The sequence below is a fragment of the Actinomadura sp. NPDC023710 genome (assembly GCF_040639875.1).
GTDB lineage: Bacteria > Actinomycetota > Actinomycetes > Streptosporangiales > Streptosporangiaceae > Spirillospora > Spirillospora citrea.
Genome location: NZ_JBFAGB010000016.1, coordinates 57,672 through 112,761 on the forward strand (window position 1 = coordinate 57,672; position 55,090 = coordinate 112,761).

A 55,090-nucleotide genomic window follows, 5' to 3' on the forward strand; every position below is an offset into this window, starting at 1 on the left:
CAGGCTGGCGCCTCGAACGGTCGAGTGAACAGCAACGAACCAGGAGGAAGAAATGTCACCCAGCACGATCCTGCGGCACGCCGCCGCCGACGCCGACGTCCGCACGGAGCTGCTCGCCGGAGCGGGACGGTTCGGTGTGCCCGCCGCCGCCGTCCCCGCCGCCGTCGCGCAGCCCGACACCGCCTCGCTGGGCTACTGGACCGAGGGCGTCGCCGCCGTGGACGCCTACGCCTGCGCGTCCACGTGCAGCTCGGGGCCGTTCACCTTCGCGTGCGACGGCAGCACCAAGTAGCGCCTCCGCGTTAGCGCCCGGCCTCGCGCCGGGCGCGCGGAAACACCGATGGGCCGAAGCCATCGGCCCATCACCTCCGACCTTCCCCGACAGGCGAGACTGTCCCACAGGCGAGGAGCCCGCCCGCGTGAAGCCGACCTTTCCCGTGGACCTCGCGGCCCGGGCCGCGAACCTGTCCGAGCGGATCCAGATCGTGTCCGCCCTCGGCCCGCCGTCCGGCGCGGAGCCGCTGGAGGCCTTCGACGCCTGGAGGATCGACCGGCTGGCCGCCAAGCTGGCCGCCAAGTTCGGCGCGGAGACCAGCCCCCGGTCGGAGCGGCACACGGAAGAGTCGCTGCGCGAGACCCTGCGGGCCTATCGCGCGCACGAGCTCGGCCTCACCGACCCCGAAGGCCGTCTGGGCCGGATGCTGGCGGACCTCCACCGAGGCTGGCTGCCGGTCTACCGGGAGACGCTGGACGGGTTCGACCCCGGCGACGAGGCGTTCGCGGCGGCGGACTGGCGTTCGGACGAGGTCTACCACGGCCGGCTCGCCACCGCCTGCGAGCCCTTCCTGGTGGAGCTCGGCCGCCGGCTGACCACCGCGATCGACGGCGGCGGGCCCGCGGTCCGCGTCGACTCCCGGCTGGTGGCCGACTTCCAGGCCTACCTGCTCGACCGGTTCGAGCTGGCGCTGGCCTGGGCGGTGGAGACCGACGCGAAGGTGCACTGCCGGCTGCACGGGATCGACCCGGCGAGCGCGACCCACGACGACTACCTCGCCTACCTCGACAAGACGTTCGCCGACACCGACGCCTATCACCGCTTCTACCTGGAGTTCCCCCTGCTCGGCCGCTGGCTCGCCCAGACGACCGGGCAGCTGGCCGAGCACGGCGCCCAGATGGTCGGCAGGCTCCGCGACGACGCCGCCGAGCTGTCCGCGTCGTTCTTCGGGCGGCCCGTCGCGGCGGTGCGCACCGCGCGGCTCGGCCGTTCCGACCACCACGCCGGGGGCCGCAGCGTCGCGATCGTCGAGGTCGAGCTCGCGGACGGCGCACAGGAGTCCGTGGTCTACAAGCCCCGCGGCCTGGAGGGCGAGGCCGGGTTCCAGGGGCTGCTGGCGCGGCTGCGCGACGACGGCGTCCTCGACTATGCCGAGCGGGCCGTGCTCCGGAGGGACGGCTACGGCTTCGAGGCGCTGATCCCGCCGGGACGCAACCGGGTCGCCACCCGGGAGGAGGCCGAGCGCGTCTACGCCGAACTCGGCGGCTACCTGGCGATCTTCTATGTGCTGGGCGGCGGCGACCTGCACTTCGAGAACGTCCTCATCGCGGACGGCCACGCCTTCATCTGCGACTGCGAGACGGTGCTCGGAGCCCTGCCCAAGGGGTGGCCGCGCCCGTCGGGGACGCTGATGGACTCGGTCTTCAGGACCGGACTGATCGAGTGGCCGAGGAGCGGCGCGGCGCCCGAGGGCGAGATGCGGATCAGCGGGTACACCGGCGGCGGCGGTTACGAGATGCCGATGCCGGTGCCGCAGGTCGACCGCCTGCAGTCCTTCGCGTCGTCCGTCAGCTACCGCGAAGGAGTGCGGGTCGACCCGGGGGCCGCCAACCGGATCTTCGTCGGCGAGGAGCTGACGCACGCCGAGGAGTTCGTCGACGCCATCGGGACCGGTTTCGACCGGGTCTACGAGTGGTTCCGGCGGCGGCCCGACGAGGCGATCGCCTGCGTCCGCGAGCTGTTCTCCGGCTCGGGCGTCCGCTTCGTCAACTGGAGCACCCAGGTCTACTCGCAGCTGCTCGCGGCGGCCCTGCACCCGCGGTGCCTGCTGGAGCCGCTGGAGGCCGACCTGCTGATCGAGACCGTCCGCACCTTCCCGCGCAAGTGGGACCAGGACGCGGCCCTTCCCGACTGGGAGGTCGCGTCGATGTGGCGCCGGGACGTCCCGCTGTTCAGCGTCGAGGCGGGCGACACCGCGCTCGTCCACGACCACGTGTCCCGGGTCGGGGCGGATCTGGAGACGAGCCCGCTCGACCACGCCGCGTCCCGGATCAGGGGCCTCTCCACGCGGAACCGCGCGCAGCAGCGCCAGTACATCGCCGCCGGGCTGTCCGGCGGCGACGTCACGAGCGCCGACTTCGCCGAGACGTGCGTCGAGCGCGCGGCCGCGCTCGGGGAGCAGCTCTGCGCGATGCTCCGCGCACCGGACGCGCCCGCCCCCTGGACGTCCTTCGTGATCACCCCCGACGGGCGGAACGAGGTCGACATCGAAGGCGACCTCTACAACGGCTCGGGCGGCATCGCCCTGTTCCTGGCCTACCTCGACGCCCTCGACCCGCGTCCCGAGTTCCGTGCGGCGGCTCGGCGGGCGCTGGACCACGCCGTCGCCACCTGGGAACGGCAGCGCATCGGGGCCTTCACGGGGCTCGGCGGCATGATCTACGTCCTCACGCACCTGTACCGCCTCTGGGGCGAGCGCGCCCTGCTCGACCGCGCCCTCGAACTGGGCGACGAGCTGGCCGGACGCATCGACGGCGACCGCCACCTGGACGTCTTCCACGGCGCCGCCGGGCTCATCCCGGTGATGATCGGCCTGGCCGGCGTCGCGGACGGACGGGGCCTGGAGCAGGCGCACCACTGCGCCGCGCATCTGCTGTGCCGCGCGGAGGCCGAGGGCGACGCCCTGTCCTGGCCCGGCTCCGACCTCGGTGCCTCCGGAGCCAACCTGACCGGGCTGTCCCACGGCGCCGGCGGCGTCGGCTGGGCACTGATCACGCTGGGCCGGCTCACCGACCGCGCCGAGTACGTCTCGGCCGGACGGCGGGCCTTCGCCTACGAGGCCCTCCACTTCGACCAGAGCGCGCAGGACTGGTACGACCTGCGCGAGTTCCCCGGCGGGATGCTCTGGGAGGGACGCCACTACGCCAATGCCTGGTGCAACGGCGCGGCGGGCATCGGGCTGAGCCGCATCCAGAGCTGGGCGGCGCTCGGCAAGGACGACGACGCGGTCCTGACCGAGGCCAGGAGCGCGCTGACGGCGACGATGCGCAACTTCCCGCGCCTGATGAACGACTCGCTGTGCCATGGCCGGTCCGGCAACGCCGAACTGTTCCTGCGGTTCGCGCTGCTGGCGGACGAGCCCGCGTTCCGCCTGGAGGCCAACGTCCAGGTGCAGGCGCAGTGGCGCAACCTGGAGGACGCTCCGCCCGCGTCCGCCACCGGGTTCTTCCCCGGGCTGATGCTCGGCATGTCCGGCTTCGGAATGCACTTCCTGCGGCTGGCCCATCCGGAGCGGGTCCCCTCGGCGCTCCTCCTGGACCCTCCGCCCGCGTCGATCTGAGGAGTGATCTCCCCCATGTCCGTCGAATCCTGCGCGGCGTTCCTGCGGTACGCCCTCCGCGACACCGGGATCAGGCAGCAGATGAAGGCCATGACCGCGGTCGCGGAGATGATCCGCCTCGGCCGGGCGCACGGCTACCTGTTCGACGCCCGGGACCTCGCGGCTGCGTCGTCCTCGCCGGACTTCTCCGAGGCCGCGCCCGGAGCGGCGTCCGAGAAGGCGGCGTCCGGCCCGAAGGCGCCCGCGCCCGCCGTGGCCGAACCGACCGCGTTCTACCACTACGAGTACGACATGGCGGACCTTCCCGGATTCGACGCCGTCCTCGACGAACTGCCGGCGCTGAAGATCAAGCCGTCCACGGTCGACCTCGCCGAGTTCGACGCCGAGTTCCGCGCGGACGACCTGCGCTCCACGTCGCTGGCCCCGAACGGCGCGGAGTACCACCGGTGGCGCGCGGCGCCGGCCACCCGGCGCAGGCGCGACTTCCACCTCGTCAACCTGGACTCCCACACCGACCACGCGGACTACCCGGCCTACTACGCGGCCAAGATCCGGCTGGTCGACGCGCTGGAGAAGGTCTTCGGCGGCGAGGTCCGGCTGTCCGGCAACCTGTGGTACCCGCCGTCCAGCTACCGGCTGTGGCACACCAACGAGGACCAGCCGGGCTGGCGCATGTACCTGATCGACTTCGACGAGGGGTTCCCCGACGCCGAGCACACCTCGTTCTTCCGGTACCAGCACCCGGAGACCGACGAGCTGGTCACCCTGCGGGAACGCCCGAAACTGGCGCGCTTCTTCAAGGTGGAGCAGGACCCGGACCGGCTGTTCTGGCACTGCATCGTCAACCCCACCCCCCGGCACCGGTGGAGCTTCGGCTGCCACGTCCCCGACACCTGGCTCAGCGCCATCGCGGGCCGGTCGTGACGGCGCGTCCCGCCACCGCCGCGCCCGCCGGGCCCGGCGCGGTCGCACCCGCCGGGGCGACGCCCGCGATCAGGGCGGTCGGGCTGCGCAAGCGGTACCCCGGCGTCGAGGCGGTGGCCGGGCTCGACCTGACGATCCCGCCCGGCGAGAGCTTCGGATTCCTCGGGCCCAACGGGGCGGGCAAGACCACCACGATCGCGATGCTGTGCACGCTGGCGGTCCCGACGTCCGGCCGGATCGAGATCGCCGGCCACGACACGCGGACCGACGCCGCCGCGGCACGCCGCCGCATCGGGCTGATCTTCCAGGAGTCCACCCTGGACGTCCAGCTGACCGCGGCCGAGAACCTGAGGTTCCACGCCGACCTGTACAACGTCCCGTCCGGCCAGGTGGTGGCGCGCATCGAGGAGACGCTCGCCCTGGTCGGGCTGACCGGCTGCCGCGACCGCGTCGTGCACACCTTCTCCGGCGGAATGCGCCGCCGCCTGGAGATCGCCCGCGCGCTGCTGCACCGCCCGCAGATCCTCTTCCTGGACGAGCCGACGATCGGGCTCGACCCGAACGCCCGCGCCCAGGTCTGGCGCCACCTGCGGCACGTGTGCGAGACCGAGTCCGTCACCCTCTTCCTGACCACCCACCACCTCGAAGAGGCCGAGCAGTGCGACCGCATCGCGATCATCGACGCGGGCCGGATCGTCGCGCAGGGCAGCCCCGCCGAGCTGAAGTCGGTCCTCGGCGCCGACCGGGTGGAGCTGCGCACCGGCGACGACGCGACCGCGGCGCAGCTGATCGCCGAGCGCCTCGGCCTGGAGGTGACCCGCGACCGCCACGGGCTTCGTTTCCAGGTCCCCGAGGGGGCACGGGTGCTGCCCCGGCTGCTCACCGAGCTCGACGTCCCCGTGTACGAGGCGCGGGTCACCCCACCCAGCCTGGACGACGTCTTCCTGCACCACACCGGGCACCGGATCCGCGACGAGTCCCCACCCGAGCCGTCCGCCTGCCCGATGCGGGTCCCGTCGGCGTCCGAGCCGGGCAAGGGTGGGCTCCGGGCCGAACTGCGCGCCATGGGGATGGTGTGGCGGCGCGAGATGCTGCACTTCCGGCGGGACCGCGTCGGAGCCGCCATCTCCCTCGTGCAGCCGCTGATCTTCCTGTTCATCCTCGGCACCGGCCTGTCGAACCTGATGCCCGGGCCCAACGGTGACGCCTACCAGCTCTTCCTCTTCTCGGGCGCGCTGGTGACGGCCGCGCAGGGACCCGCGCTCGCCACCGGCACCTCGATCATGTGGGACCGGCAGGGCGGCTTCCTGCGCGAGATGCTCGCGGGCCCCGTCAGCCGCGCGTCCCTGCTGATCGGCAAATGCCTCGGCGGCACCACGGTGGCCACCTGCCAGGCCGCCATCCTCCTCGCCACCGCCGCCCCGGTCGGCGTTCCCCTCGACGGCGTCCTGATCGCCCTGCTGCTGGGCGAACTGGTCCTGGTCTCACTGGCCATGACCGTCCTGAGCGTCCTGCTGTCGACCATCCTGCGCCGCCCGCAGACCTTCGGCACCGTCCTGACCGTGATCATGGCCCCGATGGTGTTCCTGTCCGGCGCGTTCTTCCCGCTGAGCGCGATGCCCGTCTGGATGAAGGCCCTGGCACTGGCGAACCCGCTGACCTACGCCGTCGACGTGATGCGCCGCACCATCACGGCCTACCTACCGGACGCCCCGCACCACCTGTTCCAACCGCTGGCCCTGGGCTCCTGGCACCCGCCGCTCCTCCTCGAATGCGCCCTGATGGCCGCCCTGACGACAGCCGCCCTGTCTTATGCCGCCCACCGCTTCACCCGCCTCCCCTGACACCCGCACAAGAAGGGCCGGATCTCGGCGGGCGCCTTCACTGACCAGGCGGACGGGACGTCCCGCCTTCCGAACGGTCCTGCCGCAGTCGGGTGTTGATGCGTTGGGCCTCGGCGAGTTGGTCCTCGAGGATGATGATGCGGCAGGCCGCCTCCAGGGCGGTGCCCTGGTCGACCAGATCGCGGGCGCGCTGCGCCAGGCGCAGCTGGTAGCGGGAGTAGCGCCGATGCCCGCCGGACGAGCGCTGCGGAACGATCAGCCGGGAGGTGTCCAGGCTGCGCAGGAACGCCGGGGTCACGCCCAGCATCTCGGCGGCGCGGCCCATGCTGTAGGCCGGATAGTCCTCGTCGTCGAACTTGCCTTCGAGCGCGGCGGAGTCGTCTTGCGCGGCCGCCTGCGGTCGCTGCTGGTCGGGCTGGTCGGGCTGGTCGCTGGTCTGGGCCATGTGGGGTGCTTTCACAAAACCTTCCGTACTGCCGTGGCATCGGCAGGCGGCGACGGCAGGGGGCCCCGGCGCCATACTGCGGCGCCGGGGCCCAGAGGTACAACACCACCTACCGGCTCTGATGAGCCGGTCTTCCGCGTAGGCCGCCCGACTGCGGGCGGCGACGCGGGGATCGCGTATGCGTGACCGTAGACCACCGTCCAATCCGGGGAACTGCGGTACCCGCGCGGCGTGACTGGAGCCTGCTGCGGGCGATCCCGATGGCGCCGATCTCTCCTTTCCTCGACATCACTACCTGTACTACGTGTTCCAGTACTGCGTACTTCTTGTTCTCCACTACTGACGGTGACTTTCCCGCCACCGGTCCGACCGGCTGCCGAGGCCCCTTGCACTGCGCTGGCCCCGGCACGCCCGGCCGGCGTCATCCATACCTCCGGCAGTTCGTCCTCTGCCGCTTCTCATGGATTCGTCTCTCTTCGATGGAAGGAACACTACCCGGTGCCGATCCGAAAATCTACTCCGATCACTACAGAGTTTCGTAGATCACAGGTCTTGGTTCTCCTCGCCGGCCGAGAGTGCCCCGGCCACCGCCGACAGGCAGAGGGCAGGCCGGGGCCGCCGGCCCTGAGAGTCCGCCGCTGTGACCCCGCACCCTGCGGAAAGGCTCCGCCCCTACTACCCGCGCGCAGGGGCGGGAGACCTAGAGGCTCTCGCTCGTCCAGCGCCACGCGCCGTTCTCATGCCGAGCGCGGACCAGTTGCGTACCGCTGGAGTCCGCCAGCTCGGCGACCAGCCGGATCAACTGGCGGTGGAAGTCGGCGGGCGGGCGGGTTCCGCCCGGCGTGCCTTCCAGGAGCGTCACGCTGACCTTCGCCTCGTCCCGGAGCTGCACGGTCAACCGGCCCGTCCTGTCCATGCGGAGGATCACGATCGCGTCGGCACGGATCAGGTCGTCACCCTCGGCGGCGGAGATCCACACTTCGCTCATGAGCGTCCCCTGCCCGGATCGAGGGCCCCGTACGCCCGGCATCCCCCTCCCGTACGCTCCACGCCCTCATCGAGGCTCGCGGACGCGGCCCCACCGGCGTCGCAGCTGATCAGCGAGGTGCCGCCCGGCCCCGCCGCCCCGGTCGCCGGCCGGCGAGAGGAGCGGTCGCCGGACTCCGGCGGGGTCGGGCCGGAGGGCGTAGACTCTGGGTGAACTAGGGGTTCTCGATGCGGGCGGCCAAGCCGGCGTCCCCCTGGTTTCCGATGATCGGTCTCCCTGAGGCCAGACAGGCCGGCGCGCATGACGCCGCTCCACCGTCCCTCTCGAACGCGGACGCCCGTTCTCGGCGCCGGCCCTGCCGCCCGCCAGGGCCGCGGTGCGGCGTCCACGGGTCTTTGAGCGGTCCCGGCCACACGCACACTCCTGATCGGAGCCCCAGATGCATACCGCAGGCACCGCCTCCCCCGAGGCCGGGCTGCGCCGCGAAGCGCTCACGGAACACACCGTCATCACCATCACCGGCGATCTCGACATCGCCTCCGCGCCGTCCCTGCGCGGGCCCCTGGAGACCGCACTGCGGGACGCGGGTCCCCTCGTGGTCATCGACCTGTCCGAGGTGACGTTCTGTGACGCGGCCGGGCTTGCCCTGCTCACCGGCGCCCGCCGCGTCGCGGAACCGGAGGGCGTCACGCTCGTCCTCGCCGCTCCCCGCCCGCACATGGTCAGGCTCCTGCGGGTCAGCGGCCTGGCCCGGATCTTCGCCGTCCGCCCCACCGTCGATGCCGCGCACATCCGATCGGCCGCGGCCTGAGCACGCGGCCCGGCCCGGACGGAGCGGGAGGACGGGATGACGACATGACGGGCGACCCGGGATCGATCGGGTGGGGCGCCGCCGGAGCCGCACCGAGCGATGCGGACCGTCGGCGCCTCGCGGCCACGTTCGAGCTGATGAGCGCGGTGGTCCTGGAGGGGACCGACGTGCCGGGCATGCTGGCCCTCGTGGCGGCGCACGCCCGGGAACTGGCGCACGTCCCGCTGGCGTTCGTCGCCCTGCCCGGCGAGGACGGCAACACGCTGCGGGTCGAGGTCGCGGACGGCCCCGGCGGCGACCGGATACGCGGGCTGACGGTGCGGCGGGGCCGGTCCATGCTCGGCCGGGCGTTCACATCGCGCCGGGCCGTGTCCGCGCGGATCGCCGCCGACCAGACGCTCACCGGCCTTCCGGCCGGTCCCATCCTGATCCTGCCGCTGGAGACGGGGGAGGCCACCCGGGGAGTGCTCGCCGTCCTCGGACGGGTCGGAGCGGAGCCCTTCGGCCCGGCGACCGCGCGCCAGATGCTCCTGTTCTCCGACATGGCCGCCCGGCTGATCGAGGTGGCCGGGGCCCGCCATCCGGGCACCTCGCCGGGAGTCGCCGAATCGACCCTGCGACCGCAGTCGTCGGGCTGACTCCGACGCGGCCGCGGCGCCTTCGCCGCTAGGGGATCGGCCTCCGGGGGCCTGTCCGGGCCCGGCCGGCGGCGCTCGCCCGCCCCGTGGATTCGGGCTGTGCCGCGCCGGGTCCCCGGCGGTCTTTCAGAGCCTGAAAAGCTTCGTGAACGGTGAGAGGATCTTTACTTTCCGTGTCCCGAAGTCGACCAGGACTGCGTTGCCCGGCTCGACCTCCAGGACGCGCCCGAGCCCGTACTTGTCGTGCGTGACCTGGTCGTCGAGGGTGAACTCCTTGGCCGGCGGAGCGGCGGGCGGGGGTTTGAAGGGGCTGGTGGGCAGGTGTCGCCGTCGGGCGGGGCCGGTGGGTTTCATTACCTCATTATGCGCGTACCGGGCGGTTCCCTGAAGCCTTCTCGCGGACCGGCTGGTAAATTCTCGCGACAGGCGCCCCCCTGATCCGCCCGGCGAATCCTGTGGTACCGTAGTTCCCAGTTGCGGTTCCCATAGACATGTGCGTGCGCCTGTTGGATCTGACCTCAGGCGCACTTTTGTTTTTTCTGGATCTTCCGGATGGGCCATCGCGGCGTCTTCGTCCGCACACGGTGTGCGGACGGGGCACACCCTGAAGGAGACGATCATGGCCACCGGTACCGTCAAGTGGTTCAACGCGGAAAAGGGCTTCGGCTTCATCGAGCAGGACGGCGGCGGCGCCGACGTCTTCGCCCACTACTCCAACATCGCGGCCCAGGGCTTCCGTGAGCTCCAGGAAGGCCAGAAGGTGACGTTCGACATCACCCAGGGCCAGAAGGGCCTGCAGGCGGAGAACATCGTTCCCGCCTGATCTCGGCGTAGGCGGTGCGCGGTCCCGAGGGCCGCGCACCGCAATGCTGTTCGGGCACCTGATCCGCGCCCCTCGTCTCTCCCGGTCCACGGCGGAAACCCCCGCTGGACCGCTCCCGGTTCGTTCTTGAGAATCCTCCACCCGGACTCCTGCCGAGTCCGCGTTGCCGCATGACGGAGCACTTCCCTGACACGCACCGCTCTCAAGGAAGGCTTCACCATGCCCCGCGCCCCCCGATCGAGCGGCCGAGGTTCCCGGCCTCGTCCCGCCCGCCGTCCGGCGGACGGGCGAAGGCCCGACGCCAAGGCCACGCCTCCGGCCGCGGTCCAGGCCACGCCGGCGGCGCCCGCCGTCGCGTCGTTCGCCGAACTGCCGTTGCCGGCCCCGCTCCTGGAGACGCTGGGCCGCCAGGGCGTGACCGCGCCGTTCCCCATCCAGGCCGCCGCCCTCCCGAACGCCCTCGCAGGACGGGACGTCCTCGGCCGGGGACGCACCGGGTCGGGCAAGACGCTCACGTTCGGCCTCGCGCTCCTCGCCCGCACCGCCGGGCACCGCGCCCAGCCCCGCCGTCCCCTCGCCCTGGTCCTGGTCCCCACCCGGGAGCTCGCCCAGCAGGTCACCGGCGCGCTCGAACCGTACGCGGACGCCGTGGACCTGCGGATGACCACCGTGGTCGGCGGCCTGCCGATCGCGCGCCAGGCGAACGCGCTCGCACGGGGCGTCGACGTCCTCATCGCCACGCCCGGGCGGCTCGCCGACCTGATCGAGCGCGGTGACTGCCGGCTCGGCGACGTGCGGATCACGGTGCTGGACGAGGCCGACCAGATGACCGACCTCGGCTTCCTGCCGCAGGTCACCCGGCTCCTGGAGCAGACGCCGCCCGACGGGCAGCGGATGCTGTTCTCGGCCACGCTCGACGGCGGCGTCGACCGGCTCGTCCGCCGGTTCCTCAGCGACCCGGTCACCCACTCGGTCGACCCGCCGGCCGGCGCGGTCACCGCCATGGAGCACCACCTGCTGCACGTCACCGACACCGACAAGCACGAGACGACCGTGCACATCGCGGCCCGCGAGAGCCGCGTCATCATGTTCGTCGGCAAGAAGCACGCCGCGGACCGCCTCGTCCGCAAGCTGACCGCCCGCGGGATCAGCGCCGCCGCGATGCACGGCGGCAAGACGCAGTCGCAGCGCAACCGCGCGCTGGACGGCTTCCACCGCAAGGACGTCACCGTGCTGGTCGCCACCAACGTCGCCGCCCGCGGCATCCACATCGACGAGCTCGATCTGGTCGTCAACGTCGATCCGCCCGCCGACCACAAGGACTACCTCCACCGCGGCGGCCGCACCGCCCGCGCCGGGAACGCCGGAACCGTGGTCACCCTCGTCCTGCCGGAGCAGCGCCGCGAGATGGACGACATGATGGCCAAGGCGGGCATCACCCCCCGTTCCGCCCGCGTGCGCCCCGGCGATGCCGACCTCGCCCGCATCACCGGCGCCCGCCCGCCGGCCCGCGCCGCCGCCGCCCCGAACACCGCCCCGGCCCGCAAGCCGCGTCCCGCCGCCTCCGGCTCCCAGCGCGGGAACTCCCACGCCGCCGCCCCCTCGCGCAGGCCGCGGCGGCGAGCGTCCTCCCTCAACAGCTGACCCGAGCTTCGTCAGCCGTCGCCGCCTAAGCCGAGACCTCCGCCGGAGCGTCTTCAACACCCAGGTACCCGCCCGTGTAGTCGATGATCTCCCTGACATGAGCGGCGATGCGCCGGGGACATCCTTCGCGGTCGTCCACCGGCGCGGAGTCCGGCGCCAGCGCCCGAGCGAGGCGAGGCAGGTCGCGGAGCTTGATCCTGGGATGCGCCTCCGGGTGCGGGCACGGCCGGTCGAGCGCCGAGAGATCGAACGTCTGCAGGCCCTCGCGGTAGAGGGCGACCACGCCGGGGGCGGCGGCTCCCCCGGCGCAGCGCTGCGCCAGGTAACTCACGGCCAGTGCCAGCGACGCCCGTTCCCCGGGACGCGCGTCGCCGAGCAGCCGGCGCGCCGCCCACAGCGCCGCCGACTCGGCCGTGGGATCGATGCTGCTGTACTTCTGCAGCTCGATGTCGGTCATCACCGCGTCGAGGTCGGCGCGGCCCTCCCCGGTCAGGAAGCGCTCGTCCAGGTGCGCGGTGTCCCGGGCCTCGAAGCGCTCCGCCCGCGCGTCCCTGAGGGCCTCTTCGGCCTCGGCGGCCAGCTCCGCGAGGAAGCGGGGGCAGGCGTAGGCCTCGACGTCCTCGTCGTCCGGGTCGCGGTCCGGGTCGGCGGCGAACCACTCCTCCGGATTCCCGATGCGCGCCACGACGTCGCCCATCGCCTCGGGGTCGTCGTCGACCTGCGGGTGCTCGTGCTCCCCGGGCGCCGTACAGCCCGCGGCCTCCAGCACCGTCCCGGCACGTCCGGCGGCCTCGATCAGGTCGTCGACCAGGGCGGGATCGGTGACCTGCCACTTGACGTACCAGCGGCTCGCCCAGAGCGCGGCGGTCATCGCCCGTCCGGCCCGGGTGCCCGGGTCGGACCTCACCTCGGCGGCGATCCAGCCGAGCAGCTCGTAGGGGTCGCCGTTGGGATAGCCATGGAGCATGCTCGCGAGCTCGCGGGCCACGTCCGCGTAGTCGATCGCATCGTCGTCAGAGACCATTGATCAAGCTAACCAGTCCCGGTCGGCGCGCGGGCGGCGGGGCGTCAGGAATGCCGCCAGACCGTGCCGACCTGGGTACCGGCCCAGACGGTGGTGGTGTGCGGGACGCGGGTCATCGAGTACGCGGTCACCCCGACGGGCGGCGTGACACGGGTCCAGGACGCGCCGTCGAAGTGCAGCAGGTGCGCGGGGTCGAACGGGCTGGACACCCAGACGCCGCCCCGCCCGTCGGCGGCGATCGAGCCGAGGAAGCCGACCGTGGACATCGGGTGCACCTCGCCGGCCGAGGCGGACGGGCTCGGGAGCTTGTGCACGGTGAACCCGGAGCCGTTCCAGTGGTGCAGCGTCGGCGGCGGGAACAACGGATGCTGTTCGAGGGCGTAGAACCAGACGTCGTTTGGGGCGACGTACTCGATCTGCAGGATCCAGTGGGCCCATTCCGAGCCCCATGGGGTACGCGTCCAGTCCGTGCCGTCGAAGTGCCACAGCGGCGTGGGACCGGTCTGCGACTCGCCATATCCCCCGACCCAGACGTCCGAGGCGCTCCCGGCGGCGATGGCGTTGAGCCCGGAGGGCTGCGGAAGGGTGAGCGCGTTCGTCCACTGACCATGCCGCCGCACCGACACCGTCGTGGCGTCCCCACCGATCCCGGTCGCCCACAGCCCGCCGGTCCGGTCGACGTCGATGGCCTGGAGCAGTTCGCCGGCGGGGCCTGCCACCGTCGTCCAGCGGCGTCCGTTCCAGTGCAGCAGGTCGGTGCGCTCCTGGGCGTTCTGGCCCGCGGCGAGGGCCCACACGTCTGCGGCGTGCCAGGCGCGGACGTCGTTGACGACGACCAGCCCCTCAGGCATCGCGACGCGCGCCCAACCACGCGGCGACCGATGCAGCATGACGGCACGCGATTCCGGCTCGAACGCGTTCTCCGTACCGCCTGCGAAGACATGCCACGGATCCGGCGCAGCGAGACCGAGCAGATGGCTCCGCCCCGCCAACGGCGGAACGGGCACATCGACCCACTCCCCCGACGGCGGACCGGCGGCGTGCGCCACCCCGCCCAGCGCCCCACCGACAGCGGCCCCCACCATCGCGGCCCCACCCAGCCCGAAGACGCGACGCGACAGCAGAGGATTCAGCGGGCTTCGATCCACAGTGCCTCCTCGAACGAACGAATATCAACGCCAGTATTTGCTGGCAAGATCAGAACATCCACCCCCTGACCTCATACGGCCACCACCCCCCACCCACGCCCACCGCCCCACCGCCCCGCGACAGGGACCGATGAGGTTTCGAATCGGGGGCGGTCAGTACGGTTATGACTGAGCAGATGCTCCAGACTCCCGAGGTCAGCCTCGTCTACGACGTTCATGGTCCGCTGCCGACCGCCGACGGACGCCCGCCGTTGTTCATGATCGGCCAACCCATGGGGGCGAGCGGGTTCGATACGTTGGCGTCGCTCTTTTCCGAGCGCACCGTGATCACCTACGATCCGCGCGGCATCGGCCGCAGCACGCGTAGGGACGGACGGGTCGACCACGCGCCCCAGATCCAGGCCACCGACGTGCACGGGGTCATCGAGGCGCTCGGCGCAGGCCCGGTCGAGATGTTCGCCAGCAGCGGCGGTGCGGTGACCGCGCTCGCCCTCGTGACGGCACACCCCGACGACCTGACGACGCTGGTGGCGCACGAGCCGCCGCTCATGCGAGTGCTCCCCGACGCCAAACCCGCCGAGCGCGCATGGGCCGGCGTTCGGGACGCCTATGAGACCAAGGGGTCCGGCGCCGGCATGGCGGCGTTCATCGCCATGACGTCGTGGCAGGGCGACTTCACCGACGACTACTTCGCCCAGCCCGCTCCGGACCCCGCCGCGTTCGGGATGCCGAGCGAGGATGACGGATCCCGTGATGATCCGCTGCTGTCCGACCGGTCGTCGGCGGTGACCGCCTACCAGCCCGATCTGGACGCGCTGACCGAGGCACCGACGCGGATCGTGATCGCAGTGGGTGAGGAGTCTCTGGAGACCTTCACCGGACGCACCGCCGTGGCGATGGCCGAGCTGCTCGGTCAGCGGGCGACGGTGTTCCCGAGCCATCACGGAGGCTTCGCCGGCGGCGAGTTCGGCTACGCCGGGCAGCCTGAGGCCTTCGCGCGCAAGCTGCGCGAGGTGCTGGACGAAGTCGGCTGATCAGGCGGGCGCCCCCGCACTCAACCAGTGAGCCCTGCGCCTCGCGCGTGCAGAAGGTTCCGGCGAGCTTGGTCACCGGGACCCCACTGGAGGTTGTTAGAGGTCGAGGGTGCCGACCTTCGCGTGAGTGAGGAGGCGGGTGAACGTGGGGAGGTCGAGGGCGAGGTGACCGCCCTCGGGGTTCTTGCTGTCCCGGATGCCGATGGCGGGCGGCGACTGGGCGACCTCCACGCACTCCTGCTCAGAGTTGCTGCGACTGCTCTTACGCCACATAGCTCCTGCGAAGCGGCCAGGCCCATCAGGGCGACCTTCAGTTCCTCGGGTGCGCCGTACACGCGGCACATGGTCTCCACGTCGTGAGAACGCAGGGACGTTTGGCCGGTCTCGATCCTCCACATCTTTGCTTCGGACCATTCGAGCGCTTTCGCCGCGACATGTACGGTTAAGCGCGCATTAGTCCGGAGTTCGCGGAGGTACCGGCCAAGTTGCCGCCGGGGGACGGTCGAACCCGTGGTTGCTTCCGACACTCACATCACCTCCATCTCGCATCTCGGGGCCGCCTTTCACCCGGAATGAAAGCATCCCCTCACTCGGCTCGCAACAGGTCTCTGACCTGCGAAAATTCCCGACAGAGAATCGATCCGACTGCTTGCGGACCACGCTTTCATGGTGCTCTACTCAGAGTCAGCACGGGAGTGGAACACGATAATCCGTGATCACGGCGAGCCGGACAGGGCACCCGTTCCGCGTATCGCCGTAGCAAAAGGATCAACCAGCCCCCGCACCCAGAAGAGGCCGATCATGAAAAACAACCGACGACCCCCGGGCGGCTCCCGCCGGGCGCCCGGAGCGTGACCCCCGTGGGAGCGCACGAGCGGACTTCCCAAGGACACCGCTTTCCGCCGCCACTCCCCGAACTGAGCCGAACACGCGGACCCGCCATGGCGATACCGCAACGCGAGCGGATCACTTTTCTCGTCCTTCTCGCGGACGTTCTGGCCCCATGGACCGACGCGGTGACCGCGTTCGCCGTGATCGAGGGTTTCGCCGTCCTCAACGTGATCCCCGTGGAGCCGGCACGCGGCGCCCTGACGATCGGGTGCCGCTACAGCAGGCATGGGGCCTGGTGGCTCTACCACGTCCACAGCGGCGAACTCATCGGACCGGCGAACGACCTGGCCGGAGCGGCACGCCTGATCAGGAACCAGATGAAGGTGGCGGCAGCGGCATGACTGCGTCGATTCCAGGCGGCTCCAGCGAGGACTCGAAGGGTGCGGAGTTCACGACCACGCTGGCGAACCTGCTGCGAGGTCAGAAGCTCGCGGTCGAGAGCGTCTCCGCTCTGCGGTTGCGTGTGGCGAAGGAACCGGAGGCCTGCGGCGTGGAGGTCGAGTGCTGTCGCCGTGCGAACGACGGCGATCGCTGGTGGTTCGTCCAGGGCGGTATCTGGATGTGCGAGGCCGACAGTCCTGTCAACGCCGTCGTGCTGGTGAAGGCGGCGCTTGGCGCGGAGGCGGACCGGTGAGATCAGCCGTGAGTTCGAGTTGCATCACGCCGGCTATGTCATCGAGGGCAGGCTGGGCATGCGCATGCGGGATGGTGATGAGCAGGAAGCCGGACCCGGGGATGTGTTCGTGCTTCCGCCCGGGCATGACACGTGGGTCATCGGGGCCCAGGCATGCGCGCTGTTCGACTTCGGCGAGGTTCATCTTGGACGGTAGGGGGCCGGAGCGATGAGTTCTGCCGGGCCCGCTGGTCTCCATAGGTGAATCGACCACCGGGGAGAGTACAGATGACTGAGCGCGACATGGCCCGCATCACCGGTATCGAAACGGTTGCCGTTCCCGTCAGCGACCAGGACAAGGCCGTCGATTTCTATGTCGGCGTCCTGGGGCTGGAGAAGCGGATGGACGTTCCGCTGGAGCAGATCGGCGGACGCTGGATCACCGTCGCCCCGGACGGAGCCGTGACCAGCATCGCGCTGGTCCCCGGCGAGTCCATCGGCGTCAACACCGGGATCAGGCTCAACGCCGGCGACGTCCCGGCCGTCCACGCACATCTCAAGGAGCAGGGGGTCGACGTGGACGACCTGCTTCAGTGGCCTGGAGTGCCGCCCATGTTCACCCTTCGAGACCCTGACGCCAACATCCTGGTGATCGTCGGATAGGAGCACACCATGACCGCACTGGACAAAGAGTTCACAGCGACGCTGCAGAAGAGCCCGAACAAGGGCGGCTGGACCTATGTCGTGATGGCCGGATCGGCCGAGTACTTCGGCACCCACGGACTCGTCAAAGTCCGAGGGACGATCGACGGCCACCCGTTCCGGAGCTCCTTCATGGCGCTGGGCGACGGCACACACAAGCTGCCGGTCAAGGCCGAAGTGCGCGAGTTGCTCGCGAAAGGGCCCGGCGACGAAGTCACCATCCATCTCGAGGAACGCATCAACTGACACCGAAGACCTTCTGCCGCATCGATCTGTTGCCGCAGCCCGCCCGCTGAGACTTTTGCCAACAGCCGCCCGACCGCTTGAGGGCGCAGGTGCTGTCCCCCTATGACTGGGGCTCGTCCGAGGGGAAGTCGGTCGAGCCGGTCACGGCGGCCCACTGTTCGGCCTCGGCGGCGCGGGCCTCGGCGGACTTGCGGGCCAGGGCCAGTGCGTCGCTGCCGAGGATGAGGCGGCGCGGCGGGTCGTCGGCGGCGACGACGTCCATGATGGCCTTGGCGGCGCGGGCCGGGTCGCCCTGCTGGGTGCCGTCGTTGGCCTGCCGGTAGGCGTTGACGGCGCCGACCGTCTCCTCATAGTCGGGGCCGACGGGATGGAGCTCCATGGACGAGCCCTGCCAGTCGGTGCGGAATGCGCCCGGCTCGACGATGACGACCTTCACGCGGAACGGCGCCACCTCGGCGGCGAGCACCTCGGAGAAGCCTTCGACGGCGAACTTCGCGGTCTGGTAGGCGCCCATTCCGGGGGTGCCGCCCACGCGTCCGCCGATGGAGGAGACCTGCACGAAGACCCCCGAGCGCTGCGCGCGCAGGACGGGCAGCGCCGCCCGCGTCACGTTGACGACGCCGAAGAGGTTCGTCTCGATCTGGGCGCGGAAGTCGTCCTCGGCCATCTCCTCGATCGGCGCGCTGTTGGCGTAGCCGGCGTTGTTGACCACGACGTCGAGGCGGCCGAAGGCGCCGGTGGCCTCCTCCACCGCGCGGGCGGCCGCGGTGGGGTCGGTGACGTCGAGCGCGACCGCCCGCATGCGCTCGCCGTGCCGGGCCGCCAGGTCGTCCAGTCGTCCCGGACGCCGGGCGGTGGCGACGACGTGGTCACCCGCGTCGAGGACGGCCTCGGTGAGGTGGCGTCCGAGTCCTCGCGACGCCCCGGTGATCAGCCATGTCCTGGCCATGGGTCGTTCCTCCTTTCGCGGCTCGTGAGGTGATACCCAGTTTCGGGAAGGCCCCGCTGACCAGCGGCGACGCGGTTTCCGTACCGGTATCCTGTGGCGGTGGCAGACCTCCCGTGGCGGCGCCCGGCGATCACGCCGGAATCCCATCGGGCGACCTCCTTCGAGATCTTCTTCGACCTCGTCTTCGTGTTCGCGATCACCCGGGTCGTCTCGTTCATGGCGCATTCCCCGTCCGCTCTGTCCCTGGCGCGGGGGCTGATCCTGTTCCTGCTGCTCTGGTGGTCCTGGGCGGCGTACGCCTGGCTCGGCAACCGGGTGCGCGCCGACCGCGGGGTGGTCCGGACCGGGATGCTGGTGGTCATGGCGGCCCTGTTCGTCGCCGCGCTGGTCATGCCGGACGCCTTCGGCCGCCACGCCGGGACGGTCGACGCGCCGCTCGTCCTGGCGGTGGCCTTCTGCGTCGTCCGGGCGGTCTACTTCGGCCTGTACCTGTCCTCGGTGGCGGGCGACCGCAGGCTGCGCGACCAGCTCCTCCTTGACGCGATCCCACAGACGATCTCCCTGATCGCGCTCCTCGCGGGGGCGGTGCTCGGGGGGGCCTGGCAGACCGTGCTGTGGGCCGCCGCGTTCGCCGTCGACTTCGGCGGGGGCCGGATCGCCTCCGGCCTGGGCGGCTGGTCGGTCCGCAGCGCCGGCCACTTCGCCGAACGGCACCGCATGGTGCTGATCATCGCGCTGGGCGAGTCCCTGATCTCCGCCGGCGCCGGGGCGGGCGACTCGGTGGCCGATGCGATGGTGCTCCTAGCCGCGCTGGTCGGGTTCGTCGCCGTCGTCTGCCTGTGGCTGCTGTACTTCCGGGGCCTGGCGGACGCCGCCGAGGACGCCCTCGAACGCGCGTCCGGCCTGCGCCGCGCCCAGATCGCCCGCGACGCCTACACCATGGTCCACTTCCCGCTCATCGCCGGTGCCCTCTACATCGCCCTGGGCGCCCACGAAGTCCTGGCGGAACTGTCCGGCGACACCGCCGACCACGGTCGGCCCCTGGAATGGCCCGTCTTGACCGCCCTGTATGCGGGGGCCGCCGTGTTCCTGCTGGGGCGGGCGGCGTTCGCCAGGCTCACCGTCCGTTCCGTTCCGGGGGTCCCGCTGGTGGTCGCCGTGGCGTTCTTCCCGCTGATCCCCGTTGCCCGGCTTCTGCCCGCGATCGCCGCGCTCGGTCTCGTGAGCGCGCTGCTCCTCGCGCTGGTCGCCTTCGAGTGGCGGACGTCCGCGCGGTACGGCGGAGCGGAACCCGGCTGACGGCCGCGCGCAGGGTGGCGCGGAACGATCGCGTCAGGCGGCGATGACGGCCGTCGTGGTACGGCCGCCGTCCACGTCCAGGGTGATGCCGTGGACGAAGGCGGCCTCCTCGGCGGCCAGGTAGACGGCGGCGTGCGCGATGGCCTGCGGTTTGCCCATGCCTCCGGCCGGAGTACCGACCATCATGGCCTCGCCCGGGTGCCGCTCGCCCGGCGCGGGTTCGAGGATCACGCCGGGAGAGATCGCGTTCACGCGGACGCCGTGCGGGCCGAACTCCGCGGCCCACGCCCGGGTGAGGGTCTCCATCGCGCCCTTGGTGGAGCTGTAGAGCGCCCCCACGGGGACGCCCAGGCGCGCGATCCACGACCCCAGGTTGATGATCGCGCCGCCGCCGGCCTCGACCATGGCGGGGGCGACCGCCGCGGTCAGGAAGAACGGCGCCTTCACGTTGACCGCGTAGACCCGGTCGAACGTCTTCTCGTCGGTGGCCGCCGTGCCGTCACCGGGGTAGATCCCGGCGTTGTTGACCAGGACGTCGATGCCGCCGCCGAGAACCGACGCCGCCTCGCGCGCCAGAGCCTGCGAGGCCTCGGCACTGCCGTCCAGGTCGGCCTGCACGAAGTCGGCGCGGCCGCCCAGTGCGCGGATGCCGTCCACGACCTCCCGGCCCCGCCCGGCGCTGCGGCCGGACACGATCACGTGCGCGCCCTCTGCGGCGAAGGCCTCCGCGATCGCCCGCCCGATGTTGCTGGTCGATCCGGTCACCAGCGCCCGCTTGCCTTCCAGCCGTCCGCTCATCACGTGCTCCCCTCGGCCACCCGTGCCGCTCGCTCGTGCCGCTCGGGCCGGTCGGCCCGTGCGGCACCCGCCACTCTGCAAGGGGAAAAATGGACCCGCAAGTCCAATCACGCGGGCGCGAGACGGCGCAGGTCGTCGATCGCCTGGTCGAGGGCGGCCCGCAGGTGGGAGGAACGGCCCGTCGACTGGAGGATCGTCACGCCGCCCTGGATGCCCGCCAGCAGCGCGGCCGCCCGCTGGTCGGCGTCCACGCCGGCGGGCAGGTGTCCGGCGGCCTGCAGGGAGCGGATCCCGGCGGCCAGGCTCGCCTGCCACTGGTTCATCAGCTCGACCACGATGGCGCGCGCTCCGGGAGTGGCCCGGCCGACCTGGAGGAACAGCGAGCCGAGGGGGCACCGGTCGCCCTGCGCCTCGTAGCGTTCGACCACCACGTCGCGCCACCGCCGCCACGCCTCCCACGAGTCCAGGCGTCCCAGGTAGGGCTGCTGGTCGTCCAGGACCTGATCGGCTTCGTAGCGCGCGACCGCGAGCAGCAACTCGTCCTTGCCCGCGGGGAAGTAGTGGAACAGCTGGCTCTTGCTGGCCCGGGTGCGCGCCATGACGTCTTCGAGGGTCGCGAAGGCGACTCCCCTGTCCCGCATCACCTCGGCGGCGCCCTCGATGATCCGGTGCCGGGTCGCCGCGCCCTTCGCCGTCAACGTCTTCCGCACGTCCCGCCTCCCCGAACTGGACCAGCAAGTCCAACTTAGCGCGGGAGGGGCCGAGCCCCCGGAGCTCCCTTCACCTCGCCGCGGGAGAGCAGGGCGGCGAAAGGCTCGTCTCAGAGAAAAAGCGCCGCCGGTGCCCGAATCGGGCCGCCCCCTGGAGGATCAGTGTCCCGACATGATCGCGATGGCGGCGAAGAAAAGGATCAGCCCGCCGACGATCTCCCAGAAGCCGGGATAACCGTTCTGCTGCCAGTTGCGGTGCAGGTCGTCACTGTTGCGCCGCCGCCTGTCCTCGGAATCCCAGCGGGAGGACCGGTCCCGCTGCCAGTTGTGGTAGTCGTTCATTCTCTGCTGATGACGGTAATGATCGTCGTGCATTGTCGTCCTCCCCGTTTGCCATTCACAGCATGACAGTCATGCTGATCGACTACTAGAGGGCCCACTGACAATGGCGGTCGATCGGCATTAAAGGCGACGGCCATGCGCTTCGCCCGTCCGGGGACTGCCCGTCCACAGGGTGTGGACGGCGCGGAGACGCCCCCGGAGGAAGAGCCTTCGGGGGCGTCTCCGCTTGGGTTCTGTTCCTAGCGGCGGGCCTTGACCTTGTAGGTGGCCTTCTTCGGGGCCGGGGTGGGGGCCTTGGCCGCCTTGCGCGGGGTCTTCCCGGACTTGAGGATCTGCTTGAGCCTGGCGGCGACCGGGCCGGACGCCAGGGCCTGCGGGGTGTTGCTCTGGTTGATCCCGTTGCCCAGGTTGAGGACGCCGGTCAGCTTCATGGAGTTCTGCGACGCGGGCGACGGCAGGCCCATGAGCTGGTTGATGACGCCGTCGAGCAGGCCGAACGGGCCGCAGCCCTTGGCGGCGGGGACCTCGATGGGCGCCTCCAGGGAGACGGCCGCGGGGACGAAGCCGAGGTGCGGATCGCCGTTCGGGGCGCCGGCCAGGAAGGTGGTCGGCAGGCTCGCGGTGATCGGGCCGATGGTGCAGGTCGTGCCGAGCAGCTGATTGTTGAGGTGCACGTTGAGCGGCACCCGGACGCCGAGCCCGCTGTCGGTGAGGTAGGCGTGCACCTTGCCGGCCAGCGTCTGGCTGATCGTCAGGCGGTTGACGTCCCACATCGCGGCGGGCGACTTGCCGAGGATCGGGCCGATCAGCGGCAGCTGCCCGATGAGGCCGCCCGGAACGTCCACCGGCGGGGAGATGAGCTGCTGGCCGACCACGGGCGGGTCGAGGACGAAGTCGCCGGTCTCGTCGGGCGCGCCGAGGGAGCCGGTGATGCGGATGGCGCCGCTCGGGAGGCTCTGCCGGAAGGTGCCGATCTTGACGTCGCCGCCGGTGGTGACCTGCGTCTGGCAGAGGGACTCCATCGCGCACTGGTTCTGGAAGCGCGCGCCGGGGTTGGGGCTCGCACCCGGGGCCGAGGCGGGCACCGCCGGGTGGGACGTGCCGGACGGCGGGTCGGCCGGGTCGAAGTGCCCGATCAGGCCGCGGCCGGGCTCGGTGAACCACAGGTGGCCGCCGGGGCCGTTGACGATGCGGGTCGGCGCCGAGAGGGTCGCCGGCAGCGGGTACTCGGCGATCTCGCCGGTGGCGGGGTCGAGGCTGCCGATGTTGCTGGCGGCGGCCTCGGTGAACCACAGCTTGCCGTCCCGCGCGACGATGCCGGTCGGGTCGGAGTCGGGACGCGGCGGAGCGTACTCGGCGACCTCGCCGGTGGCCGGGTCGATGCTGCCGATCCGGCCGACGCCGGGCTGGGTGAACCAGACCTTGCCGTCCGGGCCCGGCACGATGTCGCCCATGCCCGGGTAGCCCTGGAAGGTGAACGGCGTGTCGTAGGGGGTGACCTGGCCGGTGGCGGGGTCGAGCCGGCCGATCCGGCCGCTGGTGTCGGTGAACCACACCGCCTGGTCCGGGCCCACGGTGACCGCGTACGGGGTCAAGCCCGTCGCGTACGCCGTGACGTTCCCGGACGGGTCGACCCGGCCGATCGAACCGGAGTACCCGCCGGTGATCCACACCGAGCCGTCCGGGCCGGGCGCGACGCCGTTGACCTGGGCGTTGGCGAAGTTCACGTCGCCCGTCGTCGGCAGCTCGAACAGCGTCGCGGCGCCGCTCGCCGGGTTCACGCGCCCGACGCGCGGGACGCTGAGGGACATGTCGGTGAACCAGAGGGCGCCGTCGCTCGCGGCCGTCATCGCGTCCGGGACTCCGACCTGGTGCTGCGAGTTCTCACTGATCTTGAACTCGGTGACCTTGCCGTCGGCGCCGACGCGGCCGATGCCGCCGGCGTTCGCGGCGTACCAGAGGGTGCCGGCCGGTCCGGCGGCGAGACCGACCGGTGCGACGTCCGGCACCGGCAGCGCCACCTCGGTCACCCGGCCGTCGGCCGACGCCGGCGGCACCGCCGCGAGCGGGCTCAGGCCCAGGACCGCGGCGAGGGCGAGTGAACCCGCCCGTGTACGTCGATGGCGCATGCCATCGCCTCCTATGGTTCCTCGTCCCCGAAAGCCGACAGGAGCAGCGGTGATCGCAACGGACCACGGGGACCAATAGAAACGCTGGAGTGTCCGGAATCAAGCAAGATCGCCGGAACGGGCCGCTACCGGCCAACCGGTACACCGGAACGTTCCGGGACGCAGCGCCGGACGCGGGCCGCGATCGCGCTCGGGGCGCCTCCTGCGGACAGGCGGCGAGCCGGAAACGCGTCGGCGTTTCCGGCTCGCCAAGCGGTGCGGAGGCCAGAGGGGGTGGGCCGCCTCCGCGGTCGTGTGCGCAGGATCAGGGCGTCACGGCGAGGTGACGTTGATCTGCGGGAAGGTCCCGCCGCTGTTCTTGACGATGTAGGCGCCGACCAGCGAGGCGGAGTCCCCGCTGTTCGCGATGCCCAGGCAGCCGGAGGTGACGTTGCTGATCGTCAGTCCGCTGCCGGTGGCCGTCAGCTTGCCGGTGCCGTTGGTGTACGAGCCGGCGGCCGTGCCGGCGATGTCCATCTGGCAGAGGCCGAAGGCCGCCGAGGCGTGCGCGGAGATGCCGCTGATGCTGCCCGCGGTGACGCCGCCCGACGTGGCGCCCGTGACGTTCACCTTCCAGGGAAGGGCGTTCGGCGTCACGGTGAAGGTGAAGCCGCCGCCCTTGCAGCTGGTGAACGAGATCGCGCTGATCGAGCCGACCTGGAGCGGCGAGTTGCCGCTCTTGACCCCGTTCGGGATGCTGCCGGTGCCGGTGGACGCGGTACAGGTCACCGCGATGCCGGTGGTGGTGTCGGTGATGACGAGGTTGCCGGAGTTGGTGGCGGTCACCGAGCCGCCGTTCGTCACGGTCGCGGTGAGGGCCGCCGCGTAGGCGGCGGGGGTGAGGAAGAGCGCGAGAGCGGACGCGCTCGTGGCGGCGAGGGCCACAGAGGTGATCTTGCGCACGGGGAATGACCTTTCCTGGGGGTGGGACCGGGTGCCTGGGGACGGGCACGGGCCTTCCTGCGTGGGTGGGTGTGAGCTCACCATTCACCTACTAGCCGGTACGGTAAGCGGAGATTTTCACGGCCGACAAGGTTCGGGCGCGGGACCGACGCCGATTTCGGCAAGGTCTGTCAACGGATGAGTAAAACGCTCCGCGGAGTTTGTGCGCCGATGAGGACGCACCGGGCGCGCTGAAGCGGTCCGACCGGAATGCATCATGAAGGCTCACCGATACTGGCAGCTCCGTTGACTCTCCGCGACGAAAGCCTGTCAGCGACCCTATTCCTTTTCGCGGCGCCGTTCCGGGCCCTTTTCCGACTAGGGGCCCCTGGGTATTTTGAACGGCATGTCGCTTCCGGTGGGGCAGCCCGCGTCGGCGCTCGGACGGGAGGGTGCGATCGTGCGACCCGAACCGGCGCCTCCCGAACTCGTGGAGGTCCTGCGGTCGGGGCTCCCCGGACTGGCCGAGGAGATCTACACGGCCGTCCGCGCCACCGTCCCCGACTACGCGGTCGCGGACGGCGGCCCGCCCAGCCCGGAACGGGTCGTGCGGGAGGCCATGCGCACCTACGTGGCGCGCTTCGCCGACCCGGCCGAACCGCTGGACGGGCTGCTGGAGCTGCTGCACTCGTTCGGCCGCAAGGAGGTCACCGGCAACCGGAGCCTGGAGTCCCTGCACGCCGCGATCCACATCGCCTTCGACACCTCCTGGCACCGGATCACCGAGGTGTGCGTCCGCAACAAGGTGTCGGGCGCCGACCTGGCCCGCGTCGCGGAATTCCAGATGGCCTTCATGGACCAGATCATCGACCCGATCGTCGAGGCCTATCTGGACCAGGGGCTGAAGGCGCCGGTCGACCTCGTCCATGCGCGCAGGCTGCTGATGCGGGGCCTTTCCACGCGTCCGGTCGCCTCCCGCGAGGTGGTCGAGCACCTCGCGGCCAGGCTGGGGTGGAACGTGCCGGAGACGGCGACGCCGGTCGCGGTCCGCCGCGGCACGCGATGGCGGCCCGCCGCCGCGCGCCGCGACGTCCTGTCGGCCCTCGGCGGGACCGCGCCCTGGCTGCTCGTGCCCGGCGGGGTGGACGAGGCCCGGCGCGCGCTGCTCGGCGCGGCGCTCGACCGCGGGCCCGTCGTGGTCGGCCTGACCGTGCCGCTCGGCGAGATCCCCGACGCGCTGCGCTGGGCCCGCGGCGTGCTCGCCCTCGCCGAGGACGGCGTGATCGACGCCGCGCCGCTGATCCGCGCCGAGGACCACCTCCTGGACCTGTGGCTGACGTGCGACCCGCCCCTCGTGGAGGAGATCGCACGCCGCCGGCTCGGCGGCCTGGCCGTCCTGCCCGAGGGCAAGCGGCGCGCGCTCACCGAGACGCTGCGGGTCTGGCTGGAGCAGTGGAGCACGGCCGCGGACGTCGGGCGGCGGCTGCACCTGCACCCCCAGACCGTCCGGTACCGGCTGCGGCAGATCAGGAAGGAGATCGGCGACCGGCTGGACGATCCCGAGACGCGCTTCGTCCTGGAGGCGGTCCTGAAGGCCCGCCGGCGGACGCCGCCGGGCCGGCCCGCCTCCTGACACCCCCGTCACCCACCCCACGGAGCGTGTGCGATGCCGAGGCCATCATCTCCAGGCGGCGGCGCGTCGCCGCCGGAGTCCGCCGAACTGCGCGCCCTCGTCGCGGCGCTGTCCCCGGACGTCCGGACGACCGTCGTCCCGGGCCTCGTCGACGAGATCGTGGAGAGGATCCGCGCCGCGATCCCCGCCTACGCGCGGCCTCCCGGAAGCGCTTACAACCACGTCATCCGCACCGCCGTCGAACGCAATGTGCTCGGGTTCCTGGACTGGCTGGCCGACCCCGCGCGGCCGCTCGACCGCCGGGACGAGCTGTGCCGCAAGATGGGCGCGTTCGAGGTGATGGAGGGGCGCCCGCTCACGGTGATCCAGTCGGCCTACCGCGCCGCGACGCAGGTGGCGTGGTCGCGTATCCGGGCGATGCTGGACGACCGGGTCGCGTCCGTCCTGGCGGTCTCCGCGCTGGCCGAGGCCGTCATCACCTACATGGACGATGCGGCGGCCCTGTCCAGGGAGGGCTACGAGCGGGCCAAGGCGGAGGCGTGCGACGGACGCGCCGCCGCCCGGCTGGCCCTTCTGCGCGCGCTCGTCGGCCCCGCATCGTCGGCCGTGCCGGACCCGGCCGCCGATTGGCCGCTTCCCGACGAGGTCACGCTCGTCGCCCTGCCCTCTGGGACTCTGCCCGTCTGCCCCTTACTGGACGCCGACGTCCTGCTCGACCCGGAGGACCCGGCGCCCTACCTCCTCGTCCCCGGCCCGCTCACCGGCGACCGGCGGGCGATGCTGGAAGCGGCCCTGGCCGGGGAGCGTGCCGCGGTGGGCCTGACCGTCCCCCGGGCTCGTGCCGCCGACTCGCTCCGCTGGGCCAGGCGCCTGCTCGACCTGAAGGACGTCCTGCACGACGGCACGCTCACCCTGTGCGAGGACCACCTGATGAGCCTGTGGCTGCTGGCCGACGGCGCGCTGATGGACCAGATGACGCGCCGCGGCCTGGCGCCCCTCGCCCCGCTCAGCGAGCGGCGCAGGCTGCCGCTCGTCGACACGCTCGCCGTCTGGCTGCGTACCCGGGCGCCCGCGACGCGGATCAGCGAGGAGCTCGGCGTGCACGTGCAGACCGTCCGGTACCGGATGCGGGTCCTCGAACACCTCCTCGGCGACGAACTCGCCGACCCCGGCACCCGGTTCGCCATCGAGGCCGCGCTGCGCACCCACCGGCTCCGTGCCCGAAGCCTCGGTGCCCGGCCGGCGCCCTGCCCGCCCGGCACCGGGGCCTGACCGGCGGGCCCGGCGCCGATGGGGGACACCTGATCGTTCCGGCGCCGGTCCCCTGCGGGCGGCCGGGTGTTCAGGGGGCGGCGTTCGGGTCGCGCCGGCGGGCGTCGCCGAGCACCTCGTCCAGGTCGCCGAGGCGCTCCAGTTGCATGACGGCGCGGGCGGTGCGGTAGTTGTGAGAGAGCCGTTCGCGGTGGCGGTGGACGAACTCCCAGTACCCGGCGGTATAGGGGCAGGCCCGCTCACCGGTGCGTTCGGTGGGCCGGTAGGCGCAGGGGCCGCACAGGTCGCTCATGGTGTTGATGTAGGCGCCGCCCGAGGCGTACGGCTTGGTGGTGATGCGGCCGCCGTCGGCGTACTGCGACATGCCGATCACGTTGGTGAGCATCACCCAGTCGTAGCCGTCCACGAAGCAGCGGTGGAACCAGTCGGTCACCGCCGCCGGATCCCAGCCGCGCTGGAGGGCGTGGTTGCCCAGGATCATCAGCCGGGGGATGTGGTGCACCCAGCCCCGATCGCGGACCTGCGCGAGCGTCGTCGAAAGGCAGTGGGCCTGGACGGCGTCGGCGTCCAGGGAGGCGAACCAGTCCGGCAGCGGCGCGTCGTGCCCGAGGGCGTTGGACTCGCGGTAGCGGGGGCCGAAGTACCAGTAGAGGTTCCACATGTACTCGCGCCACCCGGCGACCTGCCGGACGTAGCCCTCGACGGAGTTGAGCGGCGCATCGCCCGCGCGGTAGGCGCCTTCGGCGGCCTCGACGCACTCGGCCGGGTCGAGCAGCCCGAGGTTGAGCGAGGCGGACAGCAGGCTGTGGCTCATGGCCCAGTCCTCGGCCAGGATCGCGTCCTCCCACCGGCCGAAGGTGGGGAGGCGCTTCTTCACGAAGGCGCGGAGGGCGCGCTGGGCCTCGGCACGGCCGGCCGGGAACAGTCGGGGGCCGTCCCGGCCGACGAACGAGACCTCTCCGCTCCGCTCCCAGCGGTCCAGATCGGCCCTGACCCGCTCGTCGATCTCGTCTTCGCGCGGCCGGTAGGGGGCGGGCACCGGCAGTGTCGCCTCGCCCCTGGGCGGGGGCTCGCGGTTGTCCTTGTCCAGGTTCCACTGCCCGCCGGCGGGCTGATCGCCGTCCATCAGCAGGTCGTGGTCCTGGCGCACCCGCCGGTAGAAGCTCTCCATCCGCAGTCGCCCGCCGGCGGACTCCGCCCACCGGCCGAACGCCTCGGGCTGGACGAGGAAACCGCGCGGCGGAAGCACCTCCACCTGCTGGAGGCCCCGCACGAAGCCGAGGGCCGCGTGGGACGTGGGGTGGTGGACGGTCACGGGGGCGTCGCCCACGGCTTGTTCCAGGCCGTCGCGGTACGTCTCCGCCTGGACGTAGCGGACGCGGTCCCCGAGCTCGGCCGCGCGGTGCCGCATCGCGGACAGGACCAGGTGCGCCTTGGCGCGGTGGAAGCGGCGCCGACGGAGGACCGCCCGCGACTCGATCATGACGATCTCGGCGTCCGGGCGTAGGAAGTGCGGGCCCAGCTGGTCCCCGAACAACCAGTGGAAACCGGTTTCCGAACGGTCGTGAGCCACGCCGATCCTCCCCCTGGACGTCTGGACTCCCGCTCAGTGTGGGGGACGGCCCGTCGCCGGCGAAGGCGGCGCGCGACGCGGTCCGTCAGGGGCGGGCTCACGAAGGTCCGGCGACCTGCGGACCTTCGTCCCTAATCGGACGGCGGCCCGCTGTACAGGCTGTTTGCATGAAGCCGGACGAGAAAACCGCGACCGAGACCCTGCGTCGGCTCTGTTCTGGAGGGCCGGTCACAACGGTCTACTTCAACCTGACCGCGCCTCCCGGGGAGGAGGACGCCGCGCTGCGCTGGGAACGGCTGGGCAGGCGGCTCCGCGCGCAGGGAGCCGACGGCGCCGTCGTGGACGCGCTGGACCGGCTGGTCGCGAGGGCGGAGCCGGGCTCCGGAGCGCTGGCCGCCTTCGCCTTCGACGGCGACCCCGCGCCCACGGTGGTCGAGATGCCGGAGGCGCGGCAGCCCGATCTCGCCGTCCACGGTCCCCTGCCGCGCCTCCTGCCGCTGCTGGCATGGCTCCAGGAGCGTCCGCCGTACGTGCTGACCCTCGTCGACCGCAAGGGCGCCGACATCGAGACGTGCCGGGGCGGGACGGGGACCGCGACCACGAGGACGGTCGACGGCCCCGACGACGAGATCGTGCGCAACGCGCCGGGCGGCTGGTCCCAGTCGCGCCACCAGCACCGCGCCGAGGACTCCTGGGAGCACAACGCGACCAGGGTGGCGCACGCCCTCGCGGACGATCTCGCCGTGACCGGGGCGCACGTGCTGCTCCTCGGCGGCGACGTGCGCGCCATGCAGTACCTCACCAAGCACCTTCCCGAGGGCGTCCGCCATGAGGTGACCGTCGGTCACGTCTCCGGAGGACGGAACCGGGACGGCGCACGGCGGCGGCGCCAGACGCAGGTCCGGGAACAGGTGAGCCGGTGGGCGGGCGAGGAGACCCGCGGGCTGCTGGAGCGGCTGGACGAGGGGCGGGGCCCGTCCGGTCTCGCGGTGGAGGGCGCGGCCGCGACCCTGCGGGCGCTGGCCCGCGGCCGGGTCGACACGCTGCTGGTGACCGACGACCCCGCGGACCGGCGGACGGCCTGGTTCGGCCCCGCGCCGACGCAGGTGTCCGACCGGCGGGCGTCCCTCGCCGAGTCGGGCGCGGACCCGGTGGAGCACGGGCGGCTGGTGGACGTCGCCGTCCGCGCCGCCGTGCTCACCGGGGCGGAGGTGCGCGTCCTGGAGCCCGGGGCGCCGGATCTTCCCGCGCAGGGCATCGGAGCCTTGTGCCGCTATGCTTGAAGCGCCGTCATGCGTGACGGCGGTACCGACTTCCCGCGGGCGCACCGTCGCTCGTCATGGCGTCCGGACCTGCGGAAACGCTCCCCACCTGGGGACCTTCGTCCCTGCCGCCGCGTGCTCGGGCGGCGGCACGCTGGAATCGTCCGTGTTCGCCGAAACCGCTCTGGAGCCGTTGCGATGACGTTCACAGGGATACAGGGGCTGGATCGGAGCATCGACACCACCAACCGGTGGATCGCCGATGTGGCCGCAGCGTTCGGCACCGAGGACCGCCGGTTCGCCTATCGGGCGCTGCGGGCCTGGATGCACACGCTGCGCGACCGGCTGACGGTCGAGTCCGCCGCGCATCTGGCCGCCCAGCTGCCGGAACTGCTGCGCGGGGTGTACTACGACGGGTGGAGCCCCGGTCACGTGCCCCACAAGTACGACCTGCGCGAGATCACCGTCCACTACGCCGAGCAGGCGGGCATCGGACGCGACGACGTGCCCAAGACGGCGGCGATCGTCACCGAGGTCGTGTCCTCCAAGATGGCGCCGGGAGGCGTGGAACAGGCGTTGTGGAAGCTCCCCGAGGAGCTCCGCAAGCTCTTCCAGCCGGGCGGCGAGCGGGCAGGACGTGCCGGGGAGCGTCCTGCGGCCCGTGCCGCGGCTCCTCCCGCGGCGCCCCGAGCCGTCATGTGAGGCAGGTCAGCGCATGTAGGCGAGGAACCAGTCTCTGGCGTGGTCGGTCACGGCCCGCAGGGCGCCCGGCTCCTCGAACAGGTGGGTGGCGGTCGGCACGATGGTCAGCTGGTTCTGGCAGCGCATGCGCCGCTGCGCGCGCTGGTTGAGGCCGATCACCTGCCGGTCCGCGCCGCCCACGATCAGCAGCGTGGGGGCGCGGACGTCGCTCAGGCGGCGTTCGGCCAGGTCCGGGCGTCCGCCGCGGGAGACGACGGCGGCGATATCGGCGCCGGGCTCGGCCGCGGCGCAGAGCGCCGCCGCCGCACCGGTGCTCGCCCCGAAGTAGCCGATGCGGGCGCCGGCGATGTCCGGCCGGTCGCGGAGCCAGGCGGTGGCGGCGACGAGCCGGTCGGCGAGCATGCCGATGTCGAAGACCTTGCCGCGGTCGAGTTCCTCCCCGGTGGTCAGCAGATCGAACAGCAGCGTTCCAAGGCCCGCCTGGTTGAGCCCGGCGGCGACCAGCCGGTTGCGCGGGCTGTGCCTGCCGCTCCCGCTGCCGTGCGCGAACGCCACGACCCCACCGGCCCGAGCGGGGACGGTGAGATGCCCGGTGAGCTCCACGAACCCGCCGTCGATCCATACCTCCTCGTCGACGACCGGCGGACCGTCGGCATCCGCGCCGGGACCGGACGCCCCGGACGGGTTGGTGGCCCCGGCAGGATGGGCGTTCCCGCCGGGGTCGACGATCCCACCGGGCTTTGCGGCCCCGCCCGGGTTTGCGGCTCCGCCGGGGTCGGTGCCTCCACCCGGGTTGGCGATCCCGCCCAGGTCGGCGGCCCCGCCGGGGTTGGTGGCTCCGCCCGGGTGGACGGCTCGGCCGGTGCCGGCGGCTCCGGCAGGACCGGCCCCGCGAGGGTCGGCGCCCCCGCCGGAATCGGCGCCCCCACCAGGGTTGGCCTCACCCGGGCTCGCGCCGCGAGGGTCCGCTGCTCCGCGAGGGTCGGTGCCCCCGGCAGGGCCGGGGGCCCCATCCGGGCCGGCGGCTCCGCCGGGGTTGGTGGCTCCGCCGGGATGGGCGGCGTCGGCGGGGTTCGCGGTTCCGGCGGGCCTTGCGGGGCCGGAAGGATCGGCGGGGTCGGAATCGTGCCGGGCGTTGGTCGGCGGGGTCGCGGCTCGATCCAGGAGTTCGACCACCTCGCCGTCGGACGTCTGGCCGAACTCGCGGTACCACTGGCCGACGGCGTGGAAGAGGTCTGGTTCCAGCACGCAGACCACGTCGTCGGCGGTGCGGCGCAGGCCGGCGATGATGTCGGGCGAGCCGACGGGGACCGCCAGGATCACGCGGCGGGCGCCCTGGGCGCGGACGACCTGGCAGGCGGCGCGGGCTGTGGCGCCGGTGGCGACGCCGTCGTCGACGACGACGGCCGTGCGGCCGCCCAGTTCGACCCGGGGGCGGCCCCGGCGGAAGCGTTCGACGCGAACGTCCAGTTCGGACTGCTCGCGCCGTTGCGCGTCGGTCAGGTCGGTCTCGCCGAGGCCCGTGCGCCGGACGATCTCGTCGTTGACGACCAGCACCCCGCCCTCACCGATGGCGCCCATGGCCAGCTCGGGCTGGAAGGGGACGCCCAGCTTGCGGACCACGATCACGTCCAGCGGCGCGCCCAGCGCCCGCGCGACCTCGAAGGCGACGGGCACCCCGCCGCGCGGCAGCCCCAGCACGACGGCGTCCCGGCCGCGCAGACCGCCCAGCCGCTCGGCCAGGCGCCGTCCGGCGTCGGCGCGGTCGTCGAAGTCCAGCATCGTCGCCTCCCGGGTCGGGGTGCGGGCCCCACCGCCACCGGGCGGCGGGCCTCGTGGAGCGCGACCTGGAGCACCGGCTCCAGGAGCATCTGGGGCGGCAGGCCGATCCCCCGGACGCCTCCCTTCTCTACCGCGAGGGTGTTTCCCTCCTCACCGGACGGAAACGCCCAGGTAGAAGCGGCTTCGGAGGTCGCCACGGCGGCGCGCTGCGAGTTCTGGATCGATCAGCCGCGCACCAGCAGGGTCTCCAGGGATTGCCCGTTGTGCAGGCGGCCGATGGCGTCGGCGATCAACGGGCCCACGGACCGCACCCGGAGCCGCGCCGCCGCCCGTGCTTCGCCCACCGGGAGGGTGTCGGTGACCAGCAGGCAGCGGATCGGGAGCCGGCCGAGCCGGTCCCGCGCGGCCGGCACCAGCGGCCCGTGCGCCGCGGCCACCGTGATGTCGGGCGAGGCGCCGTGGTCCAGCAGCACGCGCACGGCCGCCTCGATCGTCCCGCCGGTGCTGATCATGTCGTCCACGATGACCGCGGGCCGGCCCTCAACGTCGCCGACCAGTTCCTCGGCGTGGACGCTCTCGCCGCTCACCCGCGTCTTGCGCACCACGGCGACCGGGCGCCGCAGCAGCCGCGCGTAGTGCTCGGCGGGCTTGACGGCGCCGAGGTCGGGCGCGACCAGCACGGCGGTCTCCGGTGTCAGATCCGCCAGCTCGTCCGCCAGGATCGGGACGGCCGTCAGCATCTCCACCGGAACCGGGCACATGGCCTCCAGGGCGACGGCGTGCGGCTCCACGACGACCAGCCGGTCCGCCCCCGCCGAGGCCAGCGCGTCGAGTGCCACCCTGGCGCCCACCGCCTGCCCCGCCCGGTCGCGCCGATCCTGCCGGGCGTACCCGAAGTACGGCACGACCGCGGTGACGATCTCGGCGCCGCCCCGGCGGCACGCGTCCAGGAGCAGCAGCAACTCGACCAGATGGTCGTTGACCGCGGGCCCGGTGGGCTGCACCACGTAGACGTCCCCGCCCTGGACGCCGTGCACGATCGGCCGCAGCTCGCCGTCCGGGAACCTCTCCACGTCGCAGGGCACCGGCCGGACGCCCAGCGCGGCCGCGACGGCGGCGGCGAGCCCCGGATGAGCCGTCCCCGCCACGATCCGGGTCGGCATCGCGCTCCTGTTCGACATCGCCCTCCCGTCGCCGGCCGCACACCGGAACTCTTCCCCTCCCCCCGCCGGATAGCCAGATTCGCCGCATACTGACTGACCTGCACAAAAAATGGACCTTCGGCCCTGGTGGCGCCCTTCCGCTCGCCCGCACGATGGACTCAGGGCGACGTGAGGGGGACACGATGCGAGCCAGCGAAGGCGACCGGCTGATCGTCCATGGACACCACGTGGGCGAGGCGGCCCGCAGGGCCGAGATCCTCGAAGTGCACGGACGGGACGGAGAGCCGCCCTACCTGGTGCGGTGGGACGACGGGCACGAGACCACGTTCTTCCCGTCCTCGGACTCCACCATCGAGCACCAGCCGGCCGAGTGGGTGAAGCGGTAGAGCGACGGGGGGACGACATGGACCGCGCGACGACCAGGGCCGCTCCCGAGGTGGCCGTCGAACACCGGGGAAGGGTGCCCGAGGGCGCCACCGACTACGCGCGCTCCAAGGTCGGCGCGGTCTTCCGGCACGCGTCGGAGCCGGTGCTGTTCGCGCGCGTGAAGCTGATCATGTCGCCCGCTCCGGCGGGGCCGCGTCCGGCGACGGCCCAGGCCAACCTGGACGTCAACGGCCGCCTGGTCCGGGCGCAGGTGGCGGCGCCGAGCATGACCGAGGCCGTCGACCGGCTCCACGACCGGCTGCGGAACCGGCTCGACCGGATCTCCCGGCACTGGGAGGCCCGCCGCGGCGCCTATCCCACGAGCCCCGCGCCGGGGCCGCACGAGTGGCGGCACGGCGCCGAGCCGACGCACCGTCCGGACTACTACCCGCGTCCTCCGGAGGAGCGGGAGCTGATCCGGCACAAGTCGTTCACGCTGAGCGCCGAGACGCCCGACGAGGCGGCCTTCGACATGGAGGTGCTCGACTACGGGTTCCTGCTGTTCACCGACGTCGAGACGGGCGAGGACAGCGTCATCTACCCCGCCGACCACGGGTACCGGCTGGCGCAGGCGACCCCGCGCGGACGGGTGGGCACGCCCCGCGCCATCCCGCTGACGATCAGCCCGCGGCCCGCGCCCAGGCTGACCCTCCAGGAGGCGACCGAGCATCTGGAGGCGACCGGCCTGCGCTGGGTGTTCTTCCGCGACGCCGAGACCGAACGGGGCAACGTCCTCTACCACCGCTACGACGGGCACTACGGCCTGATCATTCCCGCGTAGCGCGCGGCGGCGCCGAAGCCCTGACCGGCGACCCCGTTTCGGTCGCCTTGAGTCCTTAAGGGCCCTTCCGTACGCATGATTCGGCCCGCCTCCGCATCCTCCACCAGGCGACAAGAAATCCCTCACCATCGGGTCTTGCGGCGCACTCCACCCCTGCTTACTATCCAGTAACCAAAGTCTGAATACGGTGATGTTCGGATTTGGGCGGATTTCATATGCAGCCCACAAGGCGAGCGGAATCCAGGGTCGGCCATGCCCCCGACCGTTCATCACCGCGCAGCCGGCGCCGCGGCCCGCGCGGGAGGGTCCCCGCCTGCCGCCGTGCGCGCCGGCACGGACGCGGAAGGGTTCCGCGCTCCCGCCCCCTCTGGGCGACCCCCACCCCCTTGGGAGAAGCAAGCATGCACGCTGCGACCACCCCTGCCCGCCCCAGACCGCACCGCCGCCTGCGGAGCATCGCCGCCGCGGCCGTCCTGGCGGCCGGTGCCATCGCCCCCGCCGTCACCGCGACCACCGCGCACGCGGCCCCCCTGCGCGAGGTGATGTTCGTCGGCAACAACTGGGAGGGCACCGCCGACGTCATCAAGTCCAGCGGCGACTTCGCCAAGATCGGCCGGATCAACGTCGTCCCCGACCGGAGCCAGCGGCTCACCGCGATCTACCTCAACCCGATCAACCTGGCCGTCTTCCTGGGCATCCGGGCCACCGCCGGCGAGGGGCACGACCAGCTCGTCGACGACCTGTACTCCACCCCCGACGGCTCCGCCCTGGTCGCCTCGCGGCCCAGCTTCGGCGACGTCGTCTCCATCGACCTGACCACCGGGAAGGTCAGGTGGCGGTTCGCCGTCTCGGGCTACCGCGCCGACCACATGTCGGTCTCCCCCGACGGCACCAAGGTCGCCGTGTCGGCCTCGCTCGGCAGGGTCGTCCACGTCCTGGACATCAACACCGGCAAGCAGCTCGGCTCGTTCGCCACCGGCGACAAGCCCCACGAGAACATCTTCACCAGGGACGGCAGGTACATCCTGAACATGTCCATCGGGAACGTCGAGACCGACTTCGACGACCCGTCCCAGGACTGGACCAAGGGCGACCGCCATCTCACCATCGCCGACACCTCCACCTACAAGGTCGTCAAGACCATCGACATGCGCTCGCGCCTGGACGCCTTCGGCCGCAAGGACCTGTCGAACGCGATCCGGCCCGCGGTGTTCTCCCCGGACGAGTCCAAGCTGTACTTCCAGGTCTCGTTCTTCAACGGCCTCGTGGAGTACGACATGGCCACCGACAAGATCACCCGGGTGAAGACCCTGCCCAAGAACCCGGCCACCAGCGACGACCGCACCACCTTCGTCAACGACTCCCGCCACCACGGCCTGTCGATGAGCCCCGACGGAAGCAGGCTCTGCGTCGCCGGGACCATGGACGACTACGCCACCATCGTCAACCGCTCGTCCCTCCAGGAAGGCCCCCTGGTCACCGCGTCCAAGCCCTACTGGGCCACCGTCAGCGGCGACGGCCGCGCCTGCGTCATCTCCGAGAGCGGCGCCGACCAGGTCACCGCCATCGACTTCGGCACCGGCCAGAAGATCACCTCCGTCCCCGTCGGCGACCACCCCCAGCGCGTCCGCCTGGCCCACGTCCCGGCCACCTGGACCGGCACCACCGGCTGACCCCCCGACCCGCGCGACCGGGACGCAGGGCCCGCCCCGCGTCCCGGTCCGCCGCCCCACACGGGATCGCCGGTGTTCGGCGATCTCTTGTTGGATGGGGCCTGGTGGGAGGTGACGAACCGGATGGCTCTACGTGCGGATGTGGCCGCGATGCTCGCGGACGCCGGGATGCTCGACGCGGAGGTCGACGAGGCCGTCGAGGACGAGCATGTGCGGGTACGCGTCTACGGCGAGGTGGTCGCGGCGGTCGCCGCGTCCCGCCGCCCTGACGCCGAGCGCCGGATCGTGGCCCTGATCCTGCGCGATCCCGTTTCGTCGGTGGCCAAGACGGCGGTCGTCCAGCTCGTGGACGAGGTCGCGATGAGGTCCGCCGGTCAGGGCGAGTTCCAGCGTTGGGCGGCCGGGCTCCTGCCGGAGCTGCGGAGACTCGATGCGGAAGGGCACGGCCCGTTCGTACGTCGCCGCGTCCACGACTGGTCGGTCCACCTGGCGATCGAGGACGGGCGGACGCCGGCCGCCGCCGAGTTGGCGGGCACCACGCCCTGGATGCAGCGCATGCTCGCGGAGAAGGTCACCTCCCTGCCGGTTCTCACGCTGCTCGCCGAGAGCGGCGGGACGAGGAAGATACGGAACATCGCCGGGCGGCGGGCCGACGCGCTGATGAGAGGGCGGTAGAGGACGTCAGGTCGCCTGGCCGGCGAGGGCGTGCCCTTGCAGGATGGCGGTGAAGCGTTCGTCGGCGCGGTCGAGCTGGCCGGTGATGTGCTGTTTGATCCGCTCCTTGAGCGGCGTGTCGGGGCGGTTGACCAGGTCCTTGAGCTCCGGGACCAGCGGCCGGTACTTGCGGGCCAGCTTGCGGAGCTTCGGGCCGGTGGTGTGGATCAGGCCGACGCCGTTGTCGGTGAAGTCGGAGACCTTGATGATGCGGGCGGCCGGGTGGCGTTCCAGGCTTTCGACGACGTGGGCGCGGTACTGGGCGTGGACGTCCCGGCCGCGGTCGTACACCGGGTTGGTGACGGCGCGGACGATTTCGGCGACGCGCGGCCCGAACTCGGCGGACAGGACGCCGAGGGCCGCCTCCGCCGGGTCGGCGTGCCCGTCCCCGGCCAGGTCGGTCGGGTGGTCCTCGACGGAGTCGTGCATGAGGGCGGCGACGAGGAGGTCCGCGTCGTCCACCTCGTAGTGGCACATCACGCGCAGCGTCACCCGGAGCAGATGGTTGACCACGGGCTCGCGGACGCGCCGGTCCTGCCGGTGCAGGTCGCCGGCCAGCGCGAGCGCCGTGCTCAGCCGCCGCCAGTCCGGCTCACGGAACCGCAGGATCTCGCGGGAGAACCGGTCGCGGAGTCCGGCCTCGCCGTACACCTCGGTGATCGTGTGGAGCGGAAGAGTCTGCAGATAGCTGGGCACCGTGCTCCCCTCGCGCGGAAGATGCGCCCGTCCGCGGGCCGGAGGGGCGTTCCCGCGTACCGATCCGACGCCGTCCGCGATCATCCGGTTCCGTTCCGTCGCGCGTTCTCGCTGGTCGTGGACGGCTCGGTCGGCGTTCGAAAGAATTCTCGAATCGAGCGATGAGTTCTCCGGACGGCGGCGGTCTACCCCGGCATGACGACGACGCAAGAGCACGCAAGCGGCGGACAGCCGGAGACCGCGGCCCGGGGAGCGGGGGGCGGCCGCTCGAAGACGCCCGCCGTGATCCGGCTGCTGGTGCTGGCCACCTTCGTGGTGATCCTGAACGAGACGGTCATGATCAACGCGATCCCGCGGCTGATGGCGGACATGAACGTCACCGAGCAGGCGGCGCAGTGGCTTTCGACCGCGTTCATGCTGACCATGGCCGCGGTGATCCCGGTGACGGGGTGGTTCCTGCAGCGGGTCACCACCCGCCGCGCCTACGCCACCGCGATGGGCGTCTTCCTCGCCGGGACGGCGCTGGCCTCGGTCGCGCCGGTGTTCGAGGTGCTGCTGCTCGCGCGGATCGTCCAGGCGACCGGCACCGCGGTGATGATGCCGCTGCTGATGACCACGCTGATGACCGTCGTGCCGGAGGAGGACCGCGGCCGGGTGATGGGCAACGTGACCATGGCGATCTCGGTCGCGCCGGCGATGGGCCCGGCGGTCTCGGGCCTGATCCTGCAGCTCGGCTCGTGGCGGCTGCTGTTCGCCGCGGTGCTGCCGATCGCGGCACTGATCACCTGGCGCGGCCTCGGACGGCTGGAGAACGTCGGGGAGCCGCAGGCCGGCACCATCGACTGGTTCAGCGTCGCGGCCGCCGCTCTCGGTTTCGGCTCCCTGGTGTACGGGCTGAGCAGGTTCGGGCAGGGCGGTGCGGTGCTCCCCGCGGCGCTCGTCGCGGTCGGGGCGGTCACGATCGCGGTGTTCGCCCTCCGCCAGCTCCGGTTGCAGCGCCGCGACGTCCCCCTGCTGGACCTGCGCGTCCTGCGGCACCGCACCTACACCCTCTCGCTGCTGCTGATGGCCCTCGGGTTCATGGCGATGATGGGCTCGATGATCCTGCTGCCGATCTACCTGCAGAACCTGCGCGGCCTCTCGCCGCTGGAGACGGGCCTGCTGATGATGCCCGGCGGGCTGGCGATGGGGCTGCTCGGCCCGGCCGTGGGACGGCTCTTCGACCGCTTCGGCGGGCGGATGCTGATCATTCCCGGGGCGGCGGGCATCGTGCTCGCCCTGGCCGGGTTCACCCAGATCTCGGCGACGATGCCGTACTGGCAGGTGCTCGGCCTGCACTCGCTGCTCATGGTGTCGCTGGCGGCGGCGTTCACCCCCGTGTTCACCCTCGGCCTCGGGGCGCTCCCGGCCCCGCTCTACTCGCACGGCAGCTCGATGCTGGGCACCCTCCAGCAGGTCTCCGCGGCCTTCGGCACCGCGCTGGTGGTGACCGTGATGGCCGGGCGCGCCGAGAGCCGGATGGCCGACGGGGTCACCGCCACGCTCGCCCAGCTCGACGGGATGCGGCTGGCGTTCGTCATCAGCGCCGCGCTGTCCCTGGCGATGGTCGGGGTCGCGTTCCTGCTGCCCAGGCGCGCGAAGGCCGTCGACGAGTCCGACGCGCCGGCCGCCGAGGAGCCGGAGGCCGCCGACCGGATCCTGGAGCCCGCCCCCTGCTGAACAAGCGGTGCCTGCTGAACGGGCCGGTGGTGAGCCTCGCTCTCACCTCGGCCCGTTCGGCGTGGGGCGGGCCTTGCCGGTCACCAGCAAGGAGCGGTCACAGGTAGTGGCGCAGGACCAGGTCGGCGGGATACGGGTCCAGGTAGGTCTGCTGGGTCAGGTAGTCGAGGCCCTCGCCCATGGCGTGGTGGCGCAGGAGGGCCATGGGGACGCTGAGGGGTGCCTGGCCCTGCCGGTAGGTCTCGATGGCGGCCAGAAGGTCGTGGCGGCGGGTGTCGTCGAGGTGGTCGCCGAGCATGCCGAGGAGGTGCTGGAGGGCGTTCATGTGGCGGCCGCGCTTGGGACGGACGGCGAACGCCGCGCAGAACGCGTGCCGGTAGTCGTCCTCCAACTCGTCCCGCGGACGGGTCCCCGCCTGCGCGACGATCCGTCCGAGCCCCTGGTAGGCGGACGGGTCGTGGGCAAGGACCTGCAGCTTGTGGCGGCTGTGGAAGGCGACGAGGTCGCGGGGCCGCCAGTCGGCGTCGAAGAGCTCGCGGAGCCGGGCGTGGGCGTAGATGCGCTCGATGAAGTGCTCGCGCAGGACGGGGTCGCGGAGGCGGCCGTCCTCCTCGGCGGGCAGATCCGGGAGCGCCTCGCGGACGAGGCCGGCGAACACCCCGCGGCCCTGGCGGTCCACGGGCTGGCCGTCGGTGCGCTCACCGGGCTTGCCGGAGGCGTAGCGCGGCAGCCGGAACAGCCCGCAGGACGGCGAGCGCGACTTGAGCACGTAGCCGTCCAGGTCCTCCAGCCGGGGGACGCGGGTCTCGGCGAGCGCGGTCATCGCGGCGGTGTGGTCGGCGGACCCGTCGTGGGTGACGAGGTGCCCGTCGGTGAGCAGCCGCAGCGTCGGACGCGGTGTCCCGAGGCCGATCTCCATCTCCGGGCATACCGGGACCCAGTCGACATGCGGGTCGAGGGCGTCGGTGAGGAACCGGTCGCGGCTGTGGCCGGCGTTGTAGCGGACCGGGGCCCCCAGCAGGCAGCTCGACACCGCCAGCCGGGGACGCGGATACGGGCCGCCGGTCATAGAAGCTCTCTCATCCGGCGCAGGCCGCGGGCCGTGCGCGCCTTGACGGTGCCCAGCGGGACGGACAGCCGGTCGGCGATCTCCGTCTGCGTCAGCTGCCCGAAGTGGGCCAGCACGATCGCCTGGCGCTGCGGCAGGGGCAGGACGGCGAGGGCGTCCCGGACGTCGCAGGCGGTCTCCACGGACGGCGAGGCGTCGGGCGTCCGCGCCGCGGGCAGTTCCGCGTGGTCCTCCAGGGGCAGCGTCCTGCGGTAGTGGCGGGCCTCGGCGCGGAGCTGGTCGATGGCGCGCCTGCGGGCGATGGCGAGGACCCAGGGCTCCAGGGCGCGCGCCGGGTCGAAGCGGCGCCGCGACCGCCAGACCTCCAGAAAGACCAGCTGGACGACGTCGTCCACGGCGTGCCGGGGCACGAGCCGGACGACGTGGCGGCGGACGAGCGGGCCGAGCGCGGTGTAGCACTCGGCCAGCGCGGTCTCGTCCCCGCATGCGAGCCGCTCTCCCAGGTTCATGAGCTGGGCCTTTCCCGAGAGAATCGTTTCAAAACTTGTTCATAGTCGATTCTCTGGGCAACGTCGGGCCCGACACGGCGATGGGGGATGCGGGTGCGCGGGTTCCGCGCGTATCAGGGCGCCGCGGGGCCGTCCAAAATCTCGGTGACGGCTTGGGAAAGGCTTGTCACGAGGCGGACGGCGTCCGGCAGCCGGTCCCGCCTCCAGCCCGGCCCGCCGGCCAGGAGCCGCACCACGGGACGGGTGCCCGGGAGATCGGCCAGCCAGTCCGGGTCGCCGGTCTCGGCGATCTGCGACCAGACGAAGACGGTGCCCGGCCCCGTGCGCCGGATCGCGGCGGCGAGGGCGTTCGCGGGGACCCGCGCCCCCAGCAGGCTCGCCGCGGCGCCGCCCTGCGCCAGCGCGGCGGCCAGCGCGTACAGGGGCAGGCTGTGCTGCTCCTCCGGGGCGCAGGCGAGCAGGACGGGCCGGACGTTCACCGGCCGCGCGGGCGGCGGCACCTCCGCCAGGCAGCCGAGCACCACCGTGGACAGCAGGTGCTCCACCTCGACGCAGTCACCGCCCGCCGCGTGCTTGCGGCCGATCCCGACCATGACCGGGACCATCAGGCCGTCCCAGGCCCGCACGACCCCGTCGCGCGCGATCGCGGTCCGGACGGCGTCGTTCATGGCGGGGAGGTCCAGCGACATCGCCGCGCGGGCCAGGCCGCGCACTTCGGCGGTGTCCGCTCCGGCGGGCGCCTCCCCCACGGGCACGCGGTTGCCGCCGGCGCCGTGCCCGCGCGGCTGGCGCGGCGCGCCGGGCGGCTCGCGCAGCGCGGCGAGGGCGGCCTCGCCCGGCGGGGCGCCCGCGAGGATCAGCCGCTGCATGGCTTCGAGCCGCGCCACGTCCGCGGGCGTGTAGCGGCGGTGGCCGCCGGGGCTGCGCCCGCTCGGGCCGATGCCGTACCTGCGGTCCCACGTGCGCAGGGTGGCGGCCGCCAGGCCCAGGCGGCGCGCCACCGCGCCCACGCCCAGTCCCGGCCCCCGGTCCGTCTCCCCACGCATGCGTTCGGTCTCCCGTGCTGCTCCGACGGCACAGCGTACGGCGTCACCGATCTACCGGTGCCACCGGTAGATCGGTGCCACCGGTCGTACGGGCTCCTTGACCGTGCGGTCCCACTGGTCTTCGCCGGGGCCGGTCCTTCCGGTTGCATCCCGGTGGCCTCTGACCTCAGGGAACACCCCCTGAAGACCGCCGCGAAACGCGACGTGCGGATGCCGCCGTAGCGGGAAGGCGGTCGACCCTGACGGCGCGCTGCTCCCTACGCGGCCCGGTGTTCCTTCGCCACCGCGCTGAACTGCGACATCGCTTACCGCAACCGTTCACGCCCCCGGCTCCGAAGACCCAGGTGATGGACACCTCGTTGATGCTGTTCACCCGCGACCTCCGGGTACGCGACAACCCCGCTCTGGCCGCGGCCTGCGAGGCAGATCAGGTCGTCCCGGTCTTCGTCTTCGACGACGCGATCCTGGACGGCCCGTTCGGCGTGCCCAACCGCGTCCGGTTCCTCCTCGACAGCCTCGCCGACCTGCGACGGTCGCTCGGTGAGCGGGGCGGCGACCTGGTGGTGCGGCGCGGCGACCCCGCCGAGGAGGTCGCCCGGCTGGCCCGGGAGACGGGCGCCGGCTCGCTGTTCCTCGCCGACGAGCGGTCGGCGTACGCGACCCGGCGCCTCGACCGCATCCGCGAAGCCGTGCGCGCGGACGGTCTCGACCTGGACGTGTCGGCGCACCCCGGCATCACCGTGGTCACGCCCGGCGAGCTCATTCCCACCAGCGGCGACCACTACAAGGTGTTCACCCCGTACTGGCGGGCCTGGGAGGCGGCCCGGTGGCGTCCGGCCGCGGACGCGCCCGAGAAGATCCGGTTGCCGTCCGGGGTGAACCCGGGCGCGCTGCCGCGGCTCGCCGACCTGACCTCCGGCTCCCCGTCCCCCGCGCTCGCGCCCGGCGGGGAGGGCGCGGGACGCGAACGCATGAAGGCGTGGCTGCGCGAGGACGCCACCGCCTACGACGACGTCCGCGACGATCTCGCTGCCGACCGCACGTCCCGGCTCAGCCCGTACGTGAAGTTCGGCTGCGTCTCGCCGCGGGAACTGGCGGGGGCCGCGCCGGACGCCTACCGGCGCCAGCTGGCGTGGCGGGACTTCCACCACCAGGTCGCCGCCGCCTTCCCCGAGCTCCCGCGGCGCGACTACCGATCGCGCGACCGGCGGTGGAAGGACGACGAGGACGCCTTCGCCGCGTGGTGCGAGGGCACGACGGGCGTCCCGATCGTGGACGCGGGGATGCGCCAGCTTCACCGCGAGGGGTTCATGCACAACCGCGCCCGGCTCATCACCGCCTCGTTCCTGACCCGCGACCTCGGCATCGACTGGCGCAGGGGCCTGGGCCACTTCAACGAGTGGCTCGTCGACGGCGACGTCGCCGACAACGCGGGGAACTGGCAGTGGGTCGCCGGAACCGGGAACAGCACCCGGCCCGACCAGGTGATGAACCCGTTCCGGCAGGCGTCGCGCTTCGACCCGCGCGGCGACTACGTCCGCCGGTACGTCACCGAACTGGCCAGCGTCGAGGGGTCCGGCGTCCACCGGCCCTGGACGCTGGACGAGGACCGCAGGCGGTCCCTCGGCTACCCGCCGCCGATCATCGACCCCGACGACCGATGACGCCCGCAGCGGGCGGGGCCCGCCCGTCGGACGACGACCGAGGGAGACGTATGGACACCGGGAAAGGGCCAACGGACACCGGTGAAGGGCGGACCTGCCTCGTCACGGGGGCCAGCGGCTATATCGGAGGCCGCCTCGTGCCGGAACTCCTGGCGGCCGGCCACCGGGTGCGGTGCATGGCGCGCTCGGCCCGGCGGCTGCGCGACCAGCCGTGGGCGGACCGGGTCGAGATCGTGGAGGCCGACGCGACCGACCCCGAGTCGTCCCGGCGGGCCCTGGAGGGCGTGGACGTCGCCTACTACCTGATCCACGCGATCGGCGGCAACGGCGGATTCGCCGAGACCGACCGCCGGGCGGCCCGCACGTTCTCCGGCGCGGCGCGGGAGGCGGGGGTCGGGCGGCTGGTCTACCTCGGCGGGATGGAGCCGGAGGGGGAACTGTCGCCGCACCTGCGGTCCCGCGCCGAGGTCGGCCGCATCCTGCTGGACAGCGGGGTGCCGACCGCGTGGCTGCGCGCCGCGGTGATCATCGGTTCGGGCTCGGCGTCGTTCGAGATGCTGCGGTACCTGACCGAGCGGCTGCCGGTGATGGTCACGCCGCGCTGGGTGCGCACCCGCATCCAGCCGATCGCGATCCGGGACGTCCTGTACTACCTGGTGGCGGCCGCGGACCTGCCCGCGGACGTGAACCGCGGCTTCGACATCGGCGGGCCGGACGTGCTCACCTACGTCGACATGATCCGCGGCTACGCCCGCGCGGCGGGGCTCAAGCAGCGGATCATCCTGCCGGTCCCGGTGCTGAGCCCGCGGCTGTCGAGCCTGTGGGTCGGGGGCATCACGCCCGTTCCCGGAGCGCTGGCGCGGCCGCTGGTGGAGTCGCTGCGCAACGAGGTGGTGTGCAGGGAGAACGACCTCGCCGAGTACGTGCCGCCACCGCCCGGTGGGGCGGTCGGGTTCGAGCGCTCGGTCGAACTGGCGCTGCGCCGCGTCCGGGAGGCGGACGTCGCCACCCGCTGGTCGTCGGCGAGCACGCCCGGCGCGCCCAGCGACCCGCTGCCGACGGACCCGGACTGGGCGGGCGGCAGCCTCTACACCGACGAGCAGGTCCGCCGGACGGACGCGCCGCCCGAACGGCTGTGGGGGGTCGTCGAGGGGATCGGCGGGGACCGCGGCTGGTACTCCTTCCCCGTCGCCTGGCAGGCCCGGGGCGTCCTCGACCGGCTGGTCGGCGGGGTCGGGCTGCGGCGCGGCCGCCGCGACCCGCGCCGGCTGCGGATCGGGGAGGCGGTGGACTTCTGGCGCGTGGAGGAGATCGAGCCGGGACGGCTGCTGCGCCTGCGGGCCGAGATGCGGCTGCCGGGACTGGCCTGGCTGGAGTTCGTCGTGCGCAGCGACGGCTCCCGGACGTCCCTCACGCAGCGGGCCCTGTTCCATCCCCGGGGCCTCGCCGGGCACGCGTACTGGTGGGCGTTCCGCCCGTTGCACGACCGGATCTTCGGGGGGATGTGCTCGGGCATCGTCCGCGCGGCCGAGCGGCGCGGGGCGCCGAAGCAGCGCGCGACGGTACGGGCCCGCTGACGCTCCGCCGAGCGTGACCTACGGCCCGTGTGATGCAACCGACCGGGCGTCGCGTCCCGAAGAACTGTGCAGACCTGAAGAACCGTGCAGAACCCACTCGGGACGACGATGGAGGAAAAAGGTGCGAACCCGACATCGTGCGGCACGCCGGGCGAGCCGTCGCGGGCGGTGCCGATGACGCGGGCAGGGCTGACGAGAGGGCGGGGCTGATGGGAGGGCGGGGCCCGGTCGTCGTGATCGGGGCGGGTCTCGGCGGCCTGTCCGCCGCGATCCATCTGGCGGCGCGGGGCCGCGAGGTGGTGCTGGTCGAGGCCCGGGACGTGCCGGGCGGCTGCTGCGGGACCGTCCGTACCGGGGGGTACCGGTTCGACACCGGACCTTCGGTGCTGACCATGCCGGAGGTGCTCGCCGAGACGTTCGGCGCGGCGGGCGCCGACCTGGAGAGCGTTCTCCCGCTGCGGCGCCTGGACCCGTTCTACCGGCTGGCGTTCCACGACGGCTCCCGGCTGGACGTGGTGGGCGGCGCCGAGCGGATGGCCGCGGGCGTCCGGGAGCTGTGCGGCCCGGCGGAGGCGGCGCGCTACCTGCGGTTCCGGCGGCGGCTCGGGGAGATGTTCGAGGCGGAATGGTCGTCGTTCATCGACGCGGACATGACCCGGCTGCGCGGCATGGCGCGCCCCCACGCGCTGCTCAGGCTGGCGGCGGCGGGCGGATTCCGGCGCCTGGACCGCTTCGTCGCCGGTCACCTGACGGACGAACGGCTCGTCAGGGCGCACACCTTCCAGGCGCTGTACGTGGGGCTGCCTCCGCACAAGGCGCTGGCGATCTACGCCGTCGTCGCGCACATGGACACCGTCGGCGGTGTCTACTTCCCGTCCCGGGGCGGCATGCACGCCGTCCCGCAGGCGCTGGCCGCCGTCGCGGAGAAGGCCGGCGCCTCGATCAGGTACGGCGTCCGCGCCGAACGGGTCGAGACCGGCACGGACGGTGTGACGGCGGTCCGGCTGGACACCGGCGAGCGGCTGCCCGCGAGCAGCGTCGTCGTCGCCTGCGACCTGCCGCGGGCGCATGCCGGACTGCTCCCGGAAGGGGCCGGCGACTGGCGGCTGCGCAGGCCGCGGTACTCACCGTCCTGCCTGGTCCTGCATTTCGGGCTGGACCGGCGGCTGCCCGGTCAGTCCCATCACACCCTGCACTTCGGCCGCGAGTGGGGCACCGTCTTCTCCGCCCTGGCGGCCGGACGCCCCCAGCCGGACCCGAGCCTCCTCGTGACCTATCCCGAATCGGACGCCACCGCCGCGCCCGCCGGGCACTCGACGTTGAGCGTCCTGGAACCCGCGCCCAACCTGGCGGGCGGGGCCGACTGGGACCGCCTCGCCCCGCAGTTGGAAGACCGCCTGCTGGGCCGTCTGGCCGACCTCGGGTACGGCGACCTGTCGGCGGCGCCCAGGGAGAGGTTCGACCCGCCGACATGGGCGCGCCTCGGCCACTCGGCGGGCACGCCCTTCGCCCTCGACCACCGTTTCCGGCAGACGGCGTGGTTCCGCCCGTCGGGCCGGAGCCGCCGCGTCGCGGGGCTGCACTTCGCCGGGATGTACACCGCGCCCGGCGTGGGGGTCCCACCGGCACTGATCTCCGGGAGGCTGGCCGCCGCCCGGATCATGGAGGGCGCCCGATGACGCTGACCGCGAGCTACGAGCACTGCCGCCGCCTCAACGCCCGGCACGGGCGCTCCTTCTACCTGGCGACGCTGCTGCTGCCCGCGTGGAAACGCCGGCACGTGCACGCCCTGTACGGGTTCGCCCGCCACGTGGACGACATCGTCGACGAGTACGAGGCCACCGGCGCGGAAGGCCGGGCCGCGGCGCTGGACCAGGTCAAGGGACGGCTCGACGCGGCACTGGCGGGCGAGCACGTCCGCGACCCGGTCCTGCCCGCGTTCGTGCACACCGTGCGCTCCTTCGATGTCGAGCGCGCGGACATCGACGCGTTCCTGGAGTCGATGCGCGCCGACCTGACCGTCACCCGGTACGCGACCTACGACGACCTGCTGGCCTACATGGAGGGGTCGGCCGCGGCCATCGGCCTGATGATGCTGCCCGTCCTGGAGACCCTGCCCGGCGCCGGGCGGACCGCGCGCGAGCCCGCCCGGGAACTCGGCCGGGCGTTCCAGCTGACCAACTTCCTGCGCGACGTGGCCGAGGACCTGGGCCGCGGCCGCGTGTACCTCCCGACGAACGACCTGAAGAGGTTCGGCGTGACCGAGGACGACCTGGCCTCCGGCAACTGCACGCCCGGCATCCGCGAGCTGGTGGCCTTCGAGGCCGGCCGCGCGCGGGAGCACTACGGCCGCGCGCTGGAGGGGGTGAAGCTGCTGGTGCCGTCCTCGCGCCCCTGCATCCGCGCGGCGCACGAGCTGTACGGCGGGATCCTGGACGAGATCGAGGCGGCCGGCCACGACGTGCTGGCCGCGCGGGCGCGGGTGCCCCGCCACCGCCGCGCCGTGATCTACGCGCGGCACCTGCTGGCGGCGTCGGCCGCGGGCCGGGCCGAGCGGCGTGTCCCCGCCGGGATGGCCTGACATGGGAGAAACGGGCGGCGCGGCGCGGGTCGTGCTGGACGCGATGGGCGGCGATCACGGGCCCGCCGAGACGGTGCCGGGCGCGCTGGCGGCGCACCGCGAGCACGGGGTCCCCGTCCTCCTGGTGGGACGGGCCGACGAGATCGACGAGGAGCTGCGGCGGCACGGCGGCGTCGGCGAGCTGGAGGTGCAGCACGCCGACGACGTCATCCCCATGGCCGAGCGGGGCTCGAACGCCGCGTTCCAGTCCAAGTCCAGCCTGATGGTGGGCTGCGAGCTGGCGCGACGCGGAGGGGCGGCGTTCGTGTCGGCCGGGTCCACCGGCGCGGTGGTGACCTGCGCCGTCCGCGCCCTCGGGCGGCGCGAGGGCGTGCTGCGCCCGGCGCTGGCCGTGGCGCTGCCCGCCATGTCGGGCTTCACCGTCCTGGTCGACGCGGGCGGCACCGCCGACCCGTCGGCGGAGATGGTGGCGCAGTTCGCGGCGCTCGGCACCGAGTACGCGCGGAGCGTCCTGGGCGTGGCCGATCCGTCGGTGGGGCTGCTGTCCATCGCGGCTGAGCCGGGCAAGGGGAACCGGCTCGTCCGGGACGCGGCGCTGCTGCTGCCGGAGATGCCGGTGCGCTTCCACGGCAACGTCGAGGGCCACGACGTGCTGGCCGGAACCGTCGATGTGGTCGTGACCGACGGGTTCACCGGGAACGTCGTACTGAAGAGCATCGAAGGCTGCGTCCGCACGACGCTCGGCCTCGTCGCCCGTGCCGGAACCGTCGACGCCGGGCCGCTGGAGGCGGTCGCGCGCCTGTACGCGGCCGACACCCACGGGGGCGCCGCGCTGCTGGGCCTGACCGGAACGGTCGTCGTCGCGCACGGCTCGTCGAGCGCGGCCGCCGTCGCCCGTGCCTGCGTGGTGGCACGCGACCTGGCCGCGGAGGGTCAGTGAGCCATGGGGCCGGCGCCGTGAGCGGCTCCGTCTCCGCCGCCGGGACGCAGCGGGTCGCGGCCGTTCCAGGTGCCCTCGCTGCCGAACGGAACGAAGCGGGCGAAGAGCTCCTCGCTGTACCAGCCTTCGCGGCGGACCCGCCTGATGACGTCGCGGTGGGCGTCTCCCTGGTAGGCGTAGCGGCGGACGGCCGCCTCGTCCCGCCACAGCGAGAACGTCGCCTGCCGGGCGAGCGGCCACTCCCCGACCCCGACCGAGGCGAGGCAGCCGTCCTGGCCGCGCAGCAGGCGGTCCACGTCCGGTACGGAACGGTAGAACGCCACCAGCCGTCCCGGACGGATCGACGCCCTGGTCAGCACGGCCACCGGCCCGCGCGGCGGAGGGTGGGCCGCCGCTCCGGCGAGCGGGTCGGCCCCTCCCCAGCCGCCCCGGGACGCCAGCGGCGCGAGCCGCACATGCCAGGACTCCTCGGCCCCGTCCCGCCACCGCACCGCGATCGGCGAGCGCGTGAGGAAGCCCTCCAGCGCCGGTTCGCCTTCCCACACCGCGAACAGGGCCCAGCGGCGCAGGTCGGCGCCGAGGCTCATGGAGCGGCCCCTCCCCGTCCCGAGCAGCCGCCAGAACCGCAGGCCGCCGGTCCCGCGCAGCACCGGACGGTCGAACGCCATGTGCCGCATGGCGTCCACTCCCGCGTACCTGATGAGGTGGAACGAGGCGATGATCTCCGTGCTCATGCAGTGGTTCCCGTGGTCACAGCGGTGATTCCCGTGCTCGTGTCGGTCGTCGGCGGCTACCTGCTGGGCTCGGTGCCGGTCGCGGTGCTCGTCGGCCGCGCCCACGGCCTCGATCCCCGCGACGTCGGCGACCGCAACCCCGGCTTCTGGAACGTCATGGAGCAGCTCGGCCGGAAGGCCTCCGTGCCCGTCTTCGCCGGCGACATGCTCAAGGGGACGGCGGCCGGGCTGGTCGGCCTGCTGGTGAGCGGGGTCGAGACGGGCCGGTTCGGTTCGGTGGCCGGGGCGAGCGTCCTGCCGGTGTACGCGGCGGTCGGCGCGGCGATGGCCGGCCACGCCTGGCCGGTGTTCGCCGGGCGCCGGGGCGGGCGCTCGATCCTGACCTTCGCCGGCGGGTTCGCGGTGATCTGCCCGGCGGCGTTCGCGCTCGGCCTCGTCCTGCTCCTCGCGGGGACTCTCGTCTTCTCGTTCGCGTGGGGCGCCCGCCTCTCGGTGTTCTCGCTGCCGGTGCTGCAGCTGTTCTTCGCGCCCGTCGAGCAGGTCGCCGGGACCGGGGCGCTGATGTGCCTCATCGGGCTGCGTTTCGGGCAGGCGGCGCTGGCGGGACGGCGGCCCTGACCACCGCCGGGCCGTAGTCCCGGCCGCGCCAGGTGCGCGTCGGCAGCAGCGCCGACCAGGTGAGCCGGACGGCCGTCGCCACGTCCAGGAACGGGGACGCCGCCAGGCCGGGGCCCGGACGCACGTAACTGCCGCGCAGGGCCGTCACGAGGAGGAGCCGCTGCGCCAGCAGGCCGAGGTCGAGCGGCGTCGGCCGTCCCACCGCGAGCCGCAGGACGGGGAGCGCGGCGGTCAGCCAGACCACGGCCAGATCGCCCGCCAGATGGGCAACGGGGGTGACGTCCCGCAGCGCGATGGACCGTCCCCATTCGCGCCACACGTCGGCGGCGGAGGTGTGCATGTCCACCTCCAGCAGCGGGCCCGCGTCCACGAACGCGACCCGCCAGCCGTCGCGGGCGAGGAGCCTCCCGAGCGCCACATCGTCGGTGAGATGGCGCCTGACTCGCGCGAACCCGTCGGCCTCGTCCATCCGCGCCTTGCGAAAGGCCATGCACTGCCCCGTGACGAGCAACCGCCCCACCGATGCCCCCGGCCCGGTGGGCGCCGTCGTCGAGCCGATGGGCCCGAAGCGGTAGACGAGCGTGGCCAGCAGCGAGGCGTGCAGCGCCTGCTCCACCGCGTTGCCGCAGATGAAGCGGGGTCCCGCGCTCACCAGGTCGTGGGCGTCCAGGAGCGCCGCCAGTTCCGCGCAGAGGCCCGCCTTGGGACGCATGTCGGCGTCCAGCAGGACCACGACCGGGCCGGCCGCGGCCTGCACGCCCTGGTGCAGGGCCCACTGCTTGCCGATCCACCCGTCCGGCAGCGGCGCGCCCGGGAGGACGGTGGCGCCCAGCCGCTCGGCCAGCCGCGCGGTGCCGTCGCGGGACTCGTCGTCCACGACGATGACCTCGTCCACGGCCGGGTCGGCGAGCAGCGGCGCCAGGCATCCTTCGAGGCGGGACTCCTCGTCGCGGGCGGGGATCACCACCGACACCCGCTCGGGCGGCGGTCCTGCCGTCCCCGGCCTCAGCGGCGCGGGACGGCGGCGCCCCCGGGCGAGCCGCGCCGCGACGACCCCGGCGGCGGCCGCCTGGAGGACGGTCAGCGCCCTCACCGTGGTTCCGGCCTCACTGTGTTTCCGTCCTTTCGAGGGGCGTGGTGCCGCGTGCGCCGCCGAAGTCCTGGTTCACGAGGGAGGCGACGATCCGGCCGCCCATCGCGACGAGCGGGAGGCCGCCGCCCGGATGCGCCGACCCGCCCACCAGGTAGAGGCCGCGCCGCGGCCCACGGTTGCCCGGCCGGCGGAACGGCGCGAAACGTCCCTGGTAGGCGGTTCCGTAGATGGCGCCGCCCCAGGCGCCGTACCGGTCGCGCAGGTCGGCGGGCGTGAACATGTCCACGAACCGGAGCCGGCCCGAGAGGTCGTGCCCGCGTTTCGCCAGCCCCTCCAGCACCAGGTCCCGGTAGGACTCGCGGGACATCGGCCACCGGCCGGGATCGCGCGCCGGGACGTTCACCAGCATCACCCAGTTCTCAGCCCCGCCCGGGGCCTGGGCCGGGTCGTCCACCGCCGAGCAGCCGATGTGGACGGTCGGGTCGTCCGGCGGCACCTTCCGGTGGAAGATGTCGTCGAACTCCTTCCGGTAGTCCGCCGAGAAGACGACGGAGTGGTGCGGCAGGTCCTCAGTACGGCCGTCCACCCCCGCGAGGAGCAGAAAAGCCGATGACGACAGGCCGAGTCCGGCGAGCCTGCGCAGTCGGCGCCGGTCGGGCAGCAACCAGCCGTACAGCGCGGCGGCATCGGCGTTGACGATCACAGCGTCGGCGCTCACCCGCTCCCCCGACGCCAGCACCACGCCCGACACCGCCGAACGGCCGGCGACCACCTCCGCCACCTCGGTTCCCGTGTGCACCTCGACGCCCGCGTCGGTCAGGAGCCGGGCGAGGGCGTCGGCGATCCGGGGCAGGCCGCCCGCGACGTACCAGCCGCCGAACCCGTGCTCGATGGCCGGGACGCAACCGAGGGCCGCCGGCGCCCGGTACGGGCTCGACCCCGCGTACGTCGCGTACCGGCCGACGTACTGGTGCATCCGCGGGTCGTCGAAGAAGCGCCGCGCCAGGCCGTCCAGCGTCCGGCCCGGCGCGACCGAGAACAGGTCGCCGATCCGGGGTTTTTCGGGGGGACGGCCCAGCGGCCCGGCGAAGAACGTCCGCTCCGAGGCCGCGTAGCACTCCTCCGCCCAGCCGTAGAAGGACCGCCAGGCCGCGCCCTGGCCGGGGCTCAGGCGGTCGACCTCCTGCTCCATCCGGTCGGGGCCGCGGAACGCGCGCAGCCGCGACCCGTCGGCGAAGTGATACCGGCACAGCTCGTCCAGTTCCACCAGCGGGACGTCCACTCCGAGTTCCCGGAACAGTCGCGGCATGGTCAGCAGGGACGGGCCGAGCGAGAACGTGAACCCGTCCCGCTCGTACTCCGCCAGCTTCCCGCCGAGCCGGTCCAGCCGCTCGTAGAGCCGGACCTCGTGGCCGCCGCGCGCCAGCCGCAACGCGGCGGTCATCCCGCCGACCCCGCCGCCGACCACGGTCACTTCCGCCATGCGCGCCTCCAAGCCGGGACGGCGAACGCCCCCATCGCCACCCCTCCCGCCGCCGCGACCAGCGGGTCCCGCGGCTCGAACACCGCCGCGAAGGCCAGCGTCTCCATGGCCGCCATCACCGAGTAGAGCGTGACGAGCCCCCGGGACGGGCCGGATTCCGAGGACGGGCCATGCCGCCACGACTGGCCGTGCCTCCAGGACTGGCCCTGCCGCCACGATGGGCTCCGACTCCAGGACGGGCCGCGCCGCCAGGATCGAACGGCGGCGTCCTCCCGTCCCACGATCAGATCGATCGCCATCATGACCAGCACGGACACCACCAGCCATCCGGCGAAGTTGCTGAGCGGCACGCCGCGGTAGGGGCCGTCGTCCGCCCACGTCCACAGGCCGAGCCGCAGCATCTGCGGGTCCAGGAACAGGTCCCATGCCGTCAGCGCCGCGGCCCCCGCCGCCCACCGCGCGACCCGGTTCTCCGGCGCGACCGCGGTCGCGACGGCGTGCGCGGCCAGCCCCATGCCGCCCCACGCCGCCGCCACGATGACCGGCACGCCGCCGGCCTGGGGCCGCAGCACCGAGGTGTAGGAGTACTCCCCGAACGGCAGGCCCGTGCGGATGCCGATCCATTCGGCCGCGTACCCGATGGCCACCGTCGCGGCGAAGGCCCCGGCCGCGCGGCCGGGGCCCCGCCGGTCGGCGAGGAACGCCACGGCGCTCGCCGCCAGCAGCACCACGACCACGCTGGTCAGCCGGATCGGCTCAGGTCTCAGCCCGGACGCGACCTGGGCCGCCACCATCGCGGCCAGCAGCCCGGCGCCGAGCAGTCCGAGGGGTCGCGACGCCGGCGCGTCCCAGCCGAACCGCATTCTGCGCACAAAGCCCACACGATCACTTCGTACCGAGGCGCCTCGCCGGATGCATCGACCCTCAGGACGCGGCCCGGCCGCGCGGCAGCAGCAGGCCCACCACGGCGATGAGCAGGCCGAGACCGGCCGCCATGAGGAAGACCCGGTCGTAACCGGCGGCGAGCGCGGCGGTCGTGGCCGGCCCGCCGGGCGCCGCCTGCGTCCGCGCGGTGGCCACCGTCGCGAGCACCGCCAGGCCCACCGCCCCGCCCGCCTGAGCGGCGGTGTTGGCCAGCCCGCCGATGACCCCCGCGTCGCCCTCGGGGACGCCCGCGGTCGTCGCGGCCATGAGGGTGGGGAACGTCAGCCCGATCCCGACCGCGACGAGCAGGGTGGGCCCGAGCACGCCCGTGACGTAGCCGCTCCCGGCACCGGCCTGGGAGAGCCAGCCGAACCCGGCGAGGAGAAAGCCGCACCCCGCCAGGACCAGAAGGCGCGCACCCGTCCGGGGCAGCAGTCCGGCGGCGAGGCGCGCGACCAGCATGAACATCACGGCCGCGGGCGTCTGCCCGAGCCCGGCCCGGAGCGCGCCATAGCCCAGGACGTTCTGCAGGAACAGCGACGTGAAGTACCACATCGCGATGGCGATCCCCCCGAAGAGCAGCAGCATGCCGCCGCCCGCGGCCACCCCCCGGATCCTGAACAGCCGCAGCGGCATCAGCGGCCGGGCGGCGAAACGTCCCTCCACCACGAGGAAGACGGCGAGCAGGAGCAGGCCCGCCACGGCCGGACCGGCGACCCGCGCGGACGTCCAGCCGTGGCCGGTGCTCTGCATGACCCCGTAGATCAGCGCGGCCAGCCCCGCCGTTCCGGTGACGGCGCCGGGGAGGTCGAGCGGCTCCCGCCGGCCGGTCCGCGCACCGGACAGCGACGTCAGGGCCACCACGATCAGCACCGCGCCGATCGGCACGTTGATCAGGAAGACCCACCGCCAGGACAGG

Annotated in this window: 54 protein-coding genes and 1 pseudogene (2 of these 55 only partly in view); 30 read left to right on the forward strand and 25 right to left on the reverse strand. The window is 72.9% G+C overall.

Translation table 11 applies throughout. From position 1 onward, the window contains the following. The 5 genes from AB0H37_RS19975 to AB0H37_RS19995 form a co-directional block, all read left to right on the forward strand. A protein-coding gene (locus tag AB0H37_RS19975; RefSeq protein ID WP_360614269.1) for a DurN family substrate-assisted peptide maturase crosses the window boundary here: on the forward strand, window positions 1-28 show its end. The gene continues 344 nt to the left of window position 1, outside the view; only the last 28 of its 372 coding nucleotides appear in the window; its start codon lies beyond the left edge, outside the window; the stop codon is at window positions 26-28. 24 nt (window positions 29-52) lie between these two features. Next, window positions 53-292 (forward strand): cinnamycin family lantibiotic, encoded by a 240-nt coding sequence (locus tag AB0H37_RS19980; protein ID WP_089310450.1) that lies wholly within the window; start codon window positions 53-55, stop codon window positions 290-292. 127 nt (window positions 293-419) lie between these two features. After that, a complete protein-coding gene (locus tag AB0H37_RS19985) occupies window positions 420-3,614 on the forward strand; it encodes a type 2 lanthipeptide synthetase LanM family protein (RefSeq protein WP_360614271.1) in 3,195 nt (1,064 codons plus the stop codon). A 15-nt stretch (window positions 3,615-3,629) separates the two neighbouring features. After that, window positions 3,630-4,538, forward strand: a complete 909-nt coding sequence (locus tag AB0H37_RS19990) for a Nif11-like leader peptide family natural product precursor (RefSeq protein WP_360614273.1) — start codon at window positions 3,630-3,632, stop codon at window positions 4,536-4,538. Beyond that, window positions 4,535-6,382 carry an ATP-binding cassette domain-containing protein gene (locus tag AB0H37_RS19995; protein ID WP_360614275.1) on the forward strand — a complete coding sequence of 616 codons (1,848 nt, stop codon included), beginning with the start codon at window positions 4,535-4,537 and terminating at the stop codon, window positions 6,380-6,382. The genes AB0H37_RS19990 and AB0H37_RS19995 overlap by 4 nt, the downstream gene beginning before the upstream one ends. 37 nt (window positions 6,383-6,419) lie before the next feature. Here AB0H37_RS19995 and AB0H37_RS20000 read toward each other — a convergent pair whose 3' ends face one another. Then, complete coding sequence (locus AB0H37_RS20000; protein ID WP_360614439.1) at window positions 6,420-6,707, reverse strand: MerR family transcriptional regulator; 288 nt, start codon at window positions 6,705-6,707, stop codon at window positions 6,420-6,422. A gap of 820 nt (window positions 6,708-7,527) precedes the next feature. Continuing rightward, window positions 7,528-7,815, reverse strand: a complete 288-nt coding sequence (locus AB0H37_RS20005; RefSeq protein ID WP_179837970.1) for a hypothetical protein — start codon at window positions 7,813-7,815, stop codon at window positions 7,528-7,530. Window positions 7,816-8,254: 439 nt separating this feature from the next. Between AB0H37_RS20005 and AB0H37_RS20010 the strand changes: the two genes are divergently transcribed. Further along, window positions 8,255-8,626, forward strand: a complete 372-nt coding sequence (locus tag AB0H37_RS20010; protein WP_329098028.1) for an STAS domain-containing protein — start codon at window positions 8,255-8,257, stop codon at window positions 8,624-8,626. 44 nt (window positions 8,627-8,670) lie between these two features. Then, window positions 8,671-9,264, forward strand: a complete 594-nt coding sequence (locus AB0H37_RS20015; protein WP_360614277.1) for a GAF domain-containing protein — start codon at window positions 8,671-8,673, stop codon at window positions 9,262-9,264. A 126-nt stretch (window positions 9,265-9,390) separates the two neighbouring features. Here the strand turns inward: AB0H37_RS20015 and AB0H37_RS20020 are convergent, their stop codons facing one another. Further along, window positions 9,391-9,618 carry a hypothetical protein gene (locus AB0H37_RS20020; protein WP_179837973.1) on the reverse strand — a complete coding sequence of 76 codons (228 nt, stop codon included), beginning with the start codon at window positions 9,616-9,618 and terminating at the stop codon, window positions 9,391-9,393. Window positions 9,619-9,883: 265 nt separating this feature from the next. On the opposite strand from AB0H37_RS20020, the gene AB0H37_RS20025 reads away from it, so the two are divergent. Beyond that, entirely contained in the window at window positions 9,884-10,087 is a 204-nt protein-coding gene (locus tag AB0H37_RS20025) for a cold-shock protein (RefSeq protein ID WP_179837974.1), read from the forward strand. 219 nt (window positions 10,088-10,306) lie between these two features. After that, window positions 10,307-11,731 (forward strand): DEAD/DEAH box helicase, encoded by a 1,425-nt coding sequence (locus AB0H37_RS20030; RefSeq protein WP_329098024.1) that lies wholly within the window; start codon window positions 10,307-10,309, stop codon window positions 11,729-11,731. A gap of 25 nt (window positions 11,732-11,756) precedes the next feature. On the opposite strand, the gene AB0H37_RS20035 is transcribed toward AB0H37_RS20030, so the two are convergent. Together AB0H37_RS20035 and AB0H37_RS20040 are read right to left on the reverse strand one after the other, a co-directional pair. Beyond that, window positions 11,757-12,755 carry a hypothetical protein gene (locus AB0H37_RS20035; RefSeq protein WP_360614280.1) on the reverse strand — a complete coding sequence of 333 codons (999 nt, stop codon included), beginning with the start codon at window positions 12,753-12,755 and terminating at the stop codon, window positions 11,757-11,759. 44 nt (window positions 12,756-12,799) lie between these two features. Next, window positions 12,800-13,606 (reverse strand): hypothetical protein, encoded by an 807-nt coding sequence (locus AB0H37_RS20040; RefSeq protein WP_329098021.1) that lies wholly within the window; start codon window positions 13,604-13,606, stop codon window positions 12,800-12,802. Between the two features lie 554 nt (window positions 13,607-14,160). Between AB0H37_RS20040 and AB0H37_RS20045 the strand changes: the two genes are divergently transcribed. Continuing rightward, window positions 14,161-14,937 carry an alpha/beta hydrolase gene (locus tag AB0H37_RS20045; RefSeq protein ID WP_360614441.1) on the forward strand — a complete coding sequence of 259 codons (777 nt, stop codon included), beginning with the start codon at window positions 14,161-14,163 and terminating at the stop codon, window positions 14,935-14,937. Between the two features lie 96 nt (window positions 14,938-15,033). Here AB0H37_RS20045 and AB0H37_RS20050 read toward each other — a convergent pair whose 3' ends face one another. After that, window positions 15,034-15,210 (reverse strand): DUF397 domain-containing protein, encoded by a 177-nt coding sequence (locus AB0H37_RS20050; RefSeq protein ID WP_360614282.1) that lies wholly within the window; start codon window positions 15,208-15,210, stop codon window positions 15,034-15,036. A 47-nt stretch (window positions 15,211-15,257) separates the two neighbouring features. After that, window positions 15,258-15,464, reverse strand: a pseudogene (locus AB0H37_RS20055) (helix-turn-helix transcriptional regulator); the annotation flags it as partial. A 414-nt stretch (window positions 15,465-15,878) separates the two neighbouring features. Here AB0H37_RS20055 and AB0H37_RS20060 point away from each other — a divergent pair. The 4 genes from AB0H37_RS20060 (at window position 15,879) to AB0H37_RS20075 (ending at window position 17,389) form a co-directional block, all read left to right on the forward strand. Then, window positions 15,879-16,169, forward strand: a complete 291-nt coding sequence (locus AB0H37_RS20060; RefSeq protein WP_360614284.1) for a hypothetical protein — start codon at window positions 15,879-15,881, stop codon at window positions 16,167-16,169. After that, window positions 16,166-16,462, forward strand: coding sequence for a hypothetical protein (locus tag AB0H37_RS20065; protein WP_179837984.1), 297 nt, complete (start codon window positions 16,166-16,168; stop codon window positions 16,460-16,462). Before AB0H37_RS20060 ends, AB0H37_RS20065 begins: the two co-directional genes overlap by 4 nt. Before the next feature lie 267 nt (window positions 16,463-16,729). After that, window positions 16,730-17,104 carry a VOC family protein gene (locus tag AB0H37_RS20070; RefSeq protein ID WP_329098011.1) on the forward strand — a complete coding sequence of 125 codons (375 nt, stop codon included), beginning with the start codon at window positions 16,730-16,732 and terminating at the stop codon, window positions 17,102-17,104. A gap of 9 nt (window positions 17,105-17,113) precedes the next feature. After that, the gene (locus AB0H37_RS20075; protein WP_329098009.1) at window positions 17,114-17,389 is read left to right on the forward strand and encodes a DUF1905 domain-containing protein; all 276 of its coding nucleotides are present in this window, start codon (window positions 17,114-17,116) and stop codon (window positions 17,387-17,389) included. A gap of 100 nt (window positions 17,390-17,489) precedes the next feature. Here AB0H37_RS20075 and AB0H37_RS20080 read toward each other — a convergent pair whose 3' ends face one another. After that, window positions 17,490-18,338, reverse strand: a complete 849-nt coding sequence (locus tag AB0H37_RS20080; RefSeq protein ID WP_360614286.1) for an oxidoreductase — start codon at window positions 18,336-18,338, stop codon at window positions 17,490-17,492. A 99-nt stretch (window positions 18,339-18,437) separates the two neighbouring features. Here AB0H37_RS20080 and AB0H37_RS20085 point away from each other — a divergent pair, with 99 nt between their 5' ends. Then, on the forward strand, window positions 18,438-19,637 hold the full coding sequence (locus AB0H37_RS20085) for a low temperature requirement protein A (RefSeq protein WP_360614288.1): 1,200 nt from the start codon (window positions 18,438-18,440) through the stop codon (window positions 19,635-19,637). A 33-nt stretch (window positions 19,638-19,670) separates the two neighbouring features. On the opposite strand, the gene AB0H37_RS20090 is transcribed toward AB0H37_RS20085, so the two are convergent. From AB0H37_RS20090 to AB0H37_RS20110, 5 genes are all read right to left on the reverse strand, one after another. After that, a complete protein-coding gene (locus AB0H37_RS20090) occupies window positions 19,671-20,435 on the reverse strand; it encodes an SDR family NAD(P)-dependent oxidoreductase (protein ID WP_179837992.1) in 765 nt (254 codons plus the stop codon). Between the two features lie 107 nt (window positions 20,436-20,542). Further along, window positions 20,543-21,145: a TetR/AcrR family transcriptional regulator gene (locus tag AB0H37_RS20095; protein ID WP_179837993.1), complete on the reverse strand. Its 603-nt coding sequence runs from the start codon at window positions 21,143-21,145 to the stop codon at window positions 20,543-20,545. 159 nt (window positions 21,146-21,304) lie between these two features. Further along, the gene (locus tag AB0H37_RS20100; protein ID WP_360614290.1) at window positions 21,305-21,487 is read right to left on the reverse strand and encodes a hypothetical protein; all 183 of its coding nucleotides are present in this window, start codon (window positions 21,485-21,487) and stop codon (window positions 21,305-21,307) included. A 239-nt stretch (window positions 21,488-21,726) separates the two neighbouring features. Further along, complete coding sequence (locus tag AB0H37_RS20105) at window positions 21,727-23,616, reverse strand: hypothetical protein (RefSeq protein WP_360614292.1); 1,890 nt, start codon at window positions 23,614-23,616, stop codon at window positions 21,727-21,729. A gap of 312 nt (window positions 23,617-23,928) precedes the next feature. Then, entirely contained in the window at window positions 23,929-24,558 is a 630-nt protein-coding gene (locus AB0H37_RS20110) for a hypothetical protein (protein ID WP_329097997.1), read from the reverse strand. Window positions 24,559-24,943: 385 nt separating this feature from the next. Between AB0H37_RS20110 and AB0H37_RS20115 the strand changes: the two genes are divergently transcribed. Together AB0H37_RS20115 and AB0H37_RS20120 are read left to right on the forward strand one after the other, a co-directional pair. After that, window positions 24,944-26,170, forward strand: a complete 1,227-nt coding sequence (locus tag AB0H37_RS20115; RefSeq protein WP_329097995.1) for a helix-turn-helix domain-containing protein — start codon at window positions 24,944-24,946, stop codon at window positions 26,168-26,170. Window positions 26,171-26,203: 33 nt separating this feature from the next. Next, window positions 26,204-27,442, forward strand: a complete 1,239-nt coding sequence (locus tag AB0H37_RS20120; protein WP_360614294.1) for a helix-turn-helix domain-containing protein — start codon at window positions 26,204-26,206, stop codon at window positions 27,440-27,442. A gap of 70 nt (window positions 27,443-27,512) precedes the next feature. On the opposite strand, the gene AB0H37_RS20125 is transcribed toward AB0H37_RS20120, so the two are convergent. Further along, complete coding sequence (locus tag AB0H37_RS20125) at window positions 27,513-29,015, reverse strand: cryptochrome/photolyase family protein (protein WP_360614296.1); 1,503 nt, start codon at window positions 29,013-29,015, stop codon at window positions 27,513-27,515. Window positions 29,016-29,182: 167 nt separating this feature from the next. Between AB0H37_RS20125 and AB0H37_RS20130 the strand changes: the two genes are divergently transcribed. Continuing rightward, complete coding sequence (locus AB0H37_RS20130; protein WP_329097989.1) at window positions 29,183-30,298, forward strand: Vms1/Ankzf1 family peptidyl-tRNA hydrolase; 1,116 nt, start codon at window positions 29,183-29,185, stop codon at window positions 30,296-30,298. A 177-nt stretch (window positions 30,299-30,475) separates the two neighbouring features. Next, a complete protein-coding gene (locus AB0H37_RS20135) occupies window positions 30,476-30,979 on the forward strand; it encodes a DUF2267 domain-containing protein (RefSeq protein ID WP_360614298.1) in 504 nt (167 codons plus the stop codon). Window positions 30,980-30,985: 6 nt separating this feature from the next. Here AB0H37_RS20135 and AB0H37_RS20140 read toward each other — a convergent pair whose 3' ends face one another. Together AB0H37_RS20140 and AB0H37_RS20145 are read right to left on the reverse strand one after the other, a co-directional pair. Next, window positions 30,986-32,761, reverse strand: coding sequence for a phosphoribosyltransferase family protein (locus tag AB0H37_RS20140; protein WP_360614300.1), 1,776 nt, complete (start codon window positions 32,759-32,761; stop codon window positions 30,986-30,988). A gap of 224 nt (window positions 32,762-32,985) precedes the next feature. Next, window positions 32,986-33,924 carry a ribose-phosphate pyrophosphokinase gene (locus AB0H37_RS20145; protein ID WP_360614302.1) on the reverse strand — a complete coding sequence of 313 codons (939 nt, stop codon included), beginning with the start codon at window positions 33,922-33,924 and terminating at the stop codon, window positions 32,986-32,988. A gap of 182 nt (window positions 33,925-34,106) precedes the next feature. Between AB0H37_RS20145 and AB0H37_RS20150 the strand changes: the two genes are divergently transcribed. The 4 genes from AB0H37_RS20150 to AB0H37_RS20165 all read left to right on the forward strand — a co-directional run bounded on the left by AB0H37_RS20150 (window position 34,107) and on the right by AB0H37_RS20165 (window position 37,479). Continuing rightward, window positions 34,107-34,310, forward strand: a complete 204-nt coding sequence (locus AB0H37_RS20150) for a DUF1918 domain-containing protein (RefSeq protein WP_179838001.1) — start codon at window positions 34,107-34,109, stop codon at window positions 34,308-34,310. Between the two features lie 17 nt (window positions 34,311-34,327). Beyond that, window positions 34,328-35,131 carry an HPF/RaiA family ribosome-associated protein gene (locus AB0H37_RS20155; protein ID WP_329097981.1) on the forward strand — a complete coding sequence of 268 codons (804 nt, stop codon included), beginning with the start codon at window positions 34,328-34,330 and terminating at the stop codon, window positions 35,129-35,131. A 401-nt stretch (window positions 35,132-35,532) separates the two neighbouring features. After that, entirely contained in the window at window positions 35,533-36,804 is a 1,272-nt protein-coding gene (locus tag AB0H37_RS20160) for a PQQ-binding-like beta-propeller repeat protein (RefSeq protein ID WP_360614305.1), read from the forward strand. Between the two features lie 123 nt (window positions 36,805-36,927). Beyond that, window positions 36,928-37,479: a hypothetical protein gene (locus AB0H37_RS20165; RefSeq protein WP_360614307.1), complete on the forward strand. Its 552-nt coding sequence runs from the start codon at window positions 36,928-36,930 to the stop codon at window positions 37,477-37,479. A gap of 6 nt (window positions 37,480-37,485) precedes the next feature. On the opposite strand, the gene AB0H37_RS20170 is transcribed toward AB0H37_RS20165, so the two are convergent. After that, window positions 37,486-38,214, reverse strand: a complete 729-nt coding sequence (locus tag AB0H37_RS20170) for an HD domain-containing protein (RefSeq protein WP_360614309.1) — start codon at window positions 38,212-38,214, stop codon at window positions 37,486-37,488. Window positions 38,215-38,409: 195 nt separating this feature from the next. On the opposite strand from AB0H37_RS20170, the gene AB0H37_RS20175 reads away from it, so the two are divergent. Continuing rightward, the gene (locus tag AB0H37_RS20175) at window positions 38,410-39,933 is read left to right on the forward strand and encodes an MDR family MFS transporter (protein ID WP_360614311.1); all 1,524 of its coding nucleotides are present in this window, start codon (window positions 38,410-38,412) and stop codon (window positions 39,931-39,933) included. A gap of 97 nt (window positions 39,934-40,030) precedes the next feature. Here the strand turns inward: AB0H37_RS20175 and AB0H37_RS20180 are convergent, their stop codons facing one another. From AB0H37_RS20180 to AB0H37_RS20190, 3 genes are all read right to left on the reverse strand, one after another. Next, a complete protein-coding gene (locus AB0H37_RS20180) occupies window positions 40,031-41,002 on the reverse strand; it encodes a DUF523 and DUF1722 domain-containing protein (RefSeq protein ID WP_360614313.1) in 972 nt (323 codons plus the stop codon). Beyond that, window positions 40,999-41,511 carry an RNA polymerase sigma factor gene (locus AB0H37_RS20185; protein WP_329097968.1) on the reverse strand — a complete coding sequence of 171 codons (513 nt, stop codon included), beginning with the start codon at window positions 41,509-41,511 and terminating at the stop codon, window positions 40,999-41,001. Before AB0H37_RS20185 ends, AB0H37_RS20180 begins: the two co-directional genes overlap by 4 nt. A gap of 113 nt (window positions 41,512-41,624) precedes the next feature. Next, window positions 41,625-42,557 carry a MerR family transcriptional regulator gene (locus AB0H37_RS20190; protein WP_360614315.1) on the reverse strand — a complete coding sequence of 311 codons (933 nt, stop codon included), beginning with the start codon at window positions 42,555-42,557 and terminating at the stop codon, window positions 41,625-41,627. Between the two features lie 347 nt (window positions 42,558-42,904). Here AB0H37_RS20190 and AB0H37_RS20195 point away from each other — a divergent pair, with 347 nt between their 5' ends. The 5 genes from AB0H37_RS20195 (at window position 42,905) to AB0H37_RS20215 (ending at window position 49,319) form a co-directional block, all read left to right on the forward strand. Next, window positions 42,905-44,221, forward strand: a complete 1,317-nt coding sequence (locus tag AB0H37_RS20195) for a deoxyribodipyrimidine photo-lyase (RefSeq protein WP_360614317.1) — start codon at window positions 42,905-42,907, stop codon at window positions 44,219-44,221. Window positions 44,222-44,271: 50 nt separating this feature from the next. Further along, window positions 44,272-45,798 (forward strand): SDR family oxidoreductase, encoded by a 1,527-nt coding sequence (locus tag AB0H37_RS20200; RefSeq protein ID WP_360614319.1) that lies wholly within the window; start codon window positions 44,272-44,274, stop codon window positions 45,796-45,798. 209 nt (window positions 45,799-46,007) lie between these two features. Beyond that, on the forward strand, window positions 46,008-47,477 hold the full coding sequence (crtI, locus tag AB0H37_RS20205; protein WP_360614321.1) for a phytoene desaturase family protein: 1,470 nt from the start codon (window positions 46,008-46,010) through the stop codon (window positions 47,475-47,477). Beyond that, window positions 47,474-48,379, forward strand: coding sequence for a phytoene/squalene synthase family protein (locus AB0H37_RS20210; protein ID WP_360614323.1), 906 nt, complete (start codon window positions 47,474-47,476; stop codon window positions 48,377-48,379). The genes crtI (AB0H37_RS20205) and AB0H37_RS20210 overlap by 4 nt, the downstream gene beginning before the upstream one ends. A 1-nt stretch (window position 48,380) precedes the next feature. Continuing rightward, window positions 48,381-49,319 (forward strand): phosphate acyltransferase PlsX, encoded by a 939-nt coding sequence (locus AB0H37_RS20215; RefSeq protein WP_360614325.1) that lies wholly within the window; start codon window positions 48,381-48,383, stop codon window positions 49,317-49,319. On the opposite strand, the gene AB0H37_RS20220 is transcribed toward AB0H37_RS20215, so the two are convergent. Continuing rightward, complete coding sequence (locus tag AB0H37_RS20220; RefSeq protein WP_360614327.1) at window positions 49,313-50,053, reverse strand: spheroidene monooxygenase; 741 nt, start codon at window positions 50,051-50,053, stop codon at window positions 49,313-49,315. The genes AB0H37_RS20215 and AB0H37_RS20220 overlap by 7 nt on opposite strands. Before the next feature lie 12 nt (window positions 50,054-50,065). Here AB0H37_RS20220 and AB0H37_RS20225 point away from each other — a divergent pair, with 12 nt between their 5' ends. Next, on the forward strand, window positions 50,066-50,671 hold the full coding sequence (locus AB0H37_RS20225) for a glycerol-3-phosphate acyltransferase (protein ID WP_360614329.1): 606 nt from the start codon (window positions 50,066-50,068) through the stop codon (window positions 50,669-50,671). Here AB0H37_RS20225 and AB0H37_RS20230 read toward each other — a convergent pair. The 4 genes from AB0H37_RS20230 to AB0H37_RS20245 all read right to left on the reverse strand — a co-directional run. Further along, window positions 50,622-51,764, reverse strand: a complete 1,143-nt coding sequence (locus AB0H37_RS20230; protein ID WP_360614330.1) for a glycosyltransferase family 2 protein — start codon at window positions 51,762-51,764, stop codon at window positions 50,622-50,624. The two genes, AB0H37_RS20225 and AB0H37_RS20230, sit on opposite strands and share 50 nt — an antisense overlap. A gap of 13 nt (window positions 51,765-51,777) precedes the next feature. After that, window positions 51,778-53,247, reverse strand: coding sequence for a phytoene desaturase family protein (gene crtI, locus AB0H37_RS20235; protein WP_360614332.1), 1,470 nt, complete (start codon window positions 53,245-53,247; stop codon window positions 51,778-51,780). Further along, entirely contained in the window at window positions 53,235-54,110 is an 876-nt protein-coding gene (locus tag AB0H37_RS20240; RefSeq protein WP_329098495.1) for a carotenoid biosynthesis protein, read from the reverse strand. The genes crtI (AB0H37_RS20235) and AB0H37_RS20240 overlap by 13 nt, the downstream gene beginning before the upstream one ends. 61 nt (window positions 54,111-54,171) lie before the next feature. Then, on the reverse strand, window positions 54,172-55,090 hold the 3' portion of the coding sequence (locus AB0H37_RS20245; protein ID WP_329097947.1) for an MFS transporter. The gene runs 476 nt beyond the window's last position; the window shows 919 of its 1,395 coding nt (coding positions 477-1,395); its start codon lies beyond the right edge, outside the window; its stop codon occupies window positions 54,172-54,174.

Coding starts and splice junctions, on each gene's coding strand:
- crtI (WP_360614321.1), top strand. CDS start 46,008: ATGGGAGGGCGGGGCCCGGTCGTCGTGATCGGGGCGGGTCTCGGCGGC.
- AB0H37_RS20105 (WP_360614292.1), bottom strand. CDS start 23,616: ATGCGCCATCGACGTACACGGGCGGGTTCACTCGCCCTCGCCGCGGTC.
- AB0H37_RS20020 (WP_179837973.1), bottom strand. CDS start 9,618: ATGAAACCCACCGGCCCCGCCCGACGGCGACACCTGCCCACCAGCCCC.
- AB0H37_RS20145 (WP_360614302.1), bottom strand. CDS start 33,924: ATGCCGACCCGGATCGTGGCGGGGACGGCTCATCCGGGGCTCGCCGCC.
- AB0H37_RS20115 (WP_329097995.1), top strand. CDS start 24,944: ATGTCGCTTCCGGTGGGGCAGCCCGCGTCGGCGCTCGGACGGGAGGGT.
- AB0H37_RS20045 (WP_360614441.1), top strand. CDS start 14,161: ATGATCGGCCAACCCATGGGGGCGAGCGGGTTCGATACGTTGGCGTCG.
- AB0H37_RS20240 (WP_329098495.1), bottom strand. CDS start 54,110: ATGCGGTTCGGCTGGGACGCGCCGGCGTCGCGACCCCTCGGACTGCTC.
- AB0H37_RS20025 (WP_179837974.1), top strand. CDS start 9,884: ATGGCCACCGGTACCGTCAAGTGGTTCAACGCGGAAAAGGGCTTCGGC.
- AB0H37_RS20010 (WP_329098028.1), top strand. CDS start 8,255: ATGCATACCGCAGGCACCGCCTCCCCCGAGGCCGGGCTGCGCCGCGAA.
- AB0H37_RS20005 (WP_179837970.1), bottom strand. CDS start 7,815: ATGAGCGAAGTGTGGATCTCCGCCGCCGAGGGTGACGACCTGATCCGT.
- AB0H37_RS20180 (WP_360614313.1), bottom strand. CDS start 41,002: ATGACCGGCGGCCCGTATCCGCGTCCCCGGCTGGCGGTGTCGAGCTGC.
- AB0H37_RS20050 (WP_360614282.1), bottom strand. CDS start 15,210: ATGTGGCGTAAGAGCAGTCGCAGCAACTCTGAGCAGGAGTGCGTGGAG.
- AB0H37_RS20120 (WP_360614294.1), top strand. CDS start 26,204: ATGCCGAGGCCATCATCTCCAGGCGGCGGCGCGTCGCCGCCGGAGTCC.
- AB0H37_RS20075 (WP_329098009.1), top strand. CDS start 17,114: ATGACCGCACTGGACAAAGAGTTCACAGCGACGCTGCAGAAGAGCCCG.
- AB0H37_RS20000 (WP_360614439.1), bottom strand. CDS start 6,707: ATGGGCCGCGCCGCCGAGATGCTGGGCGTGACCCCGGCGTTCCTGCGC.
- AB0H37_RS20165 (WP_360614307.1), top strand. CDS start 36,928: ATGGCTCTACGTGCGGATGTGGCCGCGATGCTCGCGGACGCCGGGATG.
- AB0H37_RS20100 (WP_360614290.1), bottom strand. CDS start 21,487: ATGAACGACTACCACAACTGGCAGCGGGACCGGTCCTCCCGCTGGGAT.
- AB0H37_RS20200 (WP_360614319.1), top strand. CDS start 44,272: ATGGACACCGGGAAAGGGCCAACGGACACCGGTGAAGGGCGGACCTGC.
- AB0H37_RS20080 (WP_360614286.1), bottom strand. CDS start 18,338: ATGGCCAGGACATGGCTGATCACCGGGGCGTCGCGAGGACTCGGACGC.
- AB0H37_RS20155 (WP_329097981.1), top strand. CDS start 34,328: ATGGACCGCGCGACGACCAGGGCCGCTCCCGAGGTGGCCGTCGAACAC.
- AB0H37_RS20160 (WP_360614305.1), top strand. CDS start 35,533: ATGCACGCTGCGACCACCCCTGCCCGCCCCAGACCGCACCGCCGCCTG.
- AB0H37_RS19980 (WP_089310450.1), top strand. CDS start 53: ATGTCACCCAGCACGATCCTGCGGCACGCCGCCGCCGACGCCGACGTC.
- AB0H37_RS20060 (WP_360614284.1), top strand. CDS start 15,879: ATGGCGATACCGCAACGCGAGCGGATCACTTTTCTCGTCCTTCTCGCG.
- AB0H37_RS20215 (WP_360614325.1), top strand. CDS start 48,381: ATGGGAGAAACGGGCGGCGCGGCGCGGGTCGTGCTGGACGCGATGGGC.
- AB0H37_RS20130 (WP_329097989.1), top strand. CDS start 29,183: ATGAAGCCGGACGAGAAAACCGCGACCGAGACCCTGCGTCGGCTCTGT.
- AB0H37_RS20015 (WP_360614277.1), top strand. CDS start 8,671: ATGACGGGCGACCCGGGATCGATCGGGTGGGGCGCCGCCGGAGCCGCA.
- AB0H37_RS20185 (WP_329097968.1), bottom strand. CDS start 41,511: ATGAACCTGGGAGAGCGGCTCGCATGCGGGGACGAGACCGCGCTGGCC.
- AB0H37_RS20035 (WP_360614280.1), bottom strand. CDS start 12,755: ATGGTCTCTGACGACGATGCGATCGACTACGCGGACGTGGCCCGCGAG.
- AB0H37_RS20195 (WP_360614317.1), top strand. CDS start 42,905: ATGGACACCTCGTTGATGCTGTTCACCCGCGACCTCCGGGTACGCGAC.
- AB0H37_RS20135 (WP_360614298.1), top strand. CDS start 30,476: ATGACGTTCACAGGGATACAGGGGCTGGATCGGAGCATCGACACCACC.
- AB0H37_RS20220 (WP_360614327.1), bottom strand. CDS start 50,053: ATGAGCACGGAGATCATCGCCTCGTTCCACCTCATCAGGTACGCGGGA.
- AB0H37_RS20040 (WP_329098021.1), bottom strand. CDS start 13,606: ATGCCTGAGGGGCTGGTCGTCGTCAACGACGTCCGCGCCTGGCACGCC.
- AB0H37_RS20175 (WP_360614311.1), top strand. CDS start 38,410: ATGACGACGACGCAAGAGCACGCAAGCGGCGGACAGCCGGAGACCGCG.
- AB0H37_RS19990 (WP_360614273.1), top strand. CDS start 3,630: ATGTCCGTCGAATCCTGCGCGGCGTTCCTGCGGTACGCCCTCCGCGAC.
- AB0H37_RS20070 (WP_329098011.1), top strand. CDS start 16,730: ATGACTGAGCGCGACATGGCCCGCATCACCGGTATCGAAACGGTTGCC.
- AB0H37_RS20140 (WP_360614300.1), bottom strand. CDS start 32,761: ATGCTGGACTTCGACGACCGCGCCGACGCCGGACGGCGCCTGGCCGAG.
- AB0H37_RS20065 (WP_179837984.1), top strand. CDS start 16,166: ATGACTGCGTCGATTCCAGGCGGCTCCAGCGAGGACTCGAAGGGTGCG.
- AB0H37_RS20190 (WP_360614315.1), bottom strand. CDS start 42,557: ATGCGTGGGGAGACGGACCGGGGGCCGGGACTGGGCGTGGGCGCGGTG.
- AB0H37_RS20210 (WP_360614323.1), top strand. CDS start 47,474: ATGACGCTGACCGCGAGCTACGAGCACTGCCGCCGCCTCAACGCCCGG.
- AB0H37_RS20150 (WP_179838001.1), top strand. CDS start 34,107: ATGCGAGCCAGCGAAGGCGACCGGCTGATCGTCCATGGACACCACGTG.
- AB0H37_RS20090 (WP_179837992.1), bottom strand. CDS start 20,435: ATGAGCGGACGGCTGGAAGGCAAGCGGGCGCTGGTGACCGGATCGACC.
- AB0H37_RS20030 (WP_329098024.1), top strand. CDS start 10,307: ATGCCCCGCGCCCCCCGATCGAGCGGCCGAGGTTCCCGGCCTCGTCCC.
- crtI (WP_360614332.1), bottom strand. CDS start 53,247: ATGGCGGAAGTGACCGTGGTCGGCGGCGGGGTCGGCGGGATGACCGCC.